The sequence below is a fragment of the Bacillus cereus group sp. N12 genome (assembly GCF_016483575.1).
GTDB classification, from domain to species: Bacteria; Bacillota; Bacilli; order Bacillales; family Bacillaceae_G; genus Bacillus_A; species Bacillus_A toyonensis.
This window is the reverse complement of the sequence record NZ_JAEHBO010000010.1, coordinates 55501-113171: the sequence shown is the minus strand read 5'-3', so window position 1 is coordinate 113171 and position 57671 is coordinate 55501. Positions and strand designations below refer to the sequence as shown.

The window sequence follows — 57671 nt, the reverse complement described above, 5'->3', positions numbered from 1 at the left end:
ATATTAACAATGAAAAATTAAAAGCACATATTACTGAGTGGGGAGAAAATGATAAACCCGTTATTTTTTGTTTACATGGATTAGGTAGTACAAGTTTAAGTTTTATAGAAATCGCAGAAAAATTAAAGGAAGAGTATAGACTTATATCCATTGATGCACCTGGGCATGGTAAAACACCGCCCTTTGAAAGAACAGAAGATTATGAGATGCAAAACTTAGCAAATTGGTTAAATGAAATAATGAATGAACTGAAAATCGAACATTTTTATTTTCTATCACATTCGTGGGGAAGTTTTGTAGCGCTATTTTATTTGTTACATAATCCAGAAAAGGTATTAGGGAGTATTCTCATTGATGGAGGGTACCAAACGAAAAGGCTTCAAGAAGAAACGTTGGAAGAAGAAATTGCTTATTATGAAAAGGACTTTGAAGAGTATGTATTTAATAGTTGGGATGATTTCTTTAAAAGTGAAAAAGAAGTGTATACAAGATGGTCTCCATTATTAGAACTTGCAGTTAAGGATCTTGGTATAGTAATAGATAATAAAGTATGTTGGCATGCGAGGGGTACAACAGCTGGTAATATCGTAAAGGGTATGCACAAGGATGAAATAATGGATATATATGAGGAGTTACCATCTAATATAATATTACTTCGTGCTACAGTACCAGAAATTTGGGATGAGTATAGAGGGAAGACAGCGAGTAGTTTTAGTGAGAGAACAAAAGCGATAGTAAAACTAATCCCGAATTCTACCCATCTGTTACATTGGGATTATCCGGAGGTTATAGTAGAAGAAATAAGAAAACATTGGTAAAGTCCAATATAATTTAAAAAGGTTGATTCTTGTAATGTATTAGAATCAACCTTTTTGAAGTGGATGTAATAAAACGTATTGAGCAAGTTGTTTGCTTAAAGTGTTATTTTTTTGCCGGTGTATTTCCCATCGCGATAGAAATTCTATTCCAACTATTAATTTGATTAATAATCAAGACAAGGTCAATATATTGTTTTTCATCATAATGTTCACATACTCGTTTGTATAGGGAATCAGGAACTCTTTTAGTAGGAATAAGTGTAATATGCTCAGCTAATTCAATTGCGACTTTTTCCTCCGCTGTATAAAAAGTACATTCACCCCAAGTACTTAAGCAATAAATTCTTTGTTCAGTCTCTCCCATTTTTCGTGCATCAGATGTATGTAAATCTATGCAGTAAGCACAGCCATTGATTTGAGAAACTCTAATTTTAATAAGTTCTCTAGTCGTTCGATTAATCGTGGATTGTTTTGTGTACTTTTCCATGTCCATCATAATTTTCATAGCATCAGGTGCAGCATCATAGTAAGAAATTCTTTGCGTCACAACACAACACTCCTTTTAGCTTAAAATATTATTCATTATATCTTGAAGTGGTCGTTCATACTAATTATTTGTACTAAAACGCAAACTGCTTAAAGCTTAGATTGTATTAGCTGAAAATGTTAACGCAACAGTTCTAATACAAAAGTAGTAGTTTGTTAATTAAAGTTTCAATCTCCAGATGGATTTTTCCTGTTAGTTTTTGAAATACAATACTAATAGAAATAATCAATTTGGAGGTTTATTATAATGATTACACACATTTCAGATATTAAACTACAAACTGTTTCTATAGAAGGAGTAAAACAAGTATACAGAGATATATTATCTTTTCCGATAAAAAAAGAAACAGTATCATTTATTCAATTTGAAGTAACGCCATACACAACAATTAGTTTTCAGGAAGTGTATGAACCAATTGTACCTGCGCATCTCGCTTTTGAGATTCCATATTCGAAATTTCAAGAAACAGCAAACTGGCTTGAAGAATCTGGTTTACTCATTGTGAAATGGAAAGATGGTCATACAATTGACGAGGAGAGCGGTCGATTCAATTTATACTTTAAAGACGGTGATGGAAATCTTCTTGAAATTATCGCACATAGTTATATTAATGAAGAGGTATTAGTTTCACATTCACTGTTAAACGTTTTATACGTAAGGGAAATTGGTCTTCCTGTTAAAAGTGTACCTGTATTTACGGAGTGGTTGAAATCAAATCTAAATATGAAAACGATGGAAGATGGGGACATTTTCAATTTTGTTATAGGTGGAACTGCATACATTGTCGCAACTTGGTGGCAACGAGCTTGGATTCCAATTGATATGAAAGCTTTACCACCAAAAGTACACGTTTCTTTCGGAACACCAGATCAAGCATTTTTACAACGAATACAAAATAATTTGAAGAAAAATAGTGTTCCATATGAATGTAAACATAATAAAGTATTATTTATTGAGCAGGGATATACGTTTACTGTCTTGTATACACCAGAGTTCCGTTCTGATATTGCTAGTAAATTAAACTTACCACTTTCTATTTAGTTTTAGAGAGAGGTAAGTTTATATTGTTTTAAAGAATATAAAATCTAGTTATTATGTTGATGTAACATTTGAGCTATTCCTTGACCAAATGACCAGTTCTCAATTGATGTCTCATGTAAAGTAATGAAAACATCAGCACTAGAGATGTGTAATATAGTAGCTGTGGTAGTTGCTATAGCATTATACAACCCCTTTTTTTGATTCATTGTTCTTCCTGGTCCACACGTAATTGTAACATAAATCATATTATTAGATCGTTTTGTTGAACCCTCTAATAGATAAGAAGAATCATAAAACAGCTGATGAGATGGATAAGGTAAAAACATTTGGAAATAATCGTTTTCGGGGATACTAAAATGTTCCATTAATGAATGATGAATTTTGATACTTACATTTTTTAATAACTTATTATCGGATAATTCTTCAGGATGATAAACAGTAACAAATGGCATATTAGAGCACTTCCTTTCTTTTGAATTCATTTTACTTCCAATCATTTCATTTGTATAATTGAAAATATATTAACTTATTATCAATAAAATCGATAAAGATGGTGTGTCAAATGGAAATAAAAGAATTAATTACATTTAAAAAAATTATTGAAGAAGGAACGTTTTCACAAGCTGCTAAACAATTAAACTATGCCCAATCAACTGTAACAGCACATATAAAAAAGCTAGAGAATGAAATAGGTTTTCTATTATTTGAAAGAGGATGGGATGCGAGATTAACAGAAGAGGGAAAACTCTTTGCAGAGGAAGTAGAAAACTTATTAACACATTGGGAGTATTCCAAATCTCAAGCACAACGTATTAGTAATGAAGAGAGAGGGAGTTTAAGAATTGGTCTATTAGAATCTTTTGCTAAAAGGTTAATTCCAATAATATTAAAGTTTTTAAACGATGAAAAACCATATATACATTGTGATTTTGTAGTGGGAAATACTGCACTTTTAGCAGAGATGATTAAACAAAATAAGGTCGATTTTGCGGTGTGTGGACATAATAATAGTTCGAATATAAAATTCACTCCAATAAGTGATGAACAAATTGAATTTATAGTAAACCATCCGAATCATCCTTTACTACAAAAAGATTTTGTTGAAATATTTGATATTATAGATTACCCCATAATTGTAGGTGAAAATAGTTGTTTTTCATATCAATCTGTAAGTTCTTTATTAACGGAAAATAATTTGTCTTTTAAGAGAGTATACAATTGTAGTGCTTTGAACCTTATTCCACAAATGCTCTTTGAGAATGCTATAGGAATTATACCCAAAGGTACAATTTTGAATGAAGAAGTACTATCTTTTAAGATTAAGGGTTTTAATTCTAACATTCCGATTGGTATTTTAATATCTACTAAAAATAACAATTATTTAAGTCAAACGAAACAAAAAATTATGAACATCATTAAAGTAGCCCTATAATTATGCAGAAAATAATTATAAGGCTATTTTTAATACGTATTTTTCATTTATTATTTCAAAGGTTTTATAATGACAGGATTTATATGAGTAGAAGGATTCCCTAACATTACAGTGAATTTAAAATAAAGGTGTAGTAATAATACTATATAGTTTAAGGAGGAGAAGACTTGAATTTAGGTGAGCTGATAGCCAAAGGAAATACAGCGAAGATATATCTTCATGAAAATAAAGTTATTAAATTATTTGAGGAATACCTTCCAAACACAGAGTCTACAAATGAAGCAAAAAAACAAAAATATGCTTATTCATGTGGACTACCAGTTCCGAACGTATTTGAAGTGACAAAGATACAAAATAGACAGGCAATTATTATGGAATATGTAAAAGGAGAAAATATTGGCGAACTCTTGCTTAATAATCTAAATAAGGCAGAACATTACATCAATATTTGTGTTAATGAACAAAAAAAGATTCATTCTATACGTGTGAATATAGATGAAATGGAACCAATGAGAGAAAGGTTAGAGTGTCAAATTAAATCTGTTCATAAATTGGATGAAAACAAAAAGAAAAATATTTTACAAAAATTAGATTCAATTGTATTTGATTCTAGGCTATGTCATGGAGATTTTCATCCGTTTAATCTGATTTTGAGTAACGATAACGTAAAAATTATAGACTGGATAGATGCAAGTTCAGGTGATATCCGTGCAGATGTATTTCGTACATACTTATTGTACGCTCAGGCCTCAGTAGAATTAGCTGAAATGTATTTACATATGTATTGTAGAAATACTGGCTTATCAAGAGATGAGATTTTTCAATGGGCTCCGATTATTATTACAGCTAGATTTGCTGAGAAGATATCTCCGCATAACGCAGTTTATTTAAATGGAGTGTTAGATCAGTATGTATAATTAAAAAATAAATAAAATCCAGTAAGTAATTATCCTTATATAGGATGTGGTTTAACTATTGTAGCTAAACCACATTTGCTTTACATTTTGATTAATGAATCTTTATTTTCAAGTTTCATTCTATAAAGATTCATTATCCGTACTTGATTCTCAGTTAATTCTTCTTTATTCCAATACATGTGCATTAAACTATATTCAAATATCTCTTTTAATTTGATAAACAACGGAAGCTTGTCTATCATTTCTTTAGGTAGTTCTCTTTTTTCTTGATACCCGTCAAGTATCGCTTTTGTAATAGAATTCTCATAGTCAACAATATTTCCATTTCCAGCAAATGAATATTCTATTGCACTATAAATTGGAACTGCTAAATCGAATATGTAAAAGTGTTTTTCACAGTCTTGAAAATCAATCATGGATAAGTTTGAATCGCTATCAACTAAAATGTTTTCTAACCATAAATCTCCATGGATCAGGCCGTAGTTCGTAGATGTTTTTGGAAGGTTTTTAATGGAAGATAAAACATCGCATGCAATTTCTCTAATAATAGTCTCTTCTTTAGGGATATATTTAAGGAAATTATATTCTTCATTTTCATACCAAGCGTTAATATGTTTAACTCGTTCAATACTTTCAAAGTCTTTAGATATCAGATGTAATTTGCCAATTTCTTGACCCAATTGTTTAAATACATCGGGATTCCATTCACTTCTTGGTAAGTGAATGCCAGGAGCAGCTTTATAAACTACAGCAAATACCTCCTTGTCTAATGTTAAATTTTCTACTAAATTCCCCTGTAAAGAAGGTATGATTGGTGGAACACCTAATCCAGTTTGATATAAAAAGTTTGTATATTTAACTTCTTCTAACTGTTCTTCATATGTTTTATAGTTTGTGATTCTAATGAAGTAATTCCCTTGTACTGTATTACATTGATACATTTCGTTTGTTATAGGTTTAATGTTAATAAAATGTAATGGATAACGTCCGTTTACTAATGTGAGTATTTCTTTTTCTAATTCCTTCATTTTGAATTCCTCTCTATATTTAAATTTTTTCAACCTAAAAACTAAAAGTTCCTTAATTTACAAAATTCGTGTTTTATTTTATGAAATCCTTTAAAAAGATATATCCTGCAATTTGCGTGTTAATAATTAGTAGGGTAGGAACACTCCACAATGATTAAAGTTAAATTGAAAAGTGAATAGAATATATGACAAAATAAGATAGCTGAAAAAATATAAAACAAAGTATTTAAGGATTTTAGAGAATGGTTCGTGTTATAAACCACAAGAAACATCAAAAGAAAGAAACGTATCCCTCTTATAATTTTTAGTGAGGAGTGAAGTAAATGAATGAGTATATACAGCAAATGATTGATTGGATTGAGAAGAATTTGAGGAAGGCATTCTCATTGGAAAAATTATCGCATTACATGGGATATTCCTCTTATTATTGTTCTTTCAAATTTCATCAAGCAACAGGTGTCAGCATTAGGCGTTATGTTCTTCTTAGAAGATTGTATTTATCTACGGAGGACTTGACGAAAGGTAGAAAGATAATAGATATCGCAATGGATTACGATTACTCTTCGCAAGAGGCTTATGGTAGAGCTTTTAAAACTGTTTTTGGTATAACCCCAAAAGATTTCCAACTTAGCAAGATGCCAGTTCAATCATTTGTTAAACTCAATATAAATAAAGAAGAGGAGTTTAAAATGAATATTTCTAGAAAAATAGAGGTTGAGCAGTTACGAAATAGGAAATGTGAACTGTTCGATAAAGACGTACTAAATATATTAAATGGCCAATTTATGTATGAAGAATTTAAAAACGAAAAATTAATGGGAGAGTCTGATTATGCCCCATTTAATGAAGCAATGTGTGTAAATGCTACTAGTACACAAGTTTTCGATGAAGAATTCATTGAAGTAAGAGCAAGGGGGCATAATAGTTCAGTAGAGAATTATATAAAAAAGGTTATAGATCCATTAGAAAAGTTTTTTAAGAATAATTATGAATGTATTGTTTTATGGTTTGGTGAAGATATGTTTTGCCAAATGAACCTAGTAACAATACTTTCTTATCTTGAGCAGTCAGGCTATGAGGGTAGAGTGATTTTAAATAGCTTTAGGGAAGATGAATTCAAAGTCAGTCAAACTGAACTTAAGTTAGGTAACTATTGTTCTGTATACAAAGAGGTATTGGTAAACCATAGAAAACCATCTGTGGATTTACTCCCAGTGATGTATCAGGCTATAAAGTTATATTTAGAAATGTTAAAAGAAGATAATGCTGTAACAAAATTTATCTACAAAAATAAAGAATTATCAAACCAAGAATTATTAATACAGTTGTTCCATCTTTTTCACGCAATCGGATATGGAGATTCTCAGTACATAAAACTTATTAATAAAATAAAGAAGAAAGCTGCACCTAAAATATAGGTGCAGCTTTCTTCTTATATACGTTCAAGTGAATCTAACTCTGCTTCTACAAATGTCATTAATTCTTTAATAGTTTCACCAGAGAAATCAAAACGAATACCAGCTGCTTCATACACTTCTTTTATAGATTTTGAGCTTCCTAGTGATAATGCCTTTCTATAATTATTTAGTGCTTGTTTAGGATCTTCTTTATATTGTTTATACATTTGCAGTGCGCCAAGTTGTGCGATTGCATATTCGATATAATAGAATGGTACTTCAAAAATATGAAGTACTGGCAACCAACTCGTTGCTATCCAGTTTTCGTAACCATCGATATGTATGACGCTAGACTGATAAACTTTTTGAAGTTGTAAGTATTTTTCATTTCTTTCCTCAGCAGTATGATTAGGGTTTTCATACAACCAGTGTTGGAACTGATCTACGATAAGCATACTTGGTAAATATGAAATAACATCTTTAAAGTAGTTTATTTTTGCTTGTTTTAAATCTTCTTTGTCTGTATAGAAAGTATCCCAATGGTCTATTGTGAATACTTCCATTGTCATACTAGCTAGTTCAGCCGTTTCAGCAGGAATTTCTATATACTGTCGTAATTCTAATGGTTTTACGCACTCGTTATGAATGCTATGACCCATTTCATGTATGAAAGTAATAATATCATCTTGTGTATAGTTTAGATTCATAAAAATAAAAGATAATTGAGAAGCAGGTAAGTACTCACAAAAACCACCAGCTGCTTTTCCTTTACGACTTCCTAAATCTAAGCAATCATGATTATACATTCGGTTTAATAACGCTGAAAATTCAACATCTAGTTGATTGAAGATGTAAGTGCATTTTTCAATTAAATCTTTTTCATTTACAATTGGTTTAAGCACTTTTTGATCAGGGGCTACAGCTGTTACATCCCATGGGCGAAGCGTATCTACTTTTAGTTTCTCTTTTTTCTCTTGTAATATTTTATCTTTAAGTGGTACAACATACTCTCGTATTGATTTGGCTAGTTCATAGCAATCTGCTGCTGTATAATCAAAACGCTCATATTTTTTAAACATATAATCACGATAATTCTCGACTTGAATGTTTTTTGCCTTTTGGTGGCGAATGTTAATTAATGTATTTAAGATGCTTTGGAGTTCTTTTTCAACAGATAAAAATTGTTCAGAAATAATCATTTTTGCTTTTTTACGGATCTCACGATTCGGATTTTGTAAATAGGATTGTAATTCCGTTATCGTTTTTTCTTCGCCGTCCCAATTTCCACTTAGTCCTCCTGTAATTTCAAAGTACGCTGTTACTAATTGGTCTTCTTTAATTTCTAATTCGATATTTTCCTCGCAAAATAAAGTTTGAGCATTTTTTATTTTTACATCTAATAAACCATATACTTTAGAATCTAATTCCATTCGAAATGGTGACTGTAAGTATTTATTATTAAATAAATTTTGATAACGTTTTAAAAGTGGCTTTACAAATTGTTGATCATGTTCAAAAGTATCTTTTATTTCTTTATTATCTGTATTACTTTGAAAGGCGATATAGTGTAATCGTAATTGTTCTTCGATTTCCCAAATTAAAGTAGATTGTTCTTTTAACCAGTGTTCAAGGTCTAGTTTTGAAGAAATATTTTTATTTATTAAAGTCGAAAGAGCTTGTTCCAATTCAAGTATATTACTAATATCAATCGTATTTACACGCTGCATTATATATCCCTCGCTTTTTATTTACTTATGGAAGTATTCTTTTTCTTTATTGCAATCCCTTTTTTTCCTAAAAAGTTTGTGCCCACTACTCCAAGAACGATTAGAATTGTGCCGATGATATGGTAGTATGCGATTTGTTCATGTAAGAATGCAACGCCTGCGATAATGGTAATAAGTGTAGATAAATTGCTGAAGACACTTATTTTTGCTGCTTCAATATAAGATAATGAATAGTTTAATAACAATGCGGTCAGTAAAGAAGATAGTAATCCTAAATATAAAATGGAAATAAGAAATGTTCCATTCATAAATGGCTTAAAGAATATAGTTAATGTACCTTTGTTTATATGGCTAGTGATAGCAATTACATTAAAACTAATAAAACCAATCGCTGTCATTGTGTAAGTTAGATCCATTAGCCTGAAATTCTTTGTCATTTTTCGAGCTAACACATTATAGCAAGCAGATGATAATGCCGATAACAGAATAAGAATAACACCGATGAGACTAGTTTCATGTGCCCCTAAACCATTCATGATAAATATATAAATAACACCGATGACAGAAACGAGAACAGAGGTTTTTTGCCATATATTCGTATATTCTTTTAAAAAATAGGAAGCTAATATCATCGTAAATATAGGAATTGCCGCTTGGATAATTCCAGCTTCAGATGAACTTGTATACACTAAGCCAAACGCTTGGAAAGCAAAAAATAGTGCTGGATAAAATATTGCAATTGGTAAAAGGTCAAGTATGTTTTTAAATGATATATTTAACTTTACAAAACCGAAAATAACGGGAATGCTTGCAGCTACGAAAGCAATTGTAAAACGATGAGCAAGAGTATCGAGGGGGCTCGTAACTGTTAATGCTAATTTCACAAACATAAAGGAGAATCCAATAATAAATGAATAGAGTAATGCTGATAAATATGCCTTTGTTGTATGTTTCATAATTTCACCTCATAGTAGTTGATTTCTTACTGGCCAGTATACGTACATAGTAATCTTTCTGATCTAGTGCTACAATGTGAACAAATACAAACTGTACCGGTACAAATTAAATGTTGAGGTGGTAATAATGTATAAGTATTTACATGTTTTAAACGACTTAGAAAATATGATTCAAAATGGGGAGATAAAAGAAGGAAAGAAATTACCGTCTATAAGGTCACTCGTTACACAATATGAATGTAATAAGGCGACAGTTATACGCGCGCTTCATGAATTAGAAAAGCGCCATATTATTTATTCCGTCCCTCAAAGTGGATACTACGTTGTTAAGAAATCCGGGAGTACCATAGAAACTAACGAGATAATTGATTTTGCTTCCTCAGCACCAGATCCAGATGTGTTTCCATATTTAGATTTTCAACATTGTATTAATAAGGCCATTGATACATATAAAAATGACTTGTTCGTATATGGAACGCCGAAAGGTTTACCATCTCTAATTCCAGTTATTCAAAAACAACTGACAAACTATCAAGTTTTCACAAAAGAAGAAAATATTTTTATAACGTCAGGTGTGCAGCAAGCGCTTGCTATATTAACATCAATACCATTTCCGAATGAAAATGAAACGATATTAATTGAACAGCCAACTTATCATCTATATATTGAATATCTAGAAATAAATAAAATTCCTGTAATCGGTATTAAACGTACGAATGAAGGTATCGACTTAAATGAATTGGAACGTATATTTCGAACAGAAAAAATAAAATTCTTTTATACGATACCGAGATATCATCATCCGCTTGGAACATCTTATTCTAAAGATGAGAAAGAAAAAATTGTGCTATTGGCTAAGAAGTATAATGTATTTATAGTAGAAGATGATTATTTAGCAGATTTAGAAAATGATTCAAAAGCAGATCCGTTATATAGCTTACATAATTGTAATCATGTCATATATTTGAAAAGTTACTCGAAGATTATTTTTCCTGGTTTACGAGTCGGTGTGGCTGTTATTCCATCAGCAATTGCAAATGCTTTTCATAAATATAAAAAGATTTTAGATATCGATAGTCCAATGATATCTCAAGCTGCTTTAGAGATTTATATAAAGAGTGGCATGTTCGAACGCCATAAAAATAAAATCAAATCTTCCTATTACGATAGATCAAAAAAACTAGCAGAAATATTAGAAAAAGTGCAAAATGAAAACCCACTTTTATTTACATATAAAAAGCATAGTACGATAGGAATTCATACTTGTTTAGAAATACATAAAACAAGTATTTCGGAAATGTTTTTTGAGAAATTGAGTGACATTCAAATAAATATTGATTCTATTGATAAAAATTACGTCAAAGGTTTTCCTAAAGAGAGATTGTTAAAGTTAAACGTATCGAATGTAAAAGAAGATAAGATTGAAGAAGGAATTCGCAAAGTAATCGAGGAAGTAAACCAATCGGCACGTCTAGATTTTCAATTTAAAAAAGAATAATACGAATAAGGAGGTTTATTGTGAGAGGGAAAATAATCATCTTGTATGTATTGTTGTGAAGTTACTATCAAATTGTTGAATTTCAAATGACATCAGAAACTCCTACAATGAAGATGCTTAAAAATCTCAGCTGTAATATGTCACTAAAGGGTCATTTTCTGGAATAAGAGATAGGAATATTAATAAGAAAATCGAAATTAATTCAGAAGATGTTACTTCGTTAAGCATTGAGAAGTGATACTCAACAGTATGGAGGGAATCGATTATGAGCGATACAAAGACATTACGAGGATTAACCACCGTTAGTTTTTGGGCAGATAATCTAGAAGCAGCAAAGGAATGGTATGCTGAATTATTAGGTAGCAAACCATATTTCGAACGCCCGGGATATGCCGAATTTCGCCTTGGCGACTACCAACACGAGCTAGGTTTAATCGATAGTCGTTATGCGCCATCTGATGCAGTGACCGGACCATCTGGTGCTATAGTATACTGGCATGTTGATGATGTAACAGAAACTTTCAATAAGCTGCTATCTATGGGTGCGAAAGAGTATGAGGCACCTACAGAGCGCGGTGAGGGATTCATCACCGCTTCCATAGTCGATCCCTTCGGAAACATATTAGGTATTATGTATAATCAACACTATTTAGATGTGCTCATTTCGAACAGGAAAGTGTGAATCACGCTTCTGCGAAACAAGGTATAGGTTGTAAGGCTAAACAAATGTAATTAGTTATATTTTAACCCCTTCTTAAAATTAGAACGGGGTAATTTAATTTTAGGTTTTAAAACTAAATAACTGTACTATCATTTTACAGCGGATAATTAATGTGATTAAAATTATTACGAAAAAATATGATGGTGAGAGTACGTGGGAAATAATTTAAATTAATTATAAAAAGTAAGAAGAAGTACATGAGACCATTACAAGGAAAAGTAGCAGCTATAGCCAGAATGACAAGAGTTGCTGGAAGAGGCATTGCGATGATGCTCGGCGAATCTAGAGCAACTGTATATGTAAAAGGAAGACGTAGAGAAGGAAATCTATCGTATATGGGGAGAGCTGGAACGATTGAAGAAACTGCAGAGCTTGTTACGAAACAAGGTGGTAAAGGAATTTTTTAATTAGACAGCTGTATAATCTTTTTAAGAGCGCTCTTAGCAAAGAGTGCTCTTTTTCATTAAGATAAATATTTATTTAGCATCTTTTTAAAGTGGTCTTTATCGTAATTTATATATTGGGTAGCTGTATTCCGTATGGGGTCTCCTGCATAAAACCTTTCATACAATTCGTGTCTGGATCCTAGCGGGCTTCCGACGATATCCCATGCTAATTTAAATAGTTTTGTACGTTGTTTGGCATCGATGTTTGTTCCTTTAAAATGTTTTTTCAACAAATCGGATATCGGACTTTGGAAATCTTGCATGCTGGAAGGTAGTTGAATAAAGCCACCTGCTCCAATTAACTGCAAAATCTCTATTGCGCGGGGATAATATTTCGAACCAAGATTTCTTGCCGTTTCAATATATTTAAAGTTTGGCAAATATGTTTGATTTTCGTAAATAGTACCTTCAACTTCTGCGGCAATTAAGAGCGCGCGGATTGTTTCAATTTGCATAATTAATTCTCCAAGTTTCTCTTGAACATGCAAATAAGTAGTAGCACCGATTGCTTCAACAATTTCACAAGCAATTGCCGTTATAAATTCCAGCTTTACTACTAATCGTACAATTGCTTGGTGATAAGCTAAACTACTAGAAGCTATATCTGATTTTAAGGTCCATAATGCTTCAGGGTTGTTATACAGTAAGACACGTTCCCATGGCACAAATACATTATCAAAGATTAATAGTGCATCCATTTCATCGTACTGTGAGCTAATAGGGGAATCAACTGTATTTGAATGTGTATTCGCAAATGGTTCTCTACAAACCATATGTAATCCAGGGGAATTGGCTGCCACAATGAGGAAATGAGCTAAATCTTTTTGAGCGTCAGTCAGCTTTGTTAATGGATAGATTAATAAATCATTTGAATAAGGCGAAGCGGTTCCTATCATTTTTGCACCATTTAAATAAATTCCGTCAGAAGTTTTCTTCGTAACTCTTAGTAATCCTAAATCATCTGTATTTAACATCGATTCTGTAGAGCGATTTATCTGTGGATCACGTTGGACTACACTTAAAAACAAGTGCTTATCTCTCGCTTCTTCATAATAAGATGTGATTTTATCTGGAAACTGCGCATCGAATTTTTTATAAAAATCTCTTGATACGTACCAGCCAGTAAGTCTCGACCTTGCGTAATCAGATAATCTACTCATTACACCGTCTGTAGCATAACTCCACGTTTCAAAAGCGCTTCTCCTCATTAATAATTCGTTATAGGAATTCGGAACTAAAAATGCTGTATGGACAAAGTCTTTCGTTTTTGGACTTACGTATCCAACAGAATCTCTTCTTATTGGATCATCAAACAATGAAAATAAATTGGAAATGGTACTTAGTGTTCCTGCAAAATGTTTGTCTGTAGTTACATCTACTTTTTTTCCATAGAGCCAAACATTACGGCCGTCTTGTAAGCTCTTTATATAAGAATCCTTCAAATTATGCATATTTCCTCCTCCTAAAGACTATTCATATATTTGGACATCTTTTAATGGTGGGGAATATACGTGGAAAGTTATTGCTGTTGAATCTGTAGCATTATACATTTTATGCACAGTATCTTTTTTTACGGTGAAAATATTTCCCTCTGAAAATTCTTCAATCCGCTCGCTATTGTTTTCGTACGTTATATTTTGTAAGGTACCATCGACTATTAGTATACAACCTAAAGATATTCCGTGATCATGAACAAAAGTTTTTGCTTTGCTGGGAAAATTTAATACTAAAATCTCCACAAATTCAGACTGATAGATAACGTTTCTTCCGTATTCGTGGTTAACTGGTGAGGTAATAAAAGGAGATATTTTATGAAGTGAAATATTTAATGATTGAATAGCGTGTATTAAATTCTCCGTATCGTAGCTACATAGGTTATAAAACGCTTTACTTATGTTATGAATCAAATGCATGTACAACTTCCTCCTAAGCATTTGCAGTGAAAGAAAGTAATCTCCTATTATATCGTGTGTAGTTGATTACATAACATTGTATTGAAGAAATTCAAAAAGGTGACTGGTTTTAATTGGGGAATATCTGTTTTATGTGATGTGGTAATTAGTTCCATTTTTATGATATGCTTGAACTATAGCCTATTTTCTATTGGAAAGGTGATGAAATAAATGGCAGTTCTTTTAGTGGAAAATTTATATCAATTATCCATTGTTTTATTACTTTTATGTTCATTTTGTTTTTATAGATATTTAAAGAAAATGAAAAGAGAAAGAAAGCTTACTGGTTTTGAAATTACGATGTATATCATGACGCAACTTGCTTATTTCATTTGGGCGACAACAACTCTTCTTAAAATGTTATCAGAATAGTAATCTTAATATTAGATGTTGAAAAGAAATGTATAGAAACATATACGGTACAAACATGGGCAAGGATAATTTATCTATTAGGTAAATAAATATAGGCGGTATCTAGACTTATAACGTCTTTATAAAAAGAATGGGGAATACGTTCATAATTATGTCGAACACAAAAAAAATCGATGAAACCATCATTAGAAATCTCTTCATGTTTTACATTCAAATACATCCTTTGTAATTTCGTAATTGAGATGTATTGTCCAATTACATACTCATTAATTCCATATCCATCAAATTCAATTATCATATTATCACTGTTGATTACTAACCGACTTTATAGTCTAAATTTTGGATGAAACATTCACATTAATGATTATAAATAGTTCAAAAGCTATTTTGAATATATTTTTATAAAAAGAGAGGATATAAATGGAACAATATAAGTTAATTTTAAAAGGACCTAAACAACTTGAGTGGGAAACGAATGAAATTAGGTCCATACAAGATGATGAAATTATCGTTAAAACAATCGCGGGAGCAATAAGTATTGGGGCAGAGTTACCGCAGTATAATGGATCCGATGTTACAGATACGAATCCTTTTTATCCAAGAAAAACCGGATATGAAAGTTATGGTGAAGTGATTCGAGTTGGGAATAAAGTAACAAATTTAAAAGTAGGTGATAAAGTAGTTTCTTTTTATGGACATGAAACGATAGGAATAGTTAAGGCGCATAAAGTAATTCGAGTGCCTAGTTCTATACAACCTAAAGTCGCTTTATTATCTATTCTTTCGTGTGATGCTGCTAAAGGAGTATTAAAATTAAATCCAAGTAAAAATAAAAAAGTACTTATAACTGGATTGGGAGTTATCGGTTTACTCGCTTGTTATTACTTGAAAAACAATGTAGGTGTTGAATATGTGGATGTTGTTGAACCTGATGGGACTAGAAGAGAATTTGCAAAGAAATTTGGTGTAAAAAACACATTTGATTCAGCAGAACAGATAATAGAAACATATGATTATGGTTTCGAATGTTCTGCTACAAATAGCGGATTCCATGTATTGCAAAAAGCGCTTAAAACTAATGGACAAATATGTATACTTTCTGATGGTAATATTGAAGAACTAACATTAACCGCCAACTTTTATCAGAAAGAATTGCAAATCATTGGATCAAGTGATGGATACGATTATCAAAAACATGCAGCTTGGTTTTTTAAAGAAATAAGAAAAACACCATTTATAGAAGAAATCTTTCAACATGAAATACAGTATACTTCACTCATACAATGCTTTGAAGAATTGAGTTTAGGGATAATTAAACCATTAAAAGTATATGTTTCATATGAATAACGAAAAAATAGAGAAAATATTTGTCACAAACCTCACATCTGTTTCGTCCCATTTATGATTACTAAATGAGGAGGAACATATATGAAAATATTTGTAGCAGGTGCAACGGGTGTTATAGGACGTTCTTTATTACCTATGTTAATAAAAGAGGGGCATACGGTATTTGCAATGATTCGTAATGAATTACAAGTAGAAGCAATGAAGAAAATTGGTGCTATACCAGTAATAGCCGATGTGTTTAATCGACAGGCTGTATTTTCTGTATTGGAAGAAACAACTCCTGATGTAGTTATACATCAATTAACGTCATTGTCTACATGGAATTTTGAGGATAATGCAAAAATTAGAACAAAAGGCACTCGTAACCTTGTCGATGCCACAAAAAATGTAGGGGTAAAGAAAATAATCGCTCAAAGTATTTCATGGGCGTATGAACCAGGGGATACATTTGCGACAGAAAAAGATTCACTACATATTACTGCTCCTATGCCTCGGCAAATCACTGTTAATGGCATATTAAAATTAGAATCAGCTGTTTCTGAGTTACCAGAATCGATTACTCTTCGTTACGGTACACTATACGGACCGGGAACATGGTATGCGGAAAACGGCTTAATTGCAAATCAAGTTCGTAATAATGAAATGATTGCAACAGATGGGATAAGCTCTTTTATACATGTCGAAGATGCCGCTAGAGCAGCTATGTTAGCTCTTAATTGGCCTCCAGGAATCGTAAATATTGTAGATGATTCCCCAGCAACGAGTAAAGAATGGTTACCAATATACGCAGCTGTAATTGGGGCACCGGCTCCTAAAGCTCAAGCTGGGAAAAATAGTTGGGAAAGAGGAGCCTCAAATTATAAGGCACGTAAAGAGTATGGGTGGACACCTTTATTTCCATTATGGTCTGAAGGATTTAAAAATTTGATAAGTATGTAAAATAATCCTTTAATGGGAATGCTAATAACATTCACCGTTAAAGGATTGGGCTATTATGAATATAATTTGGGAAAGTATTATTTTAACCCTTACTGGAATTATTGTTTTAAAAATGACAGGTAGTACATCTGTTAGCCAAATGACGAGAGCTGAAATAATTATAGTTGTATCAATTGGACGTATTATTGTAGAACCTGTATTAAGTAGGAAAGTAGTTCCATCTATCTTTGCCGCTATCATATTTTCGGGCATACTACTTATCATTCATTTCTTTGAATTGAAATCACGGAAGGTGGAGCAATTCCTAAATGGAAGTAGCATTGTAATTGTTGAAAACGGAAAGATTTTAAAAGCAAATTTGATACGGGCAAAAATGTCAGAACAACAACTTTATATGCAATTAAGAGAAAAAGGGATTCATGATGTAAAGCGTTTACAGCAAGTTACAGCGGAACCGAATGGGCGTATTGGCTATCAATTAATAAAACAAGCACAACCAATAACCTTAGAAATGTTAGAAAAAGTATTAGATCAGTACAATATAAAAAGATAATTTTTCATGAGAAACAGCCAATACTACAATAAAAATATTGGCTGTTTTTTTATTTTCTATAAACGTAAGGATTAATAAAATAGGGGAGATTTTTAACCAATCTTTATAATAGATATAGGCTTATTATTATGCTATATTCAATGGGGCTACGATGACTAAGGTAAGTCGTATGAATAGAAGAAAAAACTATATACCAACAACACAAAAAATTTGCCTTTACTTTGATACTAAAAATGGATTGAAAATAAGGAGATAGATACATAATGGAATTTTGGGAATCAAGTTTTATTGAAAAACAAACGATGTGGGGATTTGAACCTACAGAATCCGCAATTATGACGAAAGATTTTTTTCTTGAAAAGAACGTTAAGGATATATTAGTTCCGGGTATTGGATATGGAAGAAATGCAAAGGTTTTTATTGATAATAGGATAAATGTAACAGGTATTGAAATTTCAAAAACAGCCATTGATTTAGCAAAAAAAAACGGACTAGAAGATATTAGTATATATCACGGTTCGGTAAATGAGATGCCTTTTGATAGTAAACTATATGATGGGATATTTAGTCATGCACTTCTTCATTTGTTGAATAAGCAGGATAGAGAGAAATTTATTAAAGATTGTTATAATCAGTTAAAACCTGGCGGATATATGGTTTTTACAACTGTTTCTAAAAAAGCGCCAATGTACGGAAAAGGGAAACAGTTGGACCAAGATTATTTTGAGATAATGGAAGGTGTAAAAATGTTCTTCTATGATTCTGAATCTATAAAACATGATTTTAATGAATATGGACTAGTACAAGTTTCGGAAATTGACGAACCAAATAAGAACATGGAAAATAAGCCTTCAATCAATTTTCTAATGATAAAATGTAAGAAAGAACAATAAATAAAGAATTGTAAGCATTACTAACAATCTCTATATGTTGAATATGAACCAATAAAGAGGACGAGCATATATTATAAATACCTCTTAACTTTAAGTAACCTTAACTTTCGTTAATAGGATATCTCAAAATCCCCGAAAAGAGCACTTGCGGAAACGAGTGCTCTTTTATTTATGTGATAATAGATTTTTATGGGTATTCTATTTGGAATTTTAAACCATAAATATAGAATATAATGTTAAACTTAATGTAGCACTTGTTGAAATTAATAGTTGTGCTGTAATAGAGAATAAAGTACTTGAACGGAGTGTTATTGAATGCAAACAAGAAAAGCTTATTTATATGTATTTCATACGATGTCAGATTGGGAGTACGGACATTTAATTGCTGAACTGAATACAGGAAGATATTTCAAAAAAGGTTTAGCGCCTTTAAAAGTAATTACAGTAGGAGTAAATAAAGAAACGGTTATTTCAATGGGAGGCTTGAATATAAAGCCAGATATTTCCCTAGATGAATGTGTGTTTGAGAGTAACGATCTATTAATTTTACCTGGAGGAAATACTTGGAGTGAAAATATACAAAAACCTATTTTGCAAAAAGTTGATGAAGCTTTACAGATGGGCGTAATTGTTGCTGCAATATGTGGTGCAACTGTAGGGCTTGCAAATTATGAATTCTTAGATGATAGAAAGCATACAAGTAATAGTTTAGATTATATGAAAATGGTTTGCCCGAATTATAATGGAGAAAATTTGTATGAAATGGGACCTGTAGCATCTGACCAAAATCTCATTACTGCATCTGGAGTAGCCCCTCTGGAGTTCGCAATGGAAGTACTGAAAAAATTGGATGTACTTGCACCGGATACACTTCATTCATGGTATAACTTACATAAGACTCATGAATCTGATTATTTCTTCCAGTTAATGAATTCTCTTAATAATTGAGTAGTTTTATAGTATCTCGAATAGGAACCATGCTTTAGATAGACAACGTCAAAGCATGGTTTTTTTGTTTTATTTCATAAATATTTAAATATAAAATATAATATAATAAAAATGAGTCCGAGAGAAATATTCTTCTCTTTTTATACGATTATTGCTGAACGACAAAAGTAATAGCATTTGTTTTTAATTGAATGCGTCTTTCATTTCGAACTATATCAAAAGCTAATTCTTTTATTTCAACTTTTACTTCTTTCCATCCTTTATAAATACTTTTTAATAGACGTATCATTTCTTCGGTTGGGAGATTAATTTCAATTAAAGCTTCTAATTCTTCATTCGTTTTTAAATCAATTTCTTGTATGTTAGAGTTAATAATTAAACAATTAATACCGCCGTTTTTTGTCCCTTTTTTCATAGAATGGAGCACGTTTGTTAAATCTTCTTCTGATTTAACATGCTCTAAACTTGATACTGCAACGATATAGTCATAAGTGTTAGGAGGAATATCGTAGTTTTCAATTGCTATTTGTTCCGTTTTTATTACTCCAAATACTCCATGTACTTTGCTATAAACTTGTAACTTTGTTAAAGCAGAATGAAGTAAATCGACACAAGTAACAGTGCCGCTACAATTTTTTATCTTTTGTGCAATTGGAATACTATTTCTTCCAACGCCAGATCCGAGGTCAAGTACTTGCAAGTTGTTTTGTCTTTCGAAATAGTCCATCATGTCCATAACTGTTTTAACTGGTTTGTAAAGCCAAGATCCAGTCTCAAATAGTTTATATTGTTCATAACAAAGGTCATGATATTTCTTTTCTTCTTGTCTTATGTAATCGATACGATTCATATTGTTTCAGCTCCAATATGTTCACTGCAAAATGAATAGGTAGGACAGCCTTTTATATTCGTTTGAATTCGAAAGATACCACCAGCATGTGGGTACTTTTTTAATTCTTCATCCGTCATTCTTGTTCTGGCAGTCGTAACATATAAGTCAGTTGAATTAGGGCCTCCAAATGTACACGACGTTACATATAAGGCAGGAATTGGAACACTTAATATTTGTTCTCCAGTCAAAGGATTCCATCTAGTAATCTTCGAACCACCCCAATGTGCAATCCATAAGCAACCTTCTTCATCGATTGTCATCCCATCAGGTAAACCATCATTTTCAGGAAAAAGGATAACATCAGTTGGATTACTAATTTCTCCAGTACGTATATCATAATGAAAACGAACTACTTTTTTAGTAGGTGTATCAATAAAATAAAGGTATGTATGATCAGGTGACCAAGCGATTCCATTTGATGTATTTACATATGAAACTTTTTTCTCAACGCTCAAATTATTATATAAACAATATAAGGAACCTACAGCATTTATTCCATTTAAATCAGTAGTACCCGCCCAGAAGCGACCAGCTGGATCACATTTCCCATCATTAAAACGATTTTCTACTAAATGTGGTTCAGGATCATAAATATGTGTCAGTTTTTCTGTTTTCAGGTTAAGAGAGTAAAATCCGTTTTCCATTGCTAAAAGTACTACATCCTCTACATATGGAACAACACAGCCGATTTGCTGATTAAGGGCAATTACCCGGTTTGTATTGTTAGTGGGATTATAGATGCATAATGTTTTCTCCATAATATCAACCCAATATAAAAGTTGCTTTTTTTCATTCCAACATGGTCCTTCAGCTAAAGTTGCTTTAGCATCTAAAACTAATTCTATATTACTAAACAAGATGTTCACCTCGCATTATAAGATATTTATATAATTCGATAAAAATAGAGGTAAACCTTTTAGCGAGAGAATCTTAAGATTTGCAATGTAGAAAACAGACCTTCTCATATTAAAAAAAGTGTATAAACACAGAGAGGAAAATGCATATGATGTTTTATGAGGTTGTTTGCTTTTCTTGTAAAAATATATTCCGAGTATATGAAGGTAGTGAACAATATAAGCGGTTTAAAGAGAAATCGAAAGGGATATATTGTTGTGATGAATGTAGCCACAAGATTCAATTAGAAGCGATAAAACATTTTTTTAGATAATTATATGTAATGTATTAACGTTCAGAAAAATTTGACAATAAACGTGTAATAAATTATCATATGTAAAAATCAACATTTAAAATGGCATGGAAGAGAAGAGTAGTTAAGAAAGAATACGTACAGAGAGCTCTGGTAGCTGAGAAAGAGCGGTATACATCTTAATGAAAAAAGACTTGGAGCTGCGCAAGGAACTAATTTATTTAGGGATGGTGCGACGGGTTCTCCCGTTATAGAGATAGGGTATAAGCATATTTTGCCGTACCTGAAAAGGTTAATATGGTGACGTATTAACAAACTGAGGTGGTACCGCGAAGCTAATAACTCTCGTCCTCAAGATGAATAATCTTGGGGGTGGGAGTTTTTTTGTTGTATAAAACTGAAAATGTGAAAACAAAAAATAATTGAGGTGAGTGACATATGCATTGGGCGTATGAAGTAGCACATGAATTAATTAGAAAACATCCAAATAAAGAAACTTTTGTTTGTGCATCTGGAATTAGTCCATCTGGTTCTGTTCACATTGGAAACTTCCGTGAAATAGTAACGACTTATTTTGTTGTAAGAGCTCTGCAAAATTTAGGGAAAAAGACTCGTTTTATCTTTTCATGGGATGATTATGACAGGTTTAGAAAAGTTCCTAAAAATATTGATCCATCTTTTGCAAGATACATTGGTATGCCGTACTGTGATATCCCTGATCCGCATGGGTGTCATAACTCATATGCAGAGCATTTTGAAAAAGAGTTTGAGAAATCGCTTCAAGCATTTGGGATTGAAGTGGAATTCATATATCAACATGCTGAATATAGAAGCGGAAGGTATAATGGCAATATATTAGAGGCTTTGCATAAAAGAAAAGAAATATATGATATTTTAATGCGTTTTAAAACAGGAGTTCACTTTGAAGAAGATAGAGAAAACTTTTATCCAGTTACGTTATATTGCGAGAGGTGCGGGAAAGATGCAACAACGATTACACAATTTGATGAAGTATTAGAAACAGTACGGTATGCATGTGAATGCGGAAATGAAAATGAATTATCGGTAGTAAATACAAATAAAATGAAACTGAATTGGAAAATTGATTGGCCGATGAGATGGATGATAGAGGATGTTATTTTTGAACCAGGCGGAAGAGATCATTCATCGGAAACAGGTAGTTACAATGTATCAAAAGAAATTGTAAGGGAAATATTCAATCGTGAAGCGCCTCATTACGTTGCTTATGATTTCATTGGTCTTAAAGGTAATCATGAAAAAATGTCTAGTTCTTCAGGAAATAGCATTACACCTAGCGACTTATTAAAAGTGTATGTACCAGAAGTAATTCTTTTTATGTTTGCAAAATATAGGCCAGGCGCAGCTTTTCATATTGGCCTTGATGAAGATGTGATCCGAAATTATACAGAGTATGAACGATTGAAAGATAGTTATGAAAATGAAGCACTAAAAAATGAAGATTTATTTGATGCAATTAAACTTTCTAGAGTTGATAACCGATTTAAAGAATATCCAAAGTTTAATCAAGTTGCAAGTACTTTACCACTATTAAATTTTGATTCCTCTATTTTACAAAATATATTAGAGAAAATAGATAGGAGTTATGCATTACCTGAAATGATTGCGATAAGTAATCGTGCAGAGTATTGGATAAGAAATTTTCAATCTGAAAAATTGATTACGGTAAATAAAGAGAAGAATACGGAGTTTTATAACACATTAGAAGATAGTCAGAAAAACTGGGTGGAAGAAGTTTGTAAAACACTTCGTTCTAATAAAGAATATTCTAATTTAATGGAGCAACTGTATACGATTTGTCATCATGAAAATAAAAAAATAATGAAAGGAAATCAAAAGCTATTATTCACCATTATATATAGGCTCGTTATGAATCAATCAAGTGGCCCACGTATACCGTTATTAATACATGTGGTAGGCATCAAAAAAATCATCACTTTATTAGATTTCTAATATATAGCTAAAAGCAACGCAAGTACTCAAAGATCTAAGTGCTTGCGTTGTAAATTTTACTACCGTGTATACAGTTTTGGACATTCATCACCACTTGGCTCATAAAAACAATGGCTTTTAAATTGCCCTACAAACGGCTGATTATACCATTCAGGTGGGCAAGCTCCAACTGGACGGAAATACCAAAGAGCCCATCGTGCTGGCCAGCGCCATTCACCTTGTAAAACCTTTCTTGCAATTTCTTTTTCTGACTCACGAGCGCGTTGATAAAAATATCCATATTGTACTGCTTCAAATCCACCGGGGCTTTGATATACAGCATCACGAACGGTACGGAGTTGTTTGAAATCTAAGCAATCGCAAAATACACGATTCACAACAACGCAGCCAACAAGCTGTTCACCTTGTCGGCCTTCTCCTTCAGCTTCAGCACGAATTAAACGAGCTAGTAAATCAACATCGCTTTCGTTATATGGAATAAGGGGCATAGTGATACCACCTTTCTGTTATAGTAAAGAGTGTATGTTATAAAATAAGCTACGTGCTTTTTTACATAAAAATAACATTTGATTTTAATAGGAGTTTGTATAAAAAAAGTTAATTAGTAATAGTAGATAAATAGAAAAGGGGAGAGGTATTATGTATCGAATTCATAAAGATGACATTATTTACGCAATGTCACCAGAAAATAAGCCGTGTATGGAAGTAGAAATTGGGAGCCGTCTTGTATTTGAAACATATGATTGCTTTGAAAACCAAATTGATTCTGAAGATGTTGTGTTCCAAGAATTAGATTGGAACCGAATTAATCCAGCGACTGGGCCTGTATATATTACAGGTGCAGAACCGGATGATATATTGGCCGTAACGATTGAAAAGATTAAAATTGCAGAGCAGGGTGTTTTAACTACAGGTGCGAACCTCGGTGTAATGGGTGAAGTGCTAAATGAAAATACAGTGAAAATCCTCCCAATACATAATAAACATGTTTTGTTTTCAAATGAACTGCAAATTCCGATTAATCCAATGATCGGTGTGATTGGTACTGCGCCGAAAGAGGAGAGTATTTCCTGTGGAACACCGCATGACCATGGCGGAAATATGGACTGTAAAGAGATAAAAGAAGGGACAACATTGTTATTACCTGTAAATGTTCCTGGTGCTCTATTAGCATTAGGCGATTTACATGCAGCGATGGGTGATGGTGAAATTGGTGTTAGTGGAGTAGAGGTTGCTGGTGAGGTGACGGTAACAGTTCAGATTATAAAAGGAAAGAAATGGCCACTACCAATGGCTATCCAAAAAGAAAAAGTAATGACAATTGCTTCAGAGAAATTGTTAGACGATGCAGCGAATCGTGCTGTACATAATATGGTAACATTTTTACATGAGGAATTAGAAATGTCTAAAGCAGATGCAACTCTATTATTATCAGCAGTGGGTAATTTAAAAGTTTGCCAAGTTGTGGATCCACTAAAAACGACGCGGATGGAACTAGGAATGGAATATGCGGAAAAGCTAGGTTTTAATTGGAGTAAATTTAATATTAAATAAGAATACTAGAAGAAGGATGCTGTTTTTTAAAAGTATCCTTTTTTAATTTACGGATGAAATAAAAAGAGGTAGTATTTATTTTATATAAGTATATTTGAGATTGTGAATTAAAAGGAGTTTAAGAATGGTCAAAATTATGATTGTTGAAGATGATATGAAAATTGCGGAGCTATTATCAACTTATGTTGCGAAATACGGTTACCAAGGAATTGTAATATCGGATTTTCAAAATGTGTTAGACATATTTTTAGAAGAACAACCAGAGTTAGTTTTATTAGATATTAATTTACCAAGCTTTGACGGTTACTATTGGTGTCGTCAAATTCGTGGAGTTTCCACATGTCCAATTTTATTTATCTCGGCCCGTGAAGGTACGATGGATCAGGTTATGGCGTTAGAAAATGGTGGCGATGATTTTATTCCGAAGCCTTTTCATTATGAAGTTGTAATGGCAAAAATTCGTAGCCATTTAAGACGTGCTTACGGTGATTATGCACCGAAACTAGAAGAACGAATGGTTGAGCAACAAGGACTTAGTTTATATCCCGAAAGGCTTGTATTGAAGTTGCGGAATCAAGAGATTGATATAACGAGAAACGAAGCCATTTTATTAGAAATGTTAATGAAAAATTATCCGCGTGTTGTGAGTAGAGAAGTGTTGCTTAATAAGTTATGGGATAGTGAATCTTATGTTGATGATAATACATTAAGTGTAAATACAACACGTGTGCGTAAAAAGTTAAAAACATTACATATTGAGGATGCGATTGAAACAATTCGTAGTGTTGGATATAGGTTGCATATTACTTGGGAAAATGGTGTGGAAAAATGATAAGGCTGTTTATACGTGACCATATACCACTTATTTGTTTTACAGTGCTCCAACTACTAGCCATATTCCTTGTATATTGGTTTGATGGACATAATCATATTACAACAGCATTATATGCAATGTTTTTAGGTGCTTTTTTTATGGTAAGCTACTTAATATTTCGTTATTTTACACATCGTTCTTTTTATGAGCGTTTAGCCAATCCATTGCAATCTTTGGATGAATCCGTTCAAAAATCTGATTTTGTAGTTGTATCTACTGCTCTCCAAGATTTGCTTGATGCACAATATCGTCATTATCAAAATCAACTGCAATTACAAGAAAGAAAAAATAATGATCATTTAACCTTTATGAATCAGTGGATTCATCAAATGAAAACACCTCTATCTGTAATAGAATTAATTACACAGGATGAAGTGGATTCGCGTTTTGAAAGTATTAATGAGGAAACAGATCGCTTGAAAAAGGGATTAGAGATGGCATTATATGTCGCGCGTTTAGAAGCATTTATACAAGATTTTTATGTAGAAAGAGCCCAACTACATAAAGTAGTAAATGATTCCGTGCATGAACATAAACGCTTCTTTATCCGGAATTTTGTATATCCAGAGCTTGAAATTGATAAAGGTATTACTGTAGAAAGTGATGCGAAATGGTTGCAATTTTTAATAGGACAAATTATATCGAATGCGATTAAATACTCATCAGGTAGTAGAGAAAAGATTAAAGTGAAAGCATGTAAGGAAGGTAATACTGTTGTACTTGAAATAGCCGATAGTGGCGTCGGGATACCGAAGCAAGATTTACCAAGAGTATTTAAACCGTTCTTTACAGGAGAAAATGGTAGAGATTTTAAAGAATCAACTGGAATGGGGTTATATCTTGTATATGAAATTACGAAACAATTAGGGCATCGTGTAGAAATTCATTCAGAAGTTGGTAAAGGTACCGTTGTACGAATTATATTTTTTAATGTGTAAATAAGTGATTTAGGCTAAAGAATTTTGAAGATAAGTTTTTTAGCCTTATTTTATAGCGATTAAATGAAACGATAATAAATACGACTATTAAATTAGAAGGATTTAATAATAAATTAATTGATAGATAATTTTTTGTAAGAAAAAAGCTACCCCTTTGAAAGAGCTAGCTTTATGAATTGTAATTAAGTAAACAAACTTAATAATTTATATCCAATTAATCCTAAAATAGTGATAGGAATCATCATTAAGAAAGAAGAAATTCGATTAGCATTAGAGCGTTCTAATACAAGAATCAAGATAATCCCAACTATGACTTCGGTATATCCAACAGGTAACATGTGACTATAGTCTTCAAAATTTAAAAGAATGTGAAGTCCATCCGTTACAAAAACTCCACTTATAAGTGCGCTTCCGAATTTATGAAGTGGATTTGTAGTATCCTTCCATAGAAAACCTGCAATTCCGAAGATGGTTCCTCCTATACATGCACATACAATCCATACAGATATAAAATAAATAGAGTGAGCTACATTTTTAATAATTATTGCATAACCATAATAGCCTAAAACCATACCTAGCAGCGCAAGTATACCGGAAAGCATAGCTGTACGCTTAGAATAACTAAGACTAGCCACAAAAAAGGATGGAACTAACCAAACACTTCCTAGGTTAGCTAATGAATTCCAATTTCCTGGAAGTATACCTTGGCCCAATTTAGTTAGTATACCAACAATAATCCCTACTATAATCGGGATGAGAAAACTTCTTAAAAACATATTTGATTTTATGATTTTTAATGTCTTTTCCATAAATTCAATCCTTACTTTAATATTTTCTGTAAACTTATAATAGCTTATTAAGGAAAAATAATCAATTAAATTTTATCGAAAAACAATAAAAAAATATTGAATAACGAACCGTCCTTTTTTTTTATAATTAGGTGAATAAAATATCAAAACTAGTTACTCAACCAAAATGGTAAATGAAATAATATATGCAAGTAATAAAATTGCTGAAAACACATAATTCAACTTATCATAAGCATGCTCTTGAGGATAAAATTCACTGTTATACTTGTAATTTAGAATTTTTAATGATTTTCATCTCGTATTTACAATGAAATGATTTATGATAAAAAAGAAAAGGGATTGATATAGTTTCCTCCTGTTTTTATTTACAATTTATTTGAAGAAGGGATTTTTTACTAGTTGTGAATGTTAGGGGGATTGCAATGGATATTCGGAAAATGAGATATTTTATAACGGTGGCAGAAGAATTAAACTTTAGTCGTGCAGCAGAACGTCTTATGATGGCACAACCGCCTTTAAGTCAAGAAATTCGTAAATTAGAAGAAGAATTAGGAGTTCAACTTTTTCATCGAACGAAAAGAATGGTTGAACTTACCGATGCTGGAAAAATATTTTTAGAAGGTGCACGGCAAACGTTGCTTCAAGTAGATAGAACGATTAAAGAAACACAGCTTGCGGATGAAGGGAAGATAGGCCATTTAATAATTGGGTTTGTCGATTCTACAGAAACCGTTATAAATGTATTAAAAAAATTTCGAGAACGGTTTCCTAAAATTCAACTTATATTACGCGAAATGACAACTGATCAACAAATCAAAGCGCTCTATGAAAAACAAATTCATCTTGGATTTATTCGTTCCAAGCAGAATAATGAAATTTTAACTTCCGAAGTTTGTTCTGTAGAATATTTAAAATTGGTTTTGTATGAAGATCACCCTTTCGTTATGTTACGTAACATTCCAATTAAATCATTAGTGGATGAACCATTTATTTTATTTCCACGTCATTTTGGTACAAACTTTTATGATGTAATTATTAGTTACTTTTGGGAACATGGAGTAAGTTTAAATATTGTTCAAGAAGCGATTCAAATGCAAACGATTGTGAATTTAGTTGCAGCAGGAATGGGGATTTCTGTCGTTCCGTCATCAGTGGAAAGTTATAAAAAACGGGAGTTATATATAAAGAAATTCAATAAAATACCCCAAAAATAAATTTATATGCTGGATGGAGACTAGATGAACAGTCTGTTGTGTTAGAGAACTTTTTAACTGTTGTTAGAGAGGTTTATACAACTTCACAATGTGAATGTAAAAGAAAATAACCCATTTGTATAGGATGGGCAGTGTAGATTTGAAAAGGAAAGCTTCTTTATAGGTAGAACAAAAAGGTGTTTTAACCTGTTTTGCTCGGATCATACTCAATGAAATCTTTTAGTACACCATCAATTTGATCCATAATTTCAGGTTGTAATTTAACACTAGAAGCAATTACGTTTTCTCTTATTTGCTCTGGATTTGATGCACCAATAATTGCAGAGGAAACAGCTGGATTTTGTAATACCCAAGCAACTGCAAGTTGAGGTAAGGTAAGATTAGTTTCTTGCGCGATGGGATTAAGTTTCTGAATTGCATTGAGTACATCATCGCTCATCCAGCGTTGCACGAGTTTTTGGAAAAATGGTTTACTAGCATCAGAGTTAGCACGTGATTGATTCGGCAATGGTTTACCAGGTTGATATTTTCCTGTGAGAATACCTTGTACAAGGGGAGACCAAACAACTTGACCAAGTCCCTCACGTTGACATGTTGGTATTACATCAGTTTCAATAACTCGCCACAACATCGAATATTGAGGTTGGCTAGCGATAAGTGGAATGCTTAATTCTCGTGCAAGTGTTGCACCGCGGGTGATTTGTTCTGATGTCCACTCACTTATGCCTAAGTAAAGGACTTTACCTTGTCTTACAAGATCAGCAAAAGCTAACATCGTTTCTTCAAGGGGAGTTGTTGTATCAAATCTATGTGCATAATAGACATCAATGTAGTCTGTCTGCAACCGTTTTAATGATGCATTACAATTTTCAATAATATGTTTTCGCGACAATCCACGATCATTTTTTCCAGGTCCGGTCGGATGACATACTTTTGTACATAGTTCTATACTTTCTCTCCGTATGCCTTTTAAAGACCGGCCTAGTACTTCTTCGGCTATCGTGTCCGAATAAACATCAGCAGTATCAAACGTTGTAATTCCGACATCTAGTGCGGTTTTCACACAATTATTTGCAGTATCTTCATTTACCTTTCCGCCATGGTTTATCCAGTTCCCGTATGCAATCTTACTTACTGTTAACCCACTGTTTCCGAGTTTGCTAAATTCCATTGTAGAATCCCCCCTTAAAAATGATACCTTTATTATAAGAACTGAAATTTAGTATGTATAATATATGATTTATGATGAATTTATATAAAAATTATATAAGAGGGGGATGTTTAGAATTTTATTACTAGGGGAATCTAAAGCAAGTAGCACAACAAATGTGGTGTATGCTTGTTCAATATGAAGTTTAGAATTGATAAATAGACCTTTAAAGAAAGCAATCTTTTTAAAAGCACATATAATTACATTTACTCATACAGTACTATTATGGTACAATATGGTTACTAACGACGGAAAGGAATGATGGGTGGACGATGATTAACTAATCTTATTTTTAAATGTTGAAATTAAATAAATTTCAATTTGTAAAAAATAGGATTAGTCTGCCCAATTCCATTCAAAGGTATTGCTATTTGATTTGCGTAATAGCTTATTTGGGTATAAATAATGTAATGACTAATCCTGCCAAAATTACTTTGGGAGGATTTTTTTGTTCTCCCTTTATGAAAGGGATCGGTAATATGAAAGAGCTTTTAAAATTAAATGATGTGTATGTTGATATAAAGGAAAATACTTTGTTAGAAAAAATGAATGTAGTAGTAAAACAAGGGGATGTAATCGGATTAATTGGTAAAAATGGTGCTGGTAAATCAACGTTACTTCAATTAATAAATGGGAAGATTGAGCCATCAAAAGGAATTGTTGAGTGGCAGCAAATGAATATGACAACAGCATATGTTGAACAAGAAATAGAATCTTTTATTAGTAAGGATGTGATTGCAAAAGAAGCAGAGCTTCTTGCAAAATGGGGCGTGCCAACGAACGATTTTCATACTTTAAGTGGTGGTGAAAAGCTGAAAGTTCGCTTAGCAAAAGGATTTGCGGAAAATCCTAATGTCTTAATATTAGACGAACCGACAAATCATTTAGATGAGATGAGTACGGAATTTCTCATTAAACAAATAAAAAATATGAAAGGTACAGTAATCGTTGTATCGCATGATCGATATTTTTTAGATGTTGTCGCAACAAAAATATGGTCAATTGAGGATAAAAAATTAATTGAGCATAGCGGTAATTATACGAGTTATATGAAAGCACGTGAGCAAAAAAGACTGACGCAACAACGTGAATATGAAAAGCAGCAAAAAAAGATTGAACAAGTAGAAACACATATAAAAGAATTAAGTTCATGGTCACAAAAGGCACACGCACAGTCTACAAAACAAGAAGGTGTTAAAGAATTTTATCGTGTAAAAGCGAAGCGAATGGATGCGCAAGTTAAGTCAAAACGAAAACGTCTCGAAAAAGAGCTAGAGAAAACGAAAGTAGAACGTGTGAAAGAGGAGTACGCAGTTGAGTTCTCTATTCAAGCGAGTAAAAAAGTAGGAAAACGCTTTTTAGAAGTAAAACAATTAAAAAAAGACTTTCATGGAAAAATATTATTTGAAAACGTTAATTTTACAATTCAGCACGGTGAGAAGGTTGCGATTGTTGGACCAAACGGTAGTGGGAAAACAACATTACTAAAGATGATTATGGGAACGGAAACTGTGGAAGGAGAAGTATGGGTTTCACCATCTGCAAATATCGGTTATTTAACACAAGAAGTATTTGATTTACCACTTGATAAAACGCCAGAAGATTTATTTTTTAAAGATTCATTTGAAGAAAGAGGGAAAGTCCAAAATTTAATGAAACATTTAGGGTTCCAAGCTTCTCAATGGAAAGAGCCGATTGAACATATGAGCATGGGAGAACGAGTGAAATGTAAGTTAATGGCTTATATTTTAGATGAAAAAGACGTACTCATTTTAGATGAACCGACAAATCACCTTGATCTGCCTTCACGTGAACAGCTTGAAAATACATTAGCGGAGTATAATGGAACACTAGTTATCGTTTCTCACGATCGATATTTTCTAGAGAAAACAACTAACACAAAACTCGTGTTTTCAAATCATACGATACAAAAACAGCTAGAAGAACCTCCTAAAACAAGAGATGAAATTGAAGAGTTACGTTTAACGTTAGAAACAGAGAGACAAGAAGTATTAGGAAAATTAAGCTTTTTAACTTCTAATGATAAAGAATATAAAGAACTTGATGAACGATTTATAGAACTTACGAAACAGATTAAGGCGCTATAATTATTTAGGGGGATTAACATGGGAGCAGAGAGTTCAACTAAGTTATTTAGAATAGACTGTGGAAATATATATCTACAAGAGTTTACTATGAAAGATGCTGAGAGTATTTATAAAATATCGAATCAACCGGAAATAGAAAAATTTTTGCCAGACTGGAAATCAACAAAAGAACAGAGGGTTAATTGGATTATCAATGATGAAATACCAGCAAATAAAGCATTTCTTGAGGCAGTGAAAACTACGAATAACATAGATAATCATATGTTAAAGCTAGGAATATTTAAGCAAGCTACAAATGAATTCATTGGATGGTGCTGCACAGGTATTAAAGAAGAACTCCCTTCACCAAACAGAGAGATAATGTATGCTATCTCAAGTGAATATCAAAATAATGGCTATGCTACAAAAGCGAATAAAGGCTTAATTGACTATTTGTTTAAAAAAACAAATGTAAATGTCCTCAACGCAATTGCTTTAATTAAAAATGTACCATCAAATAAAGTTATTGAAAAATGCGGATTTATTTATATGAGCCAACAGACGATAGAAAATCGACTATTTAATCATTATGTATTGAGTAAATCAGAGTGGATAAAAAATATAGCTCTTTGAAGGGAGCTATATTGCATATGAAATCAGTAAAAAAGCTTAGAGCTAAAACTCTGAGCTTTTTTTCGTACTATATGATAAGTTGTATAGTTATTCTTTATAATATATTGCATGTTGCTAATAAATAATACAAGGTGTTTCAGCGACTAGAAGTAAGAAGCATTGTATTCCATACCACTATACAAATATTATAAGATAGATATACGTTGATTATATATTGGAAATAGATTTGTTATCAGTTTTTTTAGAAATCTTACAAGCGTGTAAGATAAATGAAAGATGAATCAATATGTGCTATAAGACAATTCATTTACACTTTATAGTGAGCAGTGGAAATGAAGGGAGAATATAAATGGAAATTTTACATGCAAAAAGTATTAGTAAAGTATATAAAGGGAAAATACCTTTTAAAGCATTGGTAGATATTGATTTATCAATTCAAGAAGGTGAATTTGTAGGAATTATGGGACCATCAGGTAGCGGGAAAACAACATTATTAAATATGGTATCTACTATTGATTCTCCTACATCGGGAGAAATATTAATAAATGGTACAAATCCTTTTCAGTTATCATCAGACAGTTTAGCTTTATTTCGTAGGAAACAATTAGGATTTGTTTTTCAATCATTTAATTTACTTAGCACACTTACAGTGAAAGAAAACATTGTATTGCCGATGACACTAGATGGTGTATCTGTACAAGAAATGAACAAACGAGTGGAAGATATTGCAGAGAAATTAAATATTGCAGATATATTGAGTAAAAGAACGTTTGAAATATCAGGGGGGCAAGCTCAAAGAACTGCAATCGCTCGTGCTATCGTTCATAAACCACAATTATTACTTGCAGATGAACCAACAGGGAATTTAGACTCTAAATCTTCAAATGATGTAATGGAGATGCTAGATACTCTTAATAAAGAAGAAAAAGCAACGATGATGTTAGTTACACATGATCCGTATGCAGCGAGCTTTTGCAGCAGAGTTATATTTATTAAAGATGGTCAATTATATAATGAAATTTATTGTGGTGAAAGCAGGCAAGCCTTTTATCAAAAGATTATGGATGTCCTTTCTTTGTTAGGAGGGAAAAGGCATGACTTTTCGTCAGTTCGCGTTTAATAATATTTTTCGTAATAAGCGTACATATGCTGCTCATTTTTTAAGTTGTACATTTTCTATTATGATTTTCTTTACGTATGCCCTTTTGTTATTTCATCCTGATTTACAAGGGGAGTTGAAATCGACAAGTGCAACAATAAGTGCATTTGGTACATTAGGATTTACAGTTTCGCAAGGCTTGATATTTGTTTTTTCATTTTTCTTTATTCTATATTCAGTAAGTTCGTTTTTAAAAACGCGTAAGAAAGAATTTGGCATTTTAATGATGCAAGGTATGTCAATGAGGCAGCTAAAGAAATTATTATTAATTGAAAATATGTTAATTGGACTTGGGTCAATTTGTATAGGTATTTTCATCGGTCTCATATTTTCTAAACTAGTATTATTGATTAGTGCAAGTGTATTAATGATTAGTAATGGCTTACCTTTTTATATACCAGTGAAGGCCGTACTATTAACAGTCATCACATTTCTTTTCTTATTTTTAATCGTTTCGCTTGTTACTTTTAAAATGATAAAAGTAACGGGACTTGTGGAACTTATTCAAGCAGAGGAAAAGCCAAAGCCTGAACCGAAATTTTCCATTTTATTATCGCTACTTTCTTTAATTAGTATAGGCTATGGATATATTTCAGTATTTCGCTTTATCCCAAGTATTAATTTTATTACGCTCGGAATAGGTGTACTTCTAGTCATTATTGGAACGTACTTTTTATATACACAGTGTAGCGTGTATATATTGTATCTTGCTAAAAGGAGAGAATCTTTCTTTTTAAAGAGAACAAATATATTAACATTTTCAGAATTGATTTACCGTATGAAAGATAATGCAACGATGTTTTTTATAGTATCTATTATTTCAGCAGTTGCATTTACAGCAATAGGTACAACAGCCGCTCTTGGTAATAGGAATTTAGTGTGGATGACAAACCCATATACATTTCTGTATGAAAGCTCTGAAAACAACAAATTAGTAGATAAACATCTCTCTATTATAAAAAAACATCTCTCTGATGCAAATATTCCGTACCGAATGGCTTCATCTTCAAGTAAATTTACAGAAAGTAACGTAAATGTATTGAAATTAAGTGAATATAACGAACTTACGAGAGCACTAGGGTACCAACAAGAAACAATTGAAAAAGAAGATGAAATTTTACTAATTCCTGGGAGGGTGTCACAAAAACAAGAATTTAAAAATGGTGACTATAAAAAAAATATTGAAGTTATTCAAGGTGATTGGACAAAGACATTTCGTGTGAAAAAAACTGTGGGGGATTTAGTTTTACCACATGACTCTAGTAGTATTTATATTGCTGTTCAAGATCATGTGTATGATGAAATTCCTCTGACGAGTAATCCAAAAGATGAAAATATTCAACATCGTACTTATGGATTTGTTGTAGATGATTGGATAAAAACGAAAGAGATTTCAAATCAATTAAAGAGTATACTCGATAAAGATCTTAGGGACAGAGATTTCTACTTTGAAGCTTTAACATTAAACTTGTTGGAGGCAAAGCAAAAGAATGGTTTATTACTTATGGCAAGTGTTTTAGTCGGAATCGTTTTCTTTACATTTGCTGCTAGTTTTATTTATTTCCGATTATATACTGATTTGGACCGTGATCAACAACAATATAAAATGATTTCGAAAATGGGATTAAGTAAACGAGAGTTAAAAAAAGTTGTAACGAGACAGTTAGTATTAATGTTCTTCTTACCGATTGTTGTTGCGGTGATTCATACTGTAGTTGCGTATACGGCACTGCAACAATTAGTCAGTTTTTCTATTTTAAATAGCTCAATCGTTATTTTAATTTCATTTATATGTATACAAGTTTTATATTTCTTTATCACTCGTTGGCGTTACCTACAAAAGCTTTATAAGACTATGGAGCAATAGAGGATATTAACTAATAAAATTACAGAAAAGCATGTAAAAAATGATATGAATTATGAAAGGAACTGTGATGAAAAGAATTTTAACTATTTTTATGTTAACTATAATAATTTTAATAAGCTTTAGTGCATGCTCTAAAAAGGACAACGCATTTCCTGCAAACGGTGTATTAATTATTGGAGATGATAATAATATTTTACCAATTATTAATCGTTATCAGGAAATTACGAAAGAAAATGAAGTGTTTTCTGTGAAAAAAAGTGAAGTTGGAAATGGACATGTATTAATTATAAATGAATCTACAGCACAAGCATTGATTAAAGAAAAAGTTTTTCGTAAACGAGATAATGACTCCGATTATATTATAGATACGTTACCGAAATTCCCAAAAGAGGGATCGTTACTGTTTACAAGTGAAGACGAAAAGACTATGAAAAGTATTAAAATAGAAGGAAAAGAGATTCCTGTAACATACGATAGTGACGCTTGGATAGGTAACAATCGTAAATATCCAACGCAATCGTATGTGATCGTAGCAAAAAATAGCGTATATAAGGAAATAAAAGCAAATGAAACGAAAATACATCTTCTTCAATTAAAGAAATCTCTAGGTGACGAAAGACCTAAAATGTCGACAGATAATACAATGGTTAATGAAAATGTCAAAGTAAAAAAGCTAATTAAAGGTTTGGAAGGAGAAGTATCTTTTCAGTTTGTAACGATTGGAGAAAAAACTTAAAAAAGAGTTCGAGGTTGATAGAAACTATATCAACCTCGAACTCTTTTTAGTTATATGTCATTTAGATTACATTACTTCATTTAATCGAGTCTCGTTTGTTTCCTCGATCACATTTGTGTTTTGAACCGGATTACTTTGAGCTTCTTTTTCTTTACGAGACTTTTGTAGCATTTCAAGGATGATCCATATTGGAACACCTTTATCCTTTAGCATCTTCCATAAATCTAATTCGTTAAATTTATGCTCAGGCTGTTTCATTTCTTTTTCAGATGAACGAATATCGAACTTGATAGGATCATTTGCTTTCTTACCTTCAAGTTTAGTAGAAGAGATAGTATTATGCTCAAGGTTAGATGGAGTTATTTTAGTAGGTTGAGCTAATGTATGAATGTTTGATCCGATTTGCATGCTTTTTCCTCCTTTTCAAGCAATAAAATTAGTTTTCTTATGATTTTTAAATCCACGTAACATGAGGAAACTACATTCAATTATAAATTCAAATAATCAGATTTACAAGTTATATTGTGAAAAGCAAATGTTTACTTGAATTAATATTTATCAACATTTGTGTATGTTTTCTATATATACAACGTATATAAAATACTTTACATTATGTGTAAGTTAAAAACTGAATGTGTCAATATTTTTTATGGAAAAATGAAAGCGTTTAATTAGGGGGAGAAAGTATGGGGAAGTTATTTTTAAAAGTATGTTTTTTCACATTAGTGACTGTTTGTTCATTCATAGCGAAAACAACTTACGCTGAAGAGAGGCAACAAAATAATTATCCTATCATTTTAGTGAATGGATTTGCTGGATGGGGTAGGGAAGAAATGTTAGGGGTAAAATATTGGGGTGGTGTTCATGATATACAGGAAGATTTAAAAAGAAATGGTTATACAGTACATACGGCTGCTGTTGGTCCTGTTTCTAGTAACTGGGACCGTGCATGTGAATTATATGCACAAATTAACGGTGGAATTGTAGACTATGGTGCGGCACACGCTGAGAAACATGGACATAATCGTTTTGGTAGAACTTATAGTGGATTTGCACCGAATTGGAGTGAAACAAATAAAGTTCATTTAGTTGGGCATAGCATGGGTGGACAAACGACAAGAACATTAGTGCAGTTATTAAAAGAAGGCAGTTATGAAGAAAAAGACTATGTGAAAAATCATCCGAACGCAAAGATATCACCACTATTTGAAGGCGGTAAATCGTATGTTCATAGTGTTACAACTTTAGCAACTCCTCATAATGGCACAACACTCGCGGACGGAAGTCTTCTATTGCCGTTCGTTAAAGATTTACTCATTACAGCTGCGAGTTTAGGAGGAAACAATAATTTATCATTATATGATTTTAAATTGGACCAATGGGGTATGAAAAAAAACGCTGGAGAGTCCTTCTTCCAATATACTGATCGGATTTTAAATAGTTCAATTTGGGAAAATACAAAAGATATTAGTCAATGGGATTTAAGTACTGATGGAGCAAGGGAGTTAAATAGTTGGGTAAAGACGCAATCGGATGTGTATTACTTATCGTATAGTGGACATGCATCACAAGCAGCACCTATAACCGGTTTACAACTACCTCATATTACAATGAACAAAGTGTTAATGGGGAATGCATTTTTCTTAGGTTCCTATGCAAGATTTGAAGAAAATCGCCCATTAATTGATACATCTTGGTGGCAAAATGACGGTGTAGTAAATACAAATTCTATGATTGCGCCTTCAACTAGTATTGCTGTAAATCATAATGAGTTTTTACAGGTTGGAAAATGGAATCATATTGAAACGAAAGAAAATTGGGATCATTTAGATATGGTAGGACTAAGCGTTTCAGACACGTTAGGTTTTTCTAATATTCAAGAGTTTTATAGAACAGTTGCAGAAAAGTTATCACGGTTACCGCAATAGTTAATAATAAAGCGCTCTCGATGGAATTCGGGAGCGCTTTATATTATATTGAAAGAGGGATATGGAAGAAAAATATGGGGGGATATTATGAAAATACAAGTTGTTTTATCAGGATACGGGACAGTAGGAAGAGAGTTTATAAAATTGGTAAACGAAAAATATTTATATATATACGAAACATATGGAATCCATTTAGTTGTAAGTGGCGTATTAGGTAGAAATATTGCAATACATAATGAGGAAGGTTTGTCTATTCATCATTTATTAATGTATGGTAGCGGTACTGCATCAATTGAAAAGTATATAGAACATCACCCGAAAGACCGTGCAACAAGTGGGATAAGTGGTACTGTATTGGTAGAATCAACAGTTACAAATCTTAAAGATGGAAATCCGGGAAAAAAATATATAAAACAAGCGATTGAGAAACATATGGATATTGTTGCAATTTCAAAAGGTGCACTCGTTACTAACTGGAGAGAAATAAAGGCAGCAGCAAAAGAAGCGAATGTACGAATTCGCTATAGTGGCGCAACTGCTGCAGCACTACCGACATTAGATATTGGACAATTTAGTTTGGCTGGCTGCAATATTGAAAAAATAGAAGGAATATTAAACGGGACAACTAATTATATTCTTACAAAAATGTATGAAGAAGATGTTACGTTTGAAGAAGCACTGAAAGAAGCGCAAAATAAAGGAATTGCTGAGACGAACCCAATATTAGATGTAAGTGGTTCGGATAGTGCGTGTAAATTATTACTTTTGGCAAACAGCTTGATGGGTGTTGAGAATATGCTTACTGATATGCATATAAAAGGAATCGAAAATGTTACAAAACAACAAATTCGACATGCTAAGGAACAAAACAATTATATTAAATTAATAGCTTCAGCATATAAGGATATGGATGGTAAAGTGAATCTTAATGTAGAACCGCTTGAAATAGAAAAAGACCATCCACTAGCAAAAGTAAATGGAACTGAAAAAGGAATAACATTCTTTACAGATACAATGGGACAAGTTACTACAATTGGTGGAGCTTCTAATCCACGCGGAGCCGCAGCAGCTGCTTTAAAAGATGTAATTAACTTATATCGTAGAGATTTATAGAAGTAAAACTCACACCTTCAAAATTCGGATGGAGAAAAAAAGTTAGGTGGGAGCCTTTTTGCCCATATATGTCCGATTCGGGCTAAAAATCGGTGGGGGATGAATAAAATTCCCACGGATTAAAGTTTCACTTTATAAGACCGTACCGCTGTTAATAAAAAATACATATGTAGTGGACCTTTTGAGAATGAAATAAATATGCAAAAATAATTGCAGGGGGTAAGAAATTGTTTAAAGATTTTAAAGTTGTAAAAGATCGTCCCGTTTATATTCAATTAAAGGATTATTTTAAAAAGATGATTATGAAAGGGCATTTGCTCGGTGATCAAAAGATCCCATCAACAAGGGAACTGAGTGAATTATTATCAGTGAGCAGAAATACAGTACTCTCTGCTTATGCGGATTTAGAACAAGAAGGACTCATTTATGCAGTAAAAGGAAAAGGGAATTTCGTTGCGAAGGTGGATATATCTAACACCTCGTCTGTTGAAATAGATTGGAAAAATAAACTGAATACAGTTACCACATTAGCGGATGAATTAGACTTAATGAAGCATGGAGTTCGCTGGGAAAAAGGAATGGTTGTTTTTAATAGTATAGCCCCGGACGAAAAGCTATTTGATGTTGAAAATTTCAAAAGAGCTTTTCTTACTCGTATGTCCATTGAAGGGGATATCGTATTGAACTACGGATATGCAAAAGGTTACCGACCGTTAATGAAATATCTACTTCATTACATGGAAATGAAAGGTGTAGATATTTCGAACAAAGATATTTTAATTACAAATGGATTTACAGAAGGATTAGATATTGTACTATCTTCCTTAGCGAAAAAATCAGGGCGTGTGATTTGTGAGAATCCAACTCACCATGCTGCATTGAAACTTTTTCGCTTACATGGACTTGAAGTTCATGGGATAGATATGAATGATGATGGTATTGATACGACTCAAGTAGAAAAAAGTTTACGTGAAAAGGATTTTGATTTTGCGTATTTAATTCCTTCTTATCATAATCCAACTGGTATTGTTACAAGTTCGGAGAAAAGAACGGAATTGATGAGGTTATTTTCGAAATATAAGGTTCCTATTATAGAGGACGGATTTAATGAAGAATTACGTTATTCAGGTTCACATTTATCGCCACTATTAACTTTTGCTGGGGCTGGTAATAATGTGATTTATATTAGTAGCTTTTCGAAGGTACTTTTCCCTGGTTTACGTGTAGGTTGGATTATTGCCGATAAAGAACTGATTCATTATTTAGAAAGTGTTAAAAGAGCAAGAACCATTCACACATCTACGTTAGATCAAGCTGTTTTGTTTCAATATTTACATGAAGGATATTTTGAAAAATATTTAAAAAAGGCAAGATCTGTTTACAAGAAAAAATATGAGTTAGCCGTTGGGGCTTGCAATCAGTACATTCCGTTTAAAAGGATGACTGGAGATGGCGGACTTCATTTGTTTATAGAGTTGGAAGAGAAAATTCACGCTCGCACACTTTTACAAAAGTGTTATGAGAAAGGTGTAACGTTTTCTCCTGGAGATGTTTTTTATTCTGATGGAGGGGGAGCGAATACATTCCGCTTAGGTTTTTCACGTTTGAAGGAGAAAGAAATAGTTAGTGGGATTCAAATAATTGGTGAAACTTTAAAAAATGAAACTTGGAGTTGAGAAAATGAGAATTGGCGTTATTATGGGAGGAGTATCCTCTGAAAAACAAGTATCAATTATGACTGGAAATGAAATGATTGCACATTTAGATAAAAATAAGTATGAAATCGTTCCAATTACGTTAAATGAAAAAATGGATTTAATTGAAAAGGCGAAAGACATTGATTTTGCATTGCTAGCATTACACGGAAAATACGGAGAAGATGGTACGGTTCAAGGGACGCTTGAGAGTTTAGGTATTCCATATAGTGGCAGCAATATGTTATCTAGCGGTATATGTATGGATAAAAATATTTCGAAAAAGATTTTGCGTTATGAAGGAGTAGAAACACCAGATTGGATTGAACTTACAAAAATGGCAGATCTAAAGCTTGAGGATTTAGATAAGTTAGGATTTCCGTTAGTGGTAAAACCAAACTCTGGCGGCTCGAGTGTTGGCGTAAAGATCGTCAATGATAAAAATGAATTGATCTCAATGCTGGAAACTGTATTCGAATGGGATTCTGAAGTAGTAATTGAGAAGTATATAAAGGGTGACGAGATTACATGTTCAATTTTTGATGGTAAACAGTTACCTATCGTTTCAATTCGACATGCAGCTGAGTTTTTCGACTACAATGCAAAATACGATGATGTTAGTACAATTGAAGAAGTTATTGAACTTCCAACTGAAATTAAGGAGCGTGTAAATAAAGCGTCATTGGCTTGTTATAAAGCATTAAAATGTAGTGTTTATGCAAGGGTTGATATGATGGTGAAGGACGGAATTCCATATGTAATGGAGGTTAATACATTACCAGGGATGACCCAATCAAGTTTACTGCCAAAAAGTGCAGATGCCGCGGGGATTAATTATAGTAAACTATTAGATATGATAATTGAAACTTCATTAAGAGTGAGGAAAGAAGAAGGTTTTTAAGATAATTATAGAATTAAAACTTTTGATAGTTCCACGAAGTATGCTATGATAATTACAATACGACAACTAAATATTTATCCACTAGGGGGGCCTTTTGTAGGCTGAGATCAAACATAATTTTGAGACTCTTAGTACCTGATCTGGTTAATACCAGCGTAGGGAAGTGGGAAGACGATTATATTTAAAGAATACATTAATATTGTCTATTTCACTTTCTTTACGCCTGTAAAGAAAGTTTTTTTGTTTTACAGATTTAATAACTGTGGATAAATGCATATATTTTATACATTATTGGAGGAATTTAAATGACTTTTTCACAAACATTACGTAAAGAAGTAGATTCTATTTGGGAGGCAAGTTTTCATCATCCTTTTGTAAAAAAACTTGGTGAAGGTACGTTAGATTTGGCAAGTTTTCGTTATTACGTACTTCAAGATTCATATTATTTAAGTCATTTTGCTAGAGTACAAACTTTAGGAGCTGCAAAGGCTCTTGAATTAGAAACGACAGCTCGCATGGCACACCATGCTCAAAATACATACGAGGCAGAATTATCATTACATGAGAATTTCGCAAAGAAATTGGGAATTACGGAAGAAGAAAAAGGTCATTTTATCCCTGCCCCAACTGCATATGCGTATACTTCACATATGTACCGTGCGGCGTATGAAGGGCATTTAGGGGATATTATCGCAGCAATTTTACCTTGCTACTGGCTATATTATGAAATTGGTGAACGTTTAAAAGAATGTCAGCCAGAAGAGCCGATTTATAAAGAGTGGATTTCTGCTTATGGATCTGATTGGTTCCGTACTTTAGTTGAAGAGCAAATTACACGATTAGATACTATCGCTGAACAAGTGACAGAGTCTGATCGGAAGCGTATGAAACAGCATTTCATTATTAGTAGTCAATATGAATATTCATTTTGGGAAATGGCTTACACTTTAGAGAAGTGGCCAGTGAATACAGAAGTAAAAGATGTAATTGGATAAAGAGTAGAGGTATTGTTATACATATGTATGGATAATACCTCTTTATATGATTTCAAAAAAGGGGTATCGCAAAAAAGACGTATCAATCTAAGTGCGTCTTTTTTTCAATTTTCTTCAATTAGCAATTTCATGGAGAGCTTGCTGGAAAAGTAGAATGAAAAGCCCTAATCAGGGCTTTTTTTGTAGGAATTTCTTAACCGTCATTGAGTCCTGTCACTAGTAGGTGTTTTGACGCTACGACGGACTAAGAAAGTATATGAAAGTGTTATAACGAGAGGCATTTACAGTACAGAAAAATTTAAGCGGCATACGGGAATACATAGGATACGGCATGATGGTTATTGAGAAATGAAGTGAACTTAGTAAGCATGAAGATATGACGCAAGAATTCACATTTTATAATTTCTATTTATAAAAATGAGCCCATAGTAAAAATAGGTATATGAACAAGGTGCATTGTCTAGTGATAGGTCATATTTTAAAGGTGTACGCATTGAACTTAGTTTATACCGCTATTTCTACTTAGATTTAACGAACAGAAATATAGGAAAGCATCGATGAAGTTAAAGCTTATAAACGGAGGTCATGAAAATGAATAAGTTTCAACAAGAACTACAAGCGTTAAGCCTTAATGATTACCAGTCTGGAAATATTGTGTATTGGGACCAGCAAAACCAATATCCATACTACTATTTTGAAGATGCTGCTCGTCGCTGTGGCGGTTGCGGTCGTTGTGGTGGTGGTGGATTCCGTTGTGGTGGATTCCGTTGTATTGGTTGCTTTGGTTGTTTTGGTTGTGGTGGCTGTGGTGGCTGTGGCGGTTGTGGTGGTTGTTCTAATTGTTTTAATGGTTTTAATGGTACCACTGATACTACTGGTACTATTGTAACATATGAATATTGATAAGAGAAAAAAGGAATCTACTTTGTAAAGCGTTATACAATTTTATAAAAGAGATAAATCAAAACAGACGTAGCATCTTTTAATTTAGAGAAATAATTTATCCAACCTTTTATAAACATTGTGACTTTATTTCAAATCAAAAATTGAATGTTTTTTATGTTCAATACCCTTGACGCAATCTTTGACTTTCGTAAGTAGATTTATTGCACCAGAACCAAAAAGAAGAGCTGCTATCAGCCCTTCTTTCTCTTTTCTTTTTAAGATTGTAATTCTTATAGTCTGTATAATATCTGTCCATAAATGCAACCATGTCACCAAAGAATCCCCATTTACCTACATTTATCCAACCTTTAACAACTGCCGATTTTAATGCTTTTCTCCCCGCATCTTTACGATCTTTTGCTGTTATATCTGATTTTCTGCTGATTCTCATACTTGATATGAAATATGTGAAAGTCAGTATGAATGGTGGAAGTGAGCGCAACTTTAAATGCTATTTATTGGGATTAACAAATTTAATAATCTATTTTTTTACTATTGATTAATTTTGAAACGTAACAAAACTACGTAACTGTTTGTATAAAATGCACTGCTCTAGTATTCAAAATTGAGAACATGGAATAAGGTGCTTTGTTTCTACAAGCTGCTTTTGTTTTACTTTATATTACGATTTATAGACCGGAAATTACACTTTAAATGTTTATTACTGTAGCAGTTATGTTTCTTTCACTAATAGTGTTAGTGGATGTACCAATTCCCGTGGCATTCAGAGATAGACTGTATACATAAGTACCAGGGGGAGGGGTATCTATCCAGACTATTGAAACGTAGTGTGTTAAATTTGTTGAAACATTTACTGGTTTTTGAATATCTTCTTGAAGCTCCATCTGAACCGCAATAGTAAAGACGCCTCTTTTTAGAGCGAGAATTGAAGATACAGTAAATTCTGTAAGGGGACTTAGGGAAACATAATCAGATCTGAAAACTCCTTCTAACTTTACTATTTGATTAACGCCTACACTAATAGCTGGTAATACGAGGTTAGTTGGGCTAGTTGCAGGAATATGACTTTGGTTAAATGTAACTGAAACAATGCCAGGTGGTCCAGTATTACCAGTAGGTCCAGTATCGCCAGTAGGCCCAGTATCGCCGGTCGGCCCAGTGGCACCAGTAGCACCTGTTGAACCAGTGGGACCTGTAGGGAATTGAAAAGGTTGCATAGGTGGGAGTGTTGGTCCAATCGAACCCTGGTTTAATGCAGCAGAAGATAAAAACTCGTCCAATATAATTCACCTCTAAAAAAATTGTATTACTAATAGTAAATGTAGGAGTTGAGCAAAGTGACATGGACAAGCGGTTGTATGTTAAAAATTAAACAAAATAGTTATTTTATTAAAGAAAAAACATGCACAAAAATTGCGCATGTATAATAAAAAGCTATGTCTTGTCTATGTAAATATATGATTGGCTTATACAAACCGTGAGTGTGTTTGAGAAAAATGGTTATTTATTAACAAATATAAAGAGCGCTTTTTAAGGCGCCCTTTAACCAAAACTAATATTAAAAAAGAATACCACATGATATTTTATGTATGTTCTTAATAAATGTGCGGTTTTTAAACAAAATCCTTATTTTATCTTAAATAAAAAGAGCACACATATAAGCGTGCTCTCAAATAAGAAAGGTAGAATGCTATGAATGGAAAGCCTCGATAGAATAACATATGCTTGTCCGGTTTAAATGTGAGAAGTTTTTAATAAAAACGCTATTTTAGTAAAGGACAAGTTTAAAAGGCCCTGATTGACACAGGACTTTTTAAAAGGGAACAACACTTGACATGTTATAAATTATGACTGAAAGTACCTTTTATATTAGCATTATTGGGATTTTAATTCCAATAATGCTTGTTGAGAAATAAAAACTTTATTTTGCACAACAGAGCAGCTAGCTGAAGTAGCTAACTGCTCTATTGTACAATTTTAGAAGTTCACTGGATACAGATATATGTTTTAACAAAAAGTTACATCTATATTATAAACGAATATCAAAATATTATGCAGGAAAGAAAACTAAATTAAAACTTCATTTTGTACAACAAAGCAGTCAGCCTAATTGGCTAACTACTTGTTGTATAAAGGAAAATTAGGCCCTACAAGTAAATGATATGTAACTTTAAGTTACAGCTATAGTATAAGCAGAATTTAAAATATTATGTGGAAGTGAAAATGATCTTAAATTTTAGAGCGAAGGGGAGTTGGATAATAGAGTTAACGGAGTACGCCATTTATAAGGGTGAATCGCTAATATGTATTGCAACTGTACAGGAGTGTGCTCAACATTTGGGTGTACTTCCCAAGACAATCCTCTTTTATAAAACACCAGTTTATAGGAAAAGAGTGGCCGGTAGACAGAAAGCTTGTATTTATTTAACTGTTACCGCGCTAGATGAAGATTAATATAAAAATTTCATTTTGTATTAGTTTAAAACCAAAAAAGAGCACTTAATAAAGTGCTCTCTTGCCGAAATCCATTTTGTAAAGACTACTTCATTTTATAAAGAGAGGAACACAAAATATTATATGTGTATCCAGTCAATTGAGTGCGTTTTTACAAACAAAGAGCAGCTAGCAAAAACTAACTGCTCGGTTCTCCAAGGGGGAACAAGGAGAAAGTAACTTAATGGGTTGTCTACAGTATTGACGGAATCTGGAGACTTATTCGATCAAATAAAAAAGGTACTGTATATAAGTGCACTTCGGACCAAGTTTTTTTATGGTAACAGTTATTGGTATTATGTGTAAGAACTAACGTGTATCTTGAAAATAATCATTATTTATTTAAATGTAAATTTACAACTAGAGTAGAATCGCATCAATACGCTCGCAGTTAACTACAGTGATATCTCCGTTTTCACCTATAAATGTAGCAAGACATGATTTATTATGGAATCCTACAAATATAGAAGCTTTTAATACTGTGCCATTAACTAAAAGTTGTTTTATTTTTTTCCCTAAGTAAAATGTTTCTAAAAGATAGCAAATATCTTTAAAACTCTCTTTTCGGGTTGGGATAAAAGAAGGTCGGTTATTTGGAAGAGATGTTAGAATAGGATTAAATACTTTGGGATTAATAGCATAGTTGATGAAAACTGACATTTTTCCGGCTCCTCTATTTTATAATTTATATTGAAATATGCTGTGTGAAATAGGGCTTTTTTCAAAGCCCCATCTTTACTCTACTCAGCTTCAATTCTAAGCGCTTGAATATCACGACAGTCCAAAACAATTATAGAGCCAGGTTCTGTTGTGTTATCCACAAATGTTACACAAAAATTATCTGGATTAAAGTTAGTAAAAATAAGATCCTCTAGTGTTGTTCCTGTAAGGAAGACATCTACTTCTGTACCTAACTGTAATCTTTCTAATTGTTCGCAAACACATTTTGTATGCTCAGCCATATAAAAACACCTCCTTTTCTCAAATTACTATTAATATATGTATAAATTAAATAGAACGATTGGAGTAATAGCTTAGTAATATTAATTATTTTGCTAGTTAATATTTTTATAAAATAATCCTTTGAAATGAATATCGTCCGGCTAGAAAACTAGAGGACACCAATTCATTAAAGCAGCAATTAAAGCTGTTTTAGGAATAGGTGTCCTTTTTATTTTGAAAAGGGAGATGGGGAAATGAATGTGTTAAGAGATCAATTAAGTGAATGGAAAAAGTAATCGAAACAAACAAGGAAGAAAAAAGATATAGAGTTCAAGTGGTTGTGAGATAAATTGAAAATAGAAATTAATAATTAAAAAGATAATTAATTAAAAATTTGGATGTAGTTAATGCAAATGAAATTAAAATTAAAAAGGTATAATTTTAATTTTTAAGTTAAGTATAGAAAAGAAATGAATCATCTAGATATAAAGAAAGGATGGATTTTTGCAATGAGCTCAAATGAATCAAATTTCAGTTTTACCAGTAACAAAGATATTGTAAAGTACCTTAATGTAAGAAAAGACCCTGTTGATTTAAGAGACAAAATATTTCGGAGTTACTTGTTTAGTAATGAGGCGGATTTGCCAACGCAAGTCGATCTTCGTCCTAAAATGTCAGGTATAGTAAACCAATGGAATATAGGTTCTTGTACGGCAAATGCAATTGTTTCAGGCTTAAGAGAATACCTATTATTACAATCAGGTCGTCCATTTACTTGCTTATCTCGTTTGTTTTTATATTATCATGAGCGAGAAATAGAAGGACATATTCAGGAAGATAGCGGAGCGAATGTTCGTGATGGTATGGATGTTCTTAAAAAAATTGGGGTATGTCCTGAAGAGGATTTTCCTTATACTGAGAATTTTAGAAATAAGCCATCACCAAAGGCTGAATCAGATGCAGCGCTTTATAAAATTGGAACATACCATCGTATTCAAGATTTATCGGGATTAAAGGCTGCACTTGTCCATGGATTAGTTGTTGTACTTGGATTTGCTGTGCCAAAATCTTTTATGTCAGAAGAAGTTAAAAAGACTGGTATAGTTCCGGTATCAGGAACAGATGATGTAATTGTTGAAGATGGTCAACAGGCAGGACATGCTGTTTGTGCTGCTGGATATGATGATAATAAGAAAACTGTTATTATTCGAAACAGCTGGGGAGAAGACTGGGGAGATAAAGGATATTGTTATTTCCCATATGAATTATTTGAAAATGGAATTGTACAAGATATGTGGACAGGTCGTTAATTAGATAAAGAAGTGGAAGTATGGAAACAATAAAACACGTTATACATGTTACAGGTAGTATAAAAGAGCTTGAAAAAGATGTGGAAATAAAGGGAGTCAGGTTTGTTACCTACAACGGAAAAAGATATGAGTAATATTTTTATACAAGCTGGTATTTTAAGTGAACGAAAAACAAATACAGTCCGGCTAGAAAACTAGAGGACACCAATTCATTAAAGCAGCCATTAAAGCTGTTTTAGGAATAAGGTGTCCTCTTTATTTTGAAAAGGGTGATGGGAAAATGAAGGTGCTAAGAAATCAGCTACGTGAATGGAAAAAGCAATCAAAACAAGCAAAGAAGAAAAACAAGAAAAAAGAAAAGCGAAATTTAGTACTCGTGAAATTGAGGATTTAATGGGGATGCATAGACCTTGTTATGAGCGCAGACGTGGTGCGTTAAGACAAAAATAATTAAAAAATAAAAAGGAGTGGTCTTATATGACTAAACAATTATCTTTCTTACCAAAAATCGATAGATCAGCAACGCAAGAGAAGTTAGAAGGTGTGTTGGAAAGTGTACGTATACATAGACAATTTGGGATGATGCGTAAAGAAATGAAAGTCACTCCTTCTTATGAAATACGTGAGCACAGTCCTACACATACAGTTGGTAAGCCATTAGAAGATGTTGCTATAGCAAATATTCAACAAAGCAAACGAGAAGAGTGGCTTGAAAGAATGTCAGTACGTATTGATCAGTTTCTAAATCGATTAGGGAACGGACGTGCAGGAAGCATTCAAAGAGATATTATTTATAAACGTTATTTAGAAGAAGAGGACGTATGTGATTACAGGGTTTATAACGAAATAGGGATGTCTGAGCGTACTTATCGACGTTGGAAGTCTAAAGCATTTTATAAACTTGCTTTTGCACTTGGATTAGAAGTTTACGAGACAGAAGAAACGGGAGGTATTGAATAATGAATTGCGTTCAACCAATACGTGATCCGGAGCAAATACAACAGATTAAAGAATATCTGAAGGAAAACAATGAACGTAATAATATTTTGTAAGAAATCATTTTGGAGTTATCTATTTAGTAAATAAATTAAAATTTCATAATAAAAAAGCTCACTACTTATATAAAAATAGATAAGTAGTGACTTTTTTTATTATGAATAATGATAGATTATGATAATTAGAATTATATGAAATATGATTTTTATTATATTTTTATCTGTTGGTGTATATAAGTTGTTCTTATTCTTCTTGGATTTCAAATGAAATTTCTTTAGCTGCTTCTAAAGCTATTTTTTTAGCTTTTGCTTTAAAATCGGCTGCTGCTAAAACGTATCCACATCGATGTCCCATTGATGTAGGTGGTTTTAAGGTAGTTCCTTTTTTAGGTTTTATAAAAACTTTCTCTACACCAGGATATTTAGAACTACGATTTTTTCCTGTAACTCGAATTAGTTTTCCTGTAGATTTAACTGTTAGGTAATGAGCGTACACATATTTATAATGTTTTTTTACTAGTGAAGGTTTATTTCCTAACATTAACCGAATAGTCTCTTGCACTAAGTTAATTCCATGCCCAATTTCAATTATGTCATTCATTGCTCCACCTGATATTCTGGGATTTATCTCAATTAATTTCCAAACATTATCTATTCTCCGGAGTTCTAGATGACACGCTCCATTTTTCATATTAAAAGCCTGAATAACAGAATTAATTGCATTGAAAAGACTATTATATAGTCTTTTTTCTACCCTTCCTAGTAAAGAATAACCAGTAACAATAAAGCGTTCAAAAAATGTAATTTCTTGTTCAATTACTGCTATAATATGGACTTTTCCATCTTGAACTAAAATTTCAACTAAGTACTGAGGTCCATCTATATATTCTTCAAGTAAAATCTCTTCATTAGGTAATTTGTTTAAAAGACTTTGTATAGATAAAATTAATTGATCTTTATTTTTTACTAATAATACATCTTTTGATCCTGTTGATTTAGGGGATTTCACAATAAGAGGGAAATTTATCTTATTATTTTTTTTAAAAAAAGATGATAATGATTCTGTTGGTTTGTAAATTGAATAGTTGAGTGAGATTGGTAAATCTTTAAGTACATTACGAGTTAATATTTTGTTTTCCATATGATGGATAGCTTTAGTAGATACAATATTTGAGCAAAATTTTTCTGATAAACGTGCAGCCATATAAACATAAGGGTCAATAAAACTAAAAATCCCTTTTATGTTTTTTCCTGATTTATTCAATTTTTCAATTGTTGTAATTATATTATCATAGTCATTTATATCAGTGAAAATCATCTGATGTACATCAGGGAATATAGTGCGTTCATTAATAAATTTTGTTTTTTTAGTTAATAAAACAGTAAAGAAATTAAGTTTTTCAGCTGCTTTGATTGCTTCCCTACTTGATCCTGATTTATTTGTTTCAATGAAAACGATAGTATCCATTTTATGTCACCTTAACCTTTATCATTTATCATTTATTATTTTATAAAACCTCAGGTTTATTATTTCTATAGGTAGAATATTAAAATGAGGTTAAGCTTGTTCCGGATATTTCGAAAAATGGTTGAATGAGGGATAACATGAATATATATATAATGAATTTGATATTTGTTTTGAAAAAGATTTTTAGAAAGAAGGGAAGAAGAACTAACATGACTATAATTGGTATGCTTCATCATCGGAAAGATCCGAATGACGTAAAGAAAGCATATACTTACGCTGCTGTAGCTAAAGCTGAAGGTGTGGACTTTTTTTATTTCACTTTAGGGAAAGTAAATTTAGAAACGAAGAAGATTTTAGGTAAAACTTATGAAAATGGTAAATGGATTGAAAAAGAATTTTCTTTTCCAGATGTTATTTATAATGCAAGTGTTCATATTAGTGATAAAACTCAGCAAATCTATGATTATCTGCATGACAAAGTTCCTTTTACAAGTCATTCAATTGGAAATAAATTAAGTGTATATAACAGAATAAATAGAGCAAAAAAATTTAAGCAATATCTTATTCCTTTTTATGAATTAAATGATGTTAATAAGTTTTTTGACTTGATTAATTGTTATGAAAAAATTATTATTAAACCTATTTCTGGACATCAAGGTAGTGGTATTGTTTTCATTGAAAAAAATGGAATAGATTACAGTATGAATGAGTCAGAACAAATTTCAACTATTAATAAAAAACAATTACGGAGCTTTATATTGGATAAGATTCAAGAGCAAGGATACATAGTTCAGCAGTTTATCTCATGTCAAATGAAATCTGGTCATGTTTATGATTTTCGATTGCATGTTCAAAGAAATGGGGAAGGTAGGTGGGTTGTTACTTCTATATTCCCGAGAATAGGTCCATTAGGAAGTATTGTATCAAATATGGCTAAGGGTGGTTATAGTACTTATTTAGATGTTTTTTTAAAATCGGAGTTTGATAACGATTGGTATAATATTAAAAGGTATTTAGAACGATTCGCAGTAACTTTTTCTAACCATTTTAATTCTTTATTTAGGGATGTATTATTTGATGAGTTAGGAATTGACGTAGGGATTGATAAAGACCAAAAATTGTGGTTATTTGAGGTGAATTGGAGACCAGGGGTACCTAATATATTTAATCTTGAATTAGATGTAGCTAGAAATTTAATTCACTACGCTAGATATTTGGCTGATAGATCTAAATAAGAAAAGGAAAGTAGAAAAATAAAATGAAACCTTTATATACCAATGTTTCTACTAATCTCTCTTTCTATATCTCTTATAATATTATTCTCTATGCATCCCGAAATTTGGCGGATGTTGGACTGTCGTCAAGTCGACGTACCTCATACGAGCAAAATACCGGAATCTGATAATACATCCTTCATTGTGAGCGGGGGCACATATTTATAAAAAAATACGCTTGTCCAATCCATTATCATTCTCCAGTCATTTAATATTACAAAGGGGGGAGAACATGGAAAACAATGAAGAAATCACGTTTCGATTTGTAAAAAAAGATGGAGAAGAAATTAATTTGGGAAATCTTGCTGGTAAACGAAAAATTGTCATTGTCATTAATAATCAGATTACATTTGCACCGAATACAACACAAATTGCCAGTGGAGCCGGACAAAATAGTGCAGCAGGAAGTAATGCAGCAATCGATTCATCGAATACCCGACAGCAACAAACGGTGGGCGCTGGAGGCGAAGCCATAAATAAGGGAATTAGTGGGGACCAGATTGAGCCGCATAAAATGAAAAAAGAAACTTTGAATGAAGAGGAAGAATTTGTAATTGTCATCAATAATCAAATTAATAAAACCCGTAAGGAACAGGCTAGTGCTACTCAAGTGGCAAGTGGTGGTGGAGATGACAGTGCAGCTGGAACCAACGCTGCTATCGAAAGTTCTAATACTAAACAGCAACATGCAGTGGGAGGAGGAACGGATAGTTCGGCAGTAAATGCAGGCGAAGAAGGCGACCAAATAGAAAAATGCGATTAAAAAAAGAAGCTGTAGTTATTTTACAGCTTCTTTTTTAATTAAGGAAATCCAAGTTTTAGATAGGAGATGAACAAGATTATTGCTTCATAGTTACCCATGTTTATCGTACTGTGTAATTCAAAAAGGTAAGTATTATGAAACAATTAATATCACGGGCTGTAGCGATTGGCTTAGTTACACACAATATAAGATATGGGTAAGTGAAGAAACGGCATAAAAAGAAGCGTAGTTCGTCAAATGGAAGTAATGCTCCATTACCATCAAGTTAAGAAATTCATTGTATCCGATTAATAGTATCCGTTTTTATGTGATTGTTATTGATTTTAAAAAATAAAAAATCGCCTTATTAAAGGCGATTCATAATGTATTCATTTTGCATTCTTTTGATAAATAAATATCTTTTAAAATTAAATACAATGTTCTACATTAACGTGTTTCTGGATCTTTGTCTTTTTTTCTAAGACCAAATAATCCTAGTAGTCCCAATAAACCAAGCCAAGTCCAATTATTATTTTTATTACGATTATCATTTAAATCATTTGTCGTATTTACATTTCGAGTTCTCACATCATTATTAACTCTATTCATGTTATAGTCATTAACTCTATTCGTGTTATAGTCATTAACTCGAGTTGTAATATTATTATCGTTAACTCTATTCGTATTATATCCATCGTATTCAGCATGGACGCTTGTACCAAAAACCGTAATAGTTAGTAAAAGGGCACCTAAAATAGATGAAAGTTTTTTCTTCATGATTTTCCCTCCTTTCGTATTTAATATTGTCTCCAGTTCCTTTAGACAATATTCGGTTGAAAATATATAAAACCATGTACATGTTCTACAATCAGATCAAGCATAATACCTAAATAAATTTCAATCGATTCTTTATGGCTGTTGTATTAAAGTAGTCTAGGGAAATAAAGGTTATTAGCGAATTAAAATAAGTGGCAGATTCATGACTGCTTTTTGGCAGTAAATGTGCCGGTTGTTTTGAAATCAAAGTGATATATTTGTATTGTGAGAAATGATGGAAAACATTGCTCGCAAAATTCCTTATAACTGAAAATGGATCGTCATAACCGGTGGCGATGGGTGTAGATTGGATGAACAGTTGTTTCTTGTTTTCACATTCAATTGCAATTCACGTTGTGTAAACGGAGAAGGTCTTTTGCTCTTCTTCCAGGGACTTAATAATGTTTGTGTAGATAAATGTAAACAACATTAGGTGGTTGGAAGAAGAATAAAACTTCATTTACCGGATTTATAGTTATCAAATTACTATGAAAGGGAAGTTGGTGCACAGTTGCCCTTTCATAATGAAAAAATAGTATATTACCTTTCTTAATGTACATATTAAGTAAAGTGTTTAATATCACACATAAAAGGCGGGGTAATATGAGTGAAAATAAGAAGAATGAAGAATTGAATAAGATAAAGAAGTATTATTTTAATGAGGATAATCAACCAGTAGCTGGTATAGAGTTAACTTTGCCGCCTGATATAGGAAGCATGTTAGACCCGAAATCAGTTAATGATGAAAGTAAAGATATTGATAATGAATAAGTTTAATTTAAGCATCCATTCGGGTGCTTTTTATTATGTAAAAAGATAAGGGCTGAGGGTAGATGGATAACGATTTACAAAATAAGATTGATGTACTCGGTCTTCAAGCTGTGGATGAAACAGCTTATAACAAAGATCTAAAACCCCATGAGGAAACATACAAGCGAGCGAAGATAGATATTAATCGTTTTAAAAATTACATACTGGATGGTGGGGAACACATGCTTTATTCTATTGAATATATCGAACGAACGCCAATAGAAGAGTTATTAAAGCTCATAAGGCTAATGCAATATTGATAGGTAAAGGATAATGAAAGAATATAAAACCAAACAACAGAAGCGTAAGTTATATGACAGTGGTGAATAGAAAAGTACACGTGAACAAGTGAAGAAGCGTGACAACTATGCATGCCAAGAGTGCAAGCGCAACGATTAGTAGCAACGGTATTATCTCAACCATCACCTTTAGATGGACAAAAAACCGCTCAAGTGGGAACTTTAGTACGGAGAGCCTTCCTTTTTTATATTTGTTTTTTGTAAAATTATTGTAAATCATAAATACATCATATAACTATATATTATATAATGTGTACGTAATATATTTGAGATGTTAGGGGTGATGTATTCGATAATTACGTGTAAGTTTTTAAAGTATTATTTTAATAACGTATTATTGTAATAAATTGTTTTAAATTCTTCTTTTAGACTTTTAATTTTAAATTGTTTAGATTCAGTAATTGGTGTTTCTCGTTTTTTGATAATCAAGATAAATGAAGAGAGGAAGTACACAATACATGGAAAAATTACGGTTATTAACATTTAAAAATATAGTAGAGCCACTTTTAAAGGAACATGTATCATTTATATATTTTCCGATTGAATGGCTAGACATTGTAGAGATACATTATAAGACATTTTTATTAACTAATAAGTTAAAGCGTTTAAATGAAAGATTGTATGATATGTTTTCTGATATATTGTTTATTCAGCATAATCCGTATGTATTAAATGAAAATACGCCATGGATTGTGTCAAAAGAACCAATTAGGCAAGAACAACTTGATTATATATTTCAAAGTTGGTATGAGGTCATTCATGATTGGAAACCGAATCAATTAATGGAACCGCCAAAATATGAATGGCATGACGATTTGATTTCGAATGTAACAGTATTACATGATAGTGAAACGTTTTCTAAATGGGTACCCGCATTAATTTCACATGTTTTTTGTGTACAACCTATACGAATTGAGAATAAAAATGAAGAAATCTATTTTTCTCCACTTCGATCACAAAATATTTGTGAGGCAATGTCAGAGCCGATTAAAGATGAAAAAACACAAGACTTTTTCGCCTATGTATACCGATTTGAATGTATAACTCGTGGTGGTGAGAATATTCCATTATTAAAGGTTACAGTAGGTATTCGGAGATTCTACCAAGAATATAAGATGATAGGTTAAACAAACCTTGATATAACAACGTTTGTTTGACCTATTTTTATGGAATGCAAACATTTTGCAAACATAAGTTATCCAAAAATGCTTTTTCCAAAGTTTTTAACAGCTTCTTCTTGCATATTCGGTAAAACATGAGAATAAACACTTAATGTCAATGAAATGTCTGTATGACCTAATCTTTCACTGATAATTTTAGGATTAACTCCTTGTTTCAATAGTATGGTTGCATGTGTATGTCTTAAATCATGGAACTTAATTTCTTTTATACCTGCGTTGTGTGTCGCTCTAATGAAATTTTTTCTGAAATTAGCTTTTTTTATAATCATTCCAAACTCATTACAATTAATTAAATCAAAATCTTGATACGCAGAACCAAATCTTAATTTCTCTTTATTAATCGTAATCTTATGCCTTTTTAAGGAGTCTATAGTTTCTTTAGGTACAGGAATGGTGCGCTTTGACGAATTCGTTTTTGCTGTTTTTTTGATTTTATTGTCATGGCCAGATGTTTGATTTATTGTAACGGTATGTTTTTCAAAATCAACGTCCTGCCATCGTAAGCCTAGAACTTCTCCCATACGCATACCTGTAGTTATTGCAAGTAGATACCCAATGTGATATCGTGATTCTTGTGAATGCAAAAGAAACTTTTTTACTTCTTCCTCTGTCCAAGTCTGGATAGAGGTTCTTTCTTTTTTTGGTATCTCAGCAAAAGCAGCAGGATTTTGTGAAATAATATTTTGTTTTACAGCTAGATTTAAAGCGCTCTTTAAAATTCTATGCGTAAGCAGAATAGAATTGTTTGCAATACCTTTATCCATTGCAGTTTTATAGCATTTTTGAATATGCATGACATTTAATTTATGGAGTGCAACCATTCCAATACTAGGTATAACATGTTGGTTGATAAATGCCCTATAGCCGACAAAGGTACTCCTTTCTATACTCATACTTTTAATTTCTAGCCAATGATCTAGGTACTCCTTTAATGTAACCTTTGACGGCTCTATAAAAGTACCTTCATTCAATTCTGTAATCTTCTTCGCAACATCAGCCTGTGCTTCTTTTTTTGTCTTATATCCAGAAAACCATTTCTGTCTTCTTTTTCCTGTCTCTGGATCGGGTCCGATATCAATAACAATACAATATTTATTTCCTCTTTTTCGAATATGTCCTTTCACTTAAAACACTCCTTCATTTGTTTTGAATCATGTTGT

The 57671-nt window shown here is 32.3% G+C and carries 60 protein-coding genes, 4 pseudogenes, 1 riboswitch and 1 other annotated feature (1 of these 66 running past the window's edge); of the genes and pseudogenes, 43 read left to right on the top strand and 21 right to left on the bottom strand.

The window, feature by feature from the left end:
- Positions 1 to 818, top strand: the 3' portion of a protein-coding gene (locus JDS92_RS08320; RefSeq protein ID WP_199631800.1) for an alpha/beta hydrolase. The gene continues 13 nt to the left of window position 1, outside the view; 818 of the gene's 831 nt are visible here — the last part of the coding sequence; its start codon lies off the left edge, out of view; its stop codon occupies positions 816 to 818.
- 103 nt (positions 819 to 921) lie between these two features.
- Here JDS92_RS08320 and JDS92_RS08315 read toward each other — a convergent pair whose 3' ends face one another.
- The gene (locus tag JDS92_RS08315; RefSeq protein WP_097952771.1) at positions 922 to 1365 is read right to left on the bottom strand and encodes a carboxymuconolactone decarboxylase family protein; all 444 of its coding nucleotides are present in this window, start codon (positions 1363 to 1365) and stop codon (positions 922 to 924) included.
- Positions 1366 to 1611: 246 nt separating this feature from the next.
- On the opposite strand from JDS92_RS08315, the gene JDS92_RS08310 reads away from it, so the two are divergent.
- Positions 1612 to 2406 carry a VOC family protein gene (locus tag JDS92_RS08310; protein WP_199631799.1) on the top strand — a complete coding sequence of 265 codons (795 nt, stop codon included), beginning with the start codon at positions 1612 to 1614 and terminating at the stop codon, positions 2404 to 2406.
- Positions 2407 to 2450: 44 nt separating this feature from the next.
- Here the strand turns inward: JDS92_RS08310 and JDS92_RS08305 are convergent, their stop codons facing one another.
- On the bottom strand, positions 2451 to 2858 hold the full coding sequence (locus JDS92_RS08305) for a tautomerase family protein (RefSeq protein WP_199631798.1): 408 nt from the start codon (positions 2856 to 2858) through the stop codon (positions 2451 to 2453).
- Between the two features lie 110 nt (positions 2859 to 2968).
- On the opposite strand from JDS92_RS08305, the gene JDS92_RS08300 reads away from it, so the two are divergent.
- Positions 2969 to 3838, top strand: coding sequence for a LysR family transcriptional regulator (locus JDS92_RS08300; protein ID WP_199631797.1), 870 nt, complete (start codon positions 2969 to 2971; stop codon positions 3836 to 3838).
- A 167-nt stretch (positions 3839 to 4005) separates the two neighbouring features.
- The gene (locus JDS92_RS08295; RefSeq protein WP_001048443.1) at positions 4006 to 4755 is read left to right on the top strand and encodes an aminoglycoside phosphotransferase family protein; all 750 of its coding nucleotides are present in this window, start codon (positions 4006 to 4008) and stop codon (positions 4753 to 4755) included.
- 80 nt (positions 4756 to 4835) lie between these two features.
- Here the strand turns inward: JDS92_RS08295 and JDS92_RS08290 are convergent, their stop codons facing one another.
- On the bottom strand, positions 4836 to 5783 hold the full coding sequence (locus JDS92_RS08290; RefSeq protein ID WP_199631796.1) for a phosphotransferase enzyme family protein: 948 nt from the start codon (positions 5781 to 5783) through the stop codon (positions 4836 to 4838).
- Positions 5784 to 6106: 323 nt separating this feature from the next.
- On the opposite strand from JDS92_RS08290, the gene JDS92_RS08285 reads away from it, so the two are divergent.
- Positions 6107 to 7201, top strand: a complete 1095-nt coding sequence (locus JDS92_RS08285) for a helix-turn-helix domain-containing protein (RefSeq protein ID WP_199631795.1) — start codon at positions 6107 to 6109, stop codon at positions 7199 to 7201.
- 14 nt (positions 7202 to 7215) lie between these two features.
- Here JDS92_RS08285 and JDS92_RS08280 read toward each other — a convergent pair whose 3' ends face one another.
- Both JDS92_RS08280 and JDS92_RS08275 read right to left on the bottom strand, forming a co-directional pair.
- Complete coding sequence (locus tag JDS92_RS08280) at positions 7216 to 8907, bottom strand: M3 family oligoendopeptidase (protein ID WP_199631794.1); 1692 nt, start codon at positions 8905 to 8907, stop codon at positions 7216 to 7218.
- Between the two features lie 17 nt (positions 8908 to 8924).
- Positions 8925 to 9863, bottom strand: coding sequence for a DMT family transporter (locus JDS92_RS08275; protein WP_097958543.1), 939 nt, complete (start codon positions 9861 to 9863; stop codon positions 8925 to 8927).
- 127 nt (positions 9864 to 9990) lie between these two features.
- On the opposite strand from JDS92_RS08275, the gene JDS92_RS08270 reads away from it, so the two are divergent.
- The 3 genes and pseudogenes from JDS92_RS08270 to JDS92_RS08260 form a co-directional block, all read left to right on the top strand.
- Positions 9991 to 11361 carry an aminotransferase-like domain-containing protein gene (locus JDS92_RS08270; protein WP_097958545.1) on the top strand — a complete coding sequence of 457 codons (1371 nt, stop codon included), beginning with the start codon at positions 9991 to 9993 and terminating at the stop codon, positions 11359 to 11361.
- 265 nt (positions 11362 to 11626) lie between these two features.
- Positions 11627 to 12043: a VOC family protein gene (locus JDS92_RS08265; RefSeq protein WP_001285473.1), complete on the top strand. Its 417-nt coding sequence runs from the start codon at positions 11627 to 11629 to the stop codon at positions 12041 to 12043.
- Positions 12044 to 12279: 236 nt separating this feature from the next.
- Positions 12280 to 12483 (top strand): annotated as a pseudogene (locus JDS92_RS08260) (hypothetical protein); the annotation flags it as partial.
- Positions 12484 to 12545: 62 nt separating this feature from the next.
- Here the strand turns inward: JDS92_RS08260 and JDS92_RS08255 are convergent.
- Entirely contained in the window at positions 12546 to 13979 is a 1434-nt protein-coding gene (locus JDS92_RS08255; RefSeq protein ID WP_199631792.1) for a 4-hydroxyphenylacetate 3-hydroxylase family protein, read from the bottom strand.
- An 18-nt stretch (positions 13980 to 13997) separates the two neighbouring features.
- Positions 13998 to 14441 carry a cysteine dioxygenase gene (locus JDS92_RS08250; protein ID WP_097958550.1) on the bottom strand — a complete coding sequence of 148 codons (444 nt, stop codon included), beginning with the start codon at positions 14439 to 14441 and terminating at the stop codon, positions 13998 to 14000.
- A gap of 210 nt (positions 14442 to 14651) precedes the next feature.
- Here JDS92_RS08250 and JDS92_RS08245 point away from each other — a divergent pair, with 210 nt between their 5' ends.
- A complete protein-coding gene (locus tag JDS92_RS08245) occupies positions 14652 to 14852 on the top strand; it encodes a hypothetical protein (RefSeq protein ID WP_000279693.1) in 201 nt (66 codons plus the stop codon).
- 70 nt (positions 14853 to 14922) lie between these two features.
- Here JDS92_RS08245 and JDS92_RS30825 read toward each other — a convergent pair whose 3' ends face one another.
- Positions 14923 to 15150, bottom strand: coding sequence for a hypothetical protein (locus tag JDS92_RS30825; RefSeq protein ID WP_097958551.1), 228 nt, complete (start codon positions 15148 to 15150; stop codon positions 14923 to 14925).
- A 122-nt stretch (positions 15151 to 15272) separates the two neighbouring features.
- On the opposite strand from JDS92_RS30825, the gene JDS92_RS08240 reads away from it, so the two are divergent.
- The 5 genes from JDS92_RS08240 to JDS92_RS08220 all read left to right on the top strand — a co-directional run bounded on the left by JDS92_RS08240 (position 15273) and on the right by JDS92_RS08220 (position 19532).
- Positions 15273 to 16199 carry a zinc-dependent alcohol dehydrogenase gene (locus JDS92_RS08240; RefSeq protein WP_097958552.1) on the top strand — a complete coding sequence of 309 codons (927 nt, stop codon included), beginning with the start codon at positions 15273 to 15275 and terminating at the stop codon, positions 16197 to 16199.
- Between the two features lie 81 nt (positions 16200 to 16280).
- Complete coding sequence (locus tag JDS92_RS08235) at positions 16281 to 17138, top strand: NAD-dependent epimerase/dehydratase family protein (protein WP_199631791.1); 858 nt, start codon at positions 16281 to 16283, stop codon at positions 17136 to 17138.
- A gap of 55 nt (positions 17139 to 17193) precedes the next feature.
- Positions 17194 to 17691: a DUF421 domain-containing protein gene (locus JDS92_RS08230; RefSeq protein WP_097958554.1), complete on the top strand. Its 498-nt coding sequence runs from the start codon at positions 17194 to 17196 to the stop codon at positions 17689 to 17691.
- A gap of 263 nt (positions 17692 to 17954) precedes the next feature.
- Positions 17955 to 18584 (top strand): class I SAM-dependent methyltransferase, encoded by a 630-nt coding sequence (locus tag JDS92_RS08225; protein ID WP_199631790.1) that lies wholly within the window; start codon positions 17955 to 17957, stop codon positions 18582 to 18584.
- A gap of 315 nt (positions 18585 to 18899) precedes the next feature.
- Positions 18900 to 19532: a type 1 glutamine amidotransferase family protein gene (locus JDS92_RS08220; RefSeq protein ID WP_199631789.1), complete on the top strand. Its 633-nt coding sequence runs from the start codon at positions 18900 to 18902 to the stop codon at positions 19530 to 19532.
- A 148-nt stretch (positions 19533 to 19680) separates the two neighbouring features.
- Here the strand turns inward: JDS92_RS08220 and JDS92_RS08215 are convergent, their stop codons facing one another.
- Positions 19681 to 20382, bottom strand: a complete 702-nt coding sequence (locus JDS92_RS08215; RefSeq protein WP_097958556.1) for a class I SAM-dependent methyltransferase — start codon at positions 20380 to 20382, stop codon at positions 19681 to 19683.
- On the bottom strand, positions 20379 to 21281 hold the full coding sequence (locus tag JDS92_RS08210) for an SMP-30/gluconolactonase/LRE family protein (RefSeq protein ID WP_199631788.1): 903 nt from the start codon (positions 21279 to 21281) through the stop codon (positions 20379 to 20381). Before JDS92_RS08210 ends, JDS92_RS08215 begins: the two co-directional genes overlap by 4 nt.
- Before the next feature lie 140 nt (positions 21282 to 21421).
- Between JDS92_RS08210 and JDS92_RS08205 the strand changes: the two genes are divergently transcribed.
- Positions 21422 to 21592, top strand: a complete 171-nt coding sequence (locus tag JDS92_RS08205) for a DUF2197 domain-containing protein (protein ID WP_044810524.1) — start codon at positions 21422 to 21424, stop codon at positions 21590 to 21592.
- Between the two features lie 78 nt (positions 21593 to 21670).
- Positions 21671 to 21927, top strand: a binding site (T-box leader).
- An 82-nt stretch (positions 21928 to 22009) separates the two neighbouring features.
- Entirely contained in the window at positions 22010 to 23563 is a 1554-nt protein-coding gene (gene lysS / locus JDS92_RS08200) for a lysine--tRNA ligase (RefSeq protein ID WP_087969211.1), read from the top strand.
- Positions 23564 to 23622: 59 nt separating this feature from the next.
- Here lysS and JDS92_RS08195 read toward each other — a convergent pair whose 3' ends face one another.
- Entirely contained in the window at positions 23623 to 24051 is a 429-nt protein-coding gene (locus tag JDS92_RS08195; RefSeq protein WP_001128414.1) for a cell wall hydrolase, read from the bottom strand.
- A 151-nt stretch (positions 24052 to 24202) separates the two neighbouring features.
- On the opposite strand from JDS92_RS08195, the gene JDS92_RS08190 reads away from it, so the two are divergent.
- The 3 genes from JDS92_RS08190 (at position 24203) to JDS92_RS08180 (ending at position 26929) form a co-directional block, all read left to right on the top strand.
- Complete coding sequence (locus JDS92_RS08190) at positions 24203 to 25117, top strand: acetamidase/formamidase family protein (protein WP_098911679.1); 915 nt, start codon at positions 24203 to 24205, stop codon at positions 25115 to 25117.
- 124 nt (positions 25118 to 25241) lie between these two features.
- Complete coding sequence (locus JDS92_RS08185) at positions 25242 to 25949, top strand: response regulator transcription factor (RefSeq protein WP_000239006.1); 708 nt, start codon at positions 25242 to 25244, stop codon at positions 25947 to 25949.
- Positions 25946 to 26929, top strand: coding sequence for a sensor histidine kinase (locus tag JDS92_RS08180; RefSeq protein WP_199631787.1), 984 nt, complete (start codon positions 25946 to 25948; stop codon positions 26927 to 26929). Before JDS92_RS08185 ends, JDS92_RS08180 begins: the two co-directional genes overlap by 4 nt.
- A 182-nt stretch (positions 26930 to 27111) precedes the next feature.
- Here JDS92_RS08180 and JDS92_RS08175 read toward each other — a convergent pair whose 3' ends face one another.
- Positions 27112 to 27738, bottom strand: coding sequence for a DUF6518 family protein (locus JDS92_RS08175; RefSeq protein WP_000416089.1), 627 nt, complete (start codon positions 27736 to 27738; stop codon positions 27112 to 27114).
- Positions 27739 to 28160: 422 nt separating this feature from the next.
- Here JDS92_RS08175 and JDS92_RS08170 point away from each other — a divergent pair.
- Positions 28161 to 29062 (top strand): annotated as a pseudogene (locus tag JDS92_RS08170) (LysR substrate-binding domain-containing protein).
- A 71-nt stretch (positions 29063 to 29133) separates the two neighbouring features.
- Here the strand turns inward: JDS92_RS08170 and JDS92_RS08165 are convergent.
- On the bottom strand, positions 29134 to 30123 hold the full coding sequence (locus tag JDS92_RS08165) for an aldo/keto reductase family protein (protein ID WP_199631786.1): 990 nt from the start codon (positions 30121 to 30123) through the stop codon (positions 29134 to 29136).
- A gap of 518 nt (positions 30124 to 30641) precedes the next feature.
- On the opposite strand from JDS92_RS08165, the gene abc-f reads away from it, so the two are divergent.
- The 5 genes from abc-f (at position 30642) to JDS92_RS08140 (ending at position 36644) form a co-directional block, all read left to right on the top strand.
- Positions 30642 to 32270 carry a ribosomal protection-like ABC-F family protein gene (gene abc-f / locus JDS92_RS08160; RefSeq protein WP_097958652.1) on the top strand — a complete coding sequence of 543 codons (1629 nt, stop codon included), beginning with the start codon at positions 30642 to 30644 and terminating at the stop codon, positions 32268 to 32270.
- Positions 32271 to 32288: 18 nt separating this feature from the next.
- On the top strand, positions 32289 to 32882 hold the full coding sequence (locus JDS92_RS08155) for a GNAT family N-acetyltransferase (RefSeq protein WP_199631785.1): 594 nt from the start codon (positions 32289 to 32291) through the stop codon (positions 32880 to 32882).
- Positions 32883 to 33231: 349 nt separating this feature from the next.
- Positions 33232 to 34002 (top strand): ABC transporter ATP-binding protein, encoded by a 771-nt coding sequence (locus tag JDS92_RS08150; protein ID WP_000404264.1) that lies wholly within the window; start codon positions 33232 to 33234, stop codon positions 34000 to 34002.
- Positions 33977 to 35908, top strand: coding sequence for an ABC transporter permease (locus tag JDS92_RS08145; RefSeq protein ID WP_199631784.1), 1932 nt, complete (start codon positions 33977 to 33979; stop codon positions 35906 to 35908). Before JDS92_RS08150 ends, JDS92_RS08145 begins: the two co-directional genes overlap by 26 nt.
- A 67-nt stretch (positions 35909 to 35975) precedes the next feature.
- The gene (locus JDS92_RS08140; protein ID WP_098711605.1) at positions 35976 to 36644 is read left to right on the top strand and encodes a lipoprotein BA_5634 family protein; all 669 of its coding nucleotides are present in this window, start codon (positions 35976 to 35978) and stop codon (positions 36642 to 36644) included.
- 66 nt (positions 36645 to 36710) lie between these two features.
- On the opposite strand, the gene JDS92_RS08135 is transcribed toward JDS92_RS08140, so the two are convergent.
- Positions 36711 to 37052 (bottom strand): DUF3914 domain-containing protein, encoded by a 342-nt coding sequence (locus tag JDS92_RS08135; RefSeq protein ID WP_087969204.1) that lies wholly within the window; start codon positions 37050 to 37052, stop codon positions 36711 to 36713.
- 278 nt (positions 37053 to 37330) lie between these two features.
- On the opposite strand from JDS92_RS08135, the gene JDS92_RS08130 reads away from it, so the two are divergent.
- The 6 genes from JDS92_RS08130 to JDS92_RS08105 all read left to right on the top strand — a co-directional run bounded on the left by JDS92_RS08130 (position 37331) and on the right by JDS92_RS08105 (position 44178).
- Positions 37331 to 38572: an esterase/lipase family protein gene (locus JDS92_RS08130; protein ID WP_097958568.1), complete on the top strand. Its 1242-nt coding sequence runs from the start codon at positions 37331 to 37333 to the stop codon at positions 38570 to 38572.
- Positions 38573 to 38659: 87 nt separating this feature from the next.
- On the top strand, positions 38660 to 39685 hold the full coding sequence (locus JDS92_RS08125) for a homoserine dehydrogenase (protein WP_087969202.1): 1026 nt from the start codon (positions 38660 to 38662) through the stop codon (positions 39683 to 39685).
- A gap of 227 nt (positions 39686 to 39912) precedes the next feature.
- Positions 39913 to 41361, top strand: coding sequence for a MocR-like pyridoxine biosynthesis transcription factor PdxR (pdxR, locus tag JDS92_RS08120; RefSeq protein ID WP_000471600.1), 1449 nt, complete (start codon positions 39913 to 39915; stop codon positions 41359 to 41361).
- 4 nt (positions 41362 to 41365) lie between these two features.
- Positions 41366 to 42280 carry a D-alanine--D-alanine ligase gene (gene ddlB, locus JDS92_RS08115; protein ID WP_097958653.1) on the top strand — a complete coding sequence of 305 codons (915 nt, stop codon included), beginning with the start codon at positions 41366 to 41368 and terminating at the stop codon, positions 42278 to 42280.
- Positions 42281 to 42353: 73 nt separating this feature from the next.
- Positions 42354 to 42459: riboswitch (TPP riboswitch) on the top strand.
- A gap of 126 nt (positions 42460 to 42585) precedes the next feature.
- Entirely contained in the window at positions 42586 to 43275 is a 690-nt protein-coding gene (tenA, locus tag JDS92_RS08110; RefSeq protein WP_097958571.1) for a thiaminase II, read from the top strand.
- Positions 43276 to 43860: 585 nt separating this feature from the next.
- Positions 43861 to 44178, top strand: a complete 318-nt coding sequence (locus JDS92_RS08105; protein ID WP_199631783.1) for a heterocycloanthracin/sonorensin family bacteriocin — start codon at positions 43861 to 43863, stop codon at positions 44176 to 44178.
- A gap of 126 nt (positions 44179 to 44304) precedes the next feature.
- Here JDS92_RS08105 and JDS92_RS08100 read toward each other — a convergent pair whose 3' ends face one another.
- Together JDS92_RS08100 and JDS92_RS08095 are read right to left on the bottom strand one after the other, a co-directional pair.
- Positions 44305 to 44493, bottom strand: coding sequence for a hypothetical protein (locus tag JDS92_RS08100; protein WP_000220051.1), 189 nt, complete (start codon positions 44491 to 44493; stop codon positions 44305 to 44307).
- Between the two features lie 377 nt (positions 44494 to 44870).
- The gene (locus tag JDS92_RS08095) at positions 44871 to 45461 is read right to left on the bottom strand and encodes a collagen-like triple helix repeat-containing protein (protein ID WP_098911676.1); all 591 of its coding nucleotides are present in this window, start codon (positions 45459 to 45461) and stop codon (positions 44871 to 44873) included.
- 979 nt (positions 45462 to 46440) lie between these two features.
- Between JDS92_RS08095 and JDS92_RS30820 the strand changes: the two genes are divergently transcribed.
- Positions 46441 to 46635 (top strand): hypothetical protein, encoded by a 195-nt coding sequence (locus JDS92_RS30820; protein ID WP_033663288.1) that lies wholly within the window; start codon positions 46441 to 46443, stop codon positions 46633 to 46635.
- Between the two features lie 399 nt (positions 46636 to 47034).
- On the opposite strand, the gene JDS92_RS08090 is transcribed toward JDS92_RS30820, so the two are convergent.
- Together JDS92_RS08090 and JDS92_RS08085 are read right to left on the bottom strand one after the other, a co-directional pair.
- Positions 47035 to 47334 carry a hypothetical protein gene (locus JDS92_RS08090; protein WP_000110265.1) on the bottom strand — a complete coding sequence of 100 codons (300 nt, stop codon included), beginning with the start codon at positions 47332 to 47334 and terminating at the stop codon, positions 47035 to 47037.
- 80 nt (positions 47335 to 47414) lie between these two features.
- The gene (locus JDS92_RS08085; protein ID WP_000807684.1) at positions 47415 to 47636 is read right to left on the bottom strand and encodes a hypothetical protein; all 222 of its coding nucleotides are present in this window, start codon (positions 47634 to 47636) and stop codon (positions 47415 to 47417) included.
- A gap of 489 nt (positions 47637 to 48125) precedes the next feature.
- Between JDS92_RS08085 and JDS92_RS08080 the strand changes: the two genes are divergently transcribed.
- The 5 genes and pseudogenes from JDS92_RS08080 to JDS92_RS08060 form a co-directional block, all read left to right on the top strand.
- Positions 48126 to 48926, top strand: coding sequence for a C1 family peptidase (locus tag JDS92_RS08080; protein WP_000097508.1), 801 nt, complete (start codon positions 48126 to 48128; stop codon positions 48924 to 48926).
- 20 nt (positions 48927 to 48946) lie between these two features.
- A complete protein-coding gene (locus tag JDS92_RS08075) occupies positions 48947 to 49060 on the top strand; it encodes a hypothetical protein (protein ID WP_000447744.1) in 114 nt (37 codons plus the stop codon).
- Positions 49061 to 49235: 175 nt separating this feature from the next.
- A complete protein-coding gene (locus JDS92_RS08070; RefSeq protein ID WP_199631806.1) occupies positions 49236 to 49376 on the top strand; it encodes a hypothetical protein in 141 nt (46 codons plus the stop codon).
- 27 nt (positions 49377 to 49403) lie between these two features.
- Entirely contained in the window at positions 49404 to 49886 is a 483-nt protein-coding gene (locus JDS92_RS08065; RefSeq protein WP_098711601.1) for an ArpU family phage packaging/lysis transcriptional regulator, read from the top strand.
- Positions 49886 to 49975 (top strand): annotated as a pseudogene (locus JDS92_RS08060) (site-specific integrase); the annotation flags it as partial. The gene JDS92_RS08065 and the pseudogene JDS92_RS08060, both read left to right, overlap by 1 nt.
- Positions 49976 to 50165: 190 nt before the next feature.
- On the opposite strand, the gene JDS92_RS08055 reads toward JDS92_RS08060, so the two are convergent.
- Positions 50166 to 51389: an ATP-grasp domain-containing protein gene (locus JDS92_RS08055; protein WP_000379777.1), complete on the bottom strand. Its 1224-nt coding sequence runs from the start codon at positions 51387 to 51389 to the stop codon at positions 50166 to 50168.
- A 137-nt stretch (positions 51390 to 51526) separates the two neighbouring features.
- Between JDS92_RS08055 and JDS92_RS08050 the strand changes: the two genes are divergently transcribed.
- Together JDS92_RS08050 and JDS92_RS08045 are read left to right on the top strand one after the other, a co-directional pair.
- On the top strand, positions 51527 to 52624 hold the full coding sequence (locus JDS92_RS08050; RefSeq protein ID WP_001028915.1) for a YheC/YheD family endospore coat-associated protein: 1098 nt from the start codon (positions 51527 to 51529) through the stop codon (positions 52622 to 52624).
- Between the two features lie 271 nt (positions 52625 to 52895).
- Complete coding sequence (locus tag JDS92_RS08045; protein ID WP_000429650.1) at positions 52896 to 53426, top strand: hypothetical protein; 531 nt, start codon at positions 52896 to 52898, stop codon at positions 53424 to 53426.
- A gap of 426 nt (positions 53427 to 53852) precedes the next feature.
- On the opposite strand, the gene JDS92_RS08040 is transcribed toward JDS92_RS08045, so the two are convergent.
- Positions 53853 to 54182 carry a WGxxGxxG family protein gene (locus tag JDS92_RS08040; RefSeq protein WP_098711603.1) on the bottom strand — a complete coding sequence of 110 codons (330 nt, stop codon included), beginning with the start codon at positions 54180 to 54182 and terminating at the stop codon, positions 53853 to 53855.
- Positions 54183 to 54824: 642 nt separating this feature from the next.
- Here JDS92_RS08040 and JDS92_RS08035 point away from each other — a divergent pair.
- From JDS92_RS08035 to JDS92_RS08020, 4 genes and pseudogenes are all read left to right on the top strand, one after another.
- Positions 54825 to 54992 (top strand): hypothetical protein, encoded by a 168-nt coding sequence (locus JDS92_RS08035; RefSeq protein ID WP_001293571.1) that lies wholly within the window; start codon positions 54825 to 54827, stop codon positions 54990 to 54992.
- 62 nt (positions 54993 to 55054) lie between these two features.
- A complete protein-coding gene (locus JDS92_RS08030; RefSeq protein ID WP_097958579.1) occupies positions 55055 to 55291 on the top strand; it encodes a hydrolase in 237 nt (78 codons plus the stop codon).
- Between the two features lie 13 nt (positions 55292 to 55304).
- A pseudogene (locus tag JDS92_RS08025) lies at positions 55305 to 55424 on the top strand (HNH endonuclease); the annotation flags it as partial.
- Between the two features lie 364 nt (positions 55425 to 55788).
- Positions 55789 to 56457 carry a pPIWI_RE module domain-containing protein gene (locus JDS92_RS08020; protein WP_087969196.1) on the top strand — a complete coding sequence of 223 codons (669 nt, stop codon included), beginning with the start codon at positions 55789 to 55791 and terminating at the stop codon, positions 56455 to 56457.
- 68 nt (positions 56458 to 56525) lie between these two features.
- On the opposite strand, the gene JDS92_RS08015 is transcribed toward JDS92_RS08020, so the two are convergent.
- Positions 56526 to 57635 (bottom strand): site-specific integrase, encoded by a 1110-nt coding sequence (locus JDS92_RS08015; RefSeq protein WP_087969195.1) that lies wholly within the window; start codon positions 57633 to 57635, stop codon positions 56526 to 56528.
- Positions 57636 to 57671 lie beyond the last annotated feature (36 nt).

Coding starts and splice junctions, on each gene's coding strand:
- JDS92_RS08125 (WP_087969202.1), top strand. CDS start 38,660: ATGAAAATACAAGTTGTTTTATCAGGATACGGGACAGTAGGAAGAGAG.
- JDS92_RS08240 (WP_097958552.1), top strand. CDS start 15,273: ATGGAACAATATAAGTTAATTTTAAAAGGACCTAAACAACTTGAGTGG.
- JDS92_RS08050 (WP_001028915.1), top strand. CDS start 51,527: ATGAATATATATATAATGAATTTGATATTTGTTTTGAAAAAGATTTTT.
- JDS92_RS08250 (WP_097958550.1), bottom strand. CDS start 14,441: ATGCATTTGATTCATAACATAAGTAAAGCGTTTTATAACCTATGTAGC.
- JDS92_RS08175 (WP_000416089.1), bottom strand. CDS start 27,738: ATGGAAAAGACATTAAAAATCATAAAATCAAATATGTTTTTAAGAAGT.
- JDS92_RS08130 (WP_097958568.1), top strand. CDS start 37,331: ATGGGGAAGTTATTTTTAAAAGTATGTTTTTTCACATTAGTGACTGTT.
- JDS92_RS08030 (WP_097958579.1), top strand. CDS start 55,055: ATGGATAACGATTTACAAAATAAGATTGATGTACTCGGTCTTCAAGCT.
- JDS92_RS30825 (WP_097958551.1), bottom strand. CDS start 15,150: ATGATAATTGAATTTGATGGATATGGAATTAATGAGTATGTAATTGGA.
- JDS92_RS08150 (WP_000404264.1), top strand. CDS start 33,232: ATGGAAATTTTACATGCAAAAAGTATTAGTAAAGTATATAAAGGGAAA.
- JDS92_RS08040 (WP_098711603.1), bottom strand. CDS start 54,182: ATGAAGAAAAAACTTTCATCTATTTTAGGTGCCCTTTTACTAACTATT.
- JDS92_RS08055 (WP_000379777.1), bottom strand. CDS start 51,389: ATGGATACTATCGTTTTCATTGAAACAAATAAATCAGGATCAAGTAGG.
- abc-f (WP_097958652.1), top strand. CDS start 30,642: ATGAAAGAGCTTTTAAAATTAAATGATGTGTATGTTGATATAAAGGAA.
- JDS92_RS08220 (WP_199631789.1), top strand. CDS start 18,900: ATGCAAACAAGAAAAGCTTATTTATATGTATTTCATACGATGTCAGAT.
- JDS92_RS08075 (WP_000447744.1), top strand. CDS start 48,947: ATGGAAACAATAAAACACGTTATACATGTTACAGGTAGTATAAAAGAG.
- JDS92_RS08285 (WP_199631795.1), top strand. CDS start 6,107: ATGAATGAGTATATACAGCAAATGATTGATTGGATTGAGAAGAATTTG.
- JDS92_RS08225 (WP_199631790.1), top strand. CDS start 17,955: ATGGAATTTTGGGAATCAAGTTTTATTGAAAAACAAACGATGTGGGGA.
- JDS92_RS08070 (WP_199631806.1), top strand. CDS start 49,236: ATGGAAAAAGCAATCAAAACAAGCAAAGAAGAAAAACAAGAAAAAAGA.
- lysS (WP_087969211.1), top strand. CDS start 22,010: ATGCATTGGGCGTATGAAGTAGCACATGAATTAATTAGAAAACATCCA.
- JDS92_RS08185 (WP_000239006.1), top strand. CDS start 25,242: ATGGTCAAAATTATGATTGTTGAAGATGATATGAAAATTGCGGAGCTA.
- JDS92_RS08180 (WP_199631787.1), top strand. CDS start 25,946: ATGATAAGGCTGTTTATACGTGACCATATACCACTTATTTGTTTTACA.
- JDS92_RS08190 (WP_098911679.1), top strand. CDS start 24,203: ATGTATCGAATTCATAAAGATGACATTATTTACGCAATGTCACCAGAA.
- JDS92_RS08155 (WP_199631785.1), top strand. CDS start 32,289: ATGGGAGCAGAGAGTTCAACTAAGTTATTTAGAATAGACTGTGGAAAT.
- JDS92_RS08140 (WP_098711605.1), top strand. CDS start 35,976: ATGAAAAGAATTTTAACTATTTTTATGTTAACTATAATAATTTTAATA.
- JDS92_RS08280 (WP_199631794.1), bottom strand. CDS start 8,907: ATGCAGCGTGTAAATACGATTGATATTAGTAATATACTTGAATTGGAA.
- JDS92_RS08290 (WP_199631796.1), bottom strand. CDS start 5,783: ATGAAGGAATTAGAAAAAGAAATACTCACATTAGTAAACGGACGTTAT.
- JDS92_RS08145 (WP_199631784.1), top strand. CDS start 33,977: ATGACTTTTCGTCAGTTCGCGTTTAATAATATTTTTCGTAATAAGCGT.
- JDS92_RS08305 (WP_199631798.1), bottom strand. CDS start 2,858: ATGCCATTTGTTACTGTTTATCATCCTGAAGAATTATCCGATAATAAG.
- JDS92_RS08265 (WP_001285473.1), top strand. CDS start 11,627: ATGAGCGATACAAAGACATTACGAGGATTAACCACCGTTAGTTTTTGG.
- JDS92_RS08275 (WP_097958543.1), bottom strand. CDS start 9,863: ATGAAACATACAACAAAGGCATATTTATCAGCATTACTCTATTCATTT.
- JDS92_RS08065 (WP_098711601.1), top strand. CDS start 49,404: ATGACTAAACAATTATCTTTCTTACCAAAAATCGATAGATCAGCAACG.
- JDS92_RS08165 (WP_199631786.1), bottom strand. CDS start 30,123: ATGGAATTTAGCAAACTCGGAAACAGTGGGTTAACAGTAAGTAAGATT.
- ddlB (WP_097958653.1), top strand. CDS start 41,366: ATGAGAATTGGCGTTATTATGGGAGGAGTATCCTCTGAAAAACAAGTA.
- tenA (WP_097958571.1), top strand. CDS start 42,586: ATGACTTTTTCACAAACATTACGTAAAGAAGTAGATTCTATTTGGGAG.
- JDS92_RS08105 (WP_199631783.1), top strand. CDS start 43,861: ATGAAAATGAATAAGTTTCAACAAGAACTACAAGCGTTAAGCCTTAAT.
- JDS92_RS08205 (WP_044810524.1), top strand. CDS start 21,422: ATGCATATGATGTTTTATGAGGTTGTTTGCTTTTCTTGTAAAAATATA.
- JDS92_RS08215 (WP_097958556.1), bottom strand. CDS start 20,382: ATGAATCGTATCGATTACATAAGACAAGAAGAAAAGAAATATCATGAC.
- JDS92_RS08235 (WP_199631791.1), top strand. CDS start 16,281: ATGAAAATATTTGTAGCAGGTGCAACGGGTGTTATAGGACGTTCTTTA.
- JDS92_RS08270 (WP_097958545.1), top strand. CDS start 9,991: ATGTATAAGTATTTACATGTTTTAAACGACTTAGAAAATATGATTCAA.
- JDS92_RS08300 (WP_199631797.1), top strand. CDS start 2,969: ATGGAAATAAAAGAATTAATTACATTTAAAAAAATTATTGAAGAAGGA.
- JDS92_RS08085 (WP_000807684.1), bottom strand. CDS start 47,636: ATGGCTGAGCATACAAAATGTGTTTGCGAACAATTAGAAAGATTACAG.
- JDS92_RS08245 (WP_000279693.1), top strand. CDS start 14,652: ATGGCAGTTCTTTTAGTGGAAAATTTATATCAATTATCCATTGTTTTA.
- JDS92_RS08135 (WP_087969204.1), bottom strand. CDS start 37,052: ATGCAAATCGGATCAAACATTCATACATTAGCTCAACCTACTAAAATA.
- JDS92_RS08230 (WP_097958554.1), top strand. CDS start 17,194: ATGAATATAATTTGGGAAAGTATTATTTTAACCCTTACTGGAATTATT.
- JDS92_RS08080 (WP_000097508.1), top strand. CDS start 48,126: ATGAGCTCAAATGAATCAAATTTCAGTTTTACCAGTAACAAAGATATT.
- JDS92_RS08195 (WP_001128414.1), bottom strand. CDS start 24,051: ATGCCCCTTATTCCATATAACGAAAGCGATGTTGATTTACTAGCTCGT.
- JDS92_RS08255 (WP_199631792.1), bottom strand. CDS start 13,979: ATGCATAATTTGAAGGATTCTTATATAAAGAGCTTACAAGACGGCCGT.
- JDS92_RS08090 (WP_000110265.1), bottom strand. CDS start 47,334: ATGTCAGTTTTCATCAACTATGCTATTAATCCCAAAGTATTTAATCCT.
- JDS92_RS08020 (WP_087969196.1), top strand. CDS start 55,789: ATGGAAAAATTACGGTTATTAACATTTAAAAATATAGTAGAGCCACTT.
- JDS92_RS08310 (WP_199631799.1), top strand. CDS start 1,612: ATGATTACACACATTTCAGATATTAAACTACAAACTGTTTCTATAGAA.
- JDS92_RS08045 (WP_000429650.1), top strand. CDS start 52,896: ATGGAAAACAATGAAGAAATCACGTTTCGATTTGTAAAAAAAGATGGA.
- JDS92_RS08035 (WP_001293571.1), top strand. CDS start 54,825: ATGAGTGAAAATAAGAAGAATGAAGAATTGAATAAGATAAAGAAGTAT.